General features: G+C 72.9%; 44 protein-coding genes (1 of these 44 running past the window's edge). 14 read left to right on the forward strand and 30 right to left on the reverse strand.

The window, feature by feature from the left end:
• The 10 genes from ABD944_RS18530 to ABD944_RS18575 all read right to left on the reverse strand — a co-directional run.
• Positions 1 to 175: the beginning of an AAA family ATPase gene (locus ABD944_RS18530; protein WP_345178091.1), read on the reverse strand. It extends 2762 nt beyond the left edge of the window; the window shows 175 of its 2937 coding nt (coding positions 1-175); the start codon lies at positions 173 to 175; its stop codon lies beyond the left edge, outside the window.
• Positions 176 to 248: 73 nt separating this feature from the next.
• Entirely contained in the window at positions 249 to 866 is a 618-nt protein-coding gene (locus ABD944_RS18535; protein WP_345178092.1) for an alpha-ketoglutarate-dependent dioxygenase AlkB, read from the reverse strand.
• A gap of 38 nt (positions 867 to 904) precedes the next feature.
• Positions 905 to 2839: an ABC1 kinase family protein gene (locus tag ABD944_RS18540; protein WP_345178094.1), complete on the reverse strand. Its 1935-nt coding sequence runs from the start codon at positions 2837 to 2839 to the stop codon at positions 905 to 907.
• Positions 2840 to 2942: 103 nt separating this feature from the next.
• Positions 2943 to 3809, reverse strand: coding sequence for a helix-turn-helix domain-containing protein (locus tag ABD944_RS18545; protein ID WP_345178096.1), 867 nt, complete (start codon positions 3807 to 3809; stop codon positions 2943 to 2945).
• Positions 3810 to 3972: 163 nt separating this feature from the next.
• Complete coding sequence (locus ABD944_RS18550) at positions 3973 to 5010, reverse strand: XRE family transcriptional regulator (protein WP_345178097.1); 1038 nt, start codon at positions 5008 to 5010, stop codon at positions 3973 to 3975.
• Between the two features lie 16 nt (positions 5011 to 5026).
• Positions 5027 to 5668 carry a hypothetical protein gene (locus ABD944_RS18555; RefSeq protein ID WP_345178098.1) on the reverse strand — a complete coding sequence of 214 codons (642 nt, stop codon included), beginning with the start codon at positions 5666 to 5668 and terminating at the stop codon, positions 5027 to 5029.
• A gap of 28 nt (positions 5669 to 5696) precedes the next feature.
• Positions 5697 to 6485 (reverse strand): glutamate ABC transporter substrate-binding protein, encoded by a 789-nt coding sequence (locus ABD944_RS18560; protein ID WP_345178099.1) that lies wholly within the window; start codon positions 6483 to 6485, stop codon positions 5697 to 5699.
• A 194-nt stretch (positions 6486 to 6679) separates the two neighbouring features.
• A complete protein-coding gene (locus tag ABD944_RS18565; RefSeq protein WP_345178100.1) occupies positions 6680 to 7354 on the reverse strand; it encodes a hypothetical protein in 675 nt (224 codons plus the stop codon).
• A 155-nt stretch (positions 7355 to 7509) separates the two neighbouring features.
• The gene (locus ABD944_RS18570) at positions 7510 to 7848 is read right to left on the reverse strand and encodes a hypothetical protein (protein ID WP_345178103.1); all 339 of its coding nucleotides are present in this window, start codon (positions 7846 to 7848) and stop codon (positions 7510 to 7512) included.
• A 121-nt stretch (positions 7849 to 7969) separates the two neighbouring features.
• Entirely contained in the window at positions 7970 to 9604 is a 1635-nt protein-coding gene (locus ABD944_RS18575; protein WP_345178107.1) for an NAD(P)/FAD-dependent oxidoreductase, read from the reverse strand.
• Positions 9605 to 9917: 313 nt separating this feature from the next.
• On the opposite strand from ABD944_RS18575, the gene ABD944_RS18580 reads away from it, so the two are divergent.
• The 4 genes from ABD944_RS18580 (at position 9918) to ABD944_RS18595 (ending at position 13646) form a co-directional block, all read left to right on the forward strand.
• Positions 9918 to 10376: a nuclear transport factor 2 family protein gene (locus ABD944_RS18580; RefSeq protein WP_345178110.1), complete on the forward strand. Its 459-nt coding sequence runs from the start codon at positions 9918 to 9920 to the stop codon at positions 10374 to 10376.
• Between the two features lie 92 nt (positions 10377 to 10468).
• Positions 10469 to 11689 carry a hypothetical protein gene (locus ABD944_RS18585; protein ID WP_345178111.1) on the forward strand — a complete coding sequence of 407 codons (1221 nt, stop codon included), beginning with the start codon at positions 10469 to 10471 and terminating at the stop codon, positions 11687 to 11689.
• A complete protein-coding gene (locus ABD944_RS18590; protein WP_345178113.1) occupies positions 11689 to 12474 on the forward strand; it encodes an SDR family oxidoreductase in 786 nt (261 codons plus the stop codon). Before ABD944_RS18585 ends, ABD944_RS18590 begins: the two co-directional genes overlap by 1 nt.
• Positions 12475 to 12488: 14 nt before the next feature.
• Positions 12489 to 13646, forward strand: coding sequence for a sulfotransferase family protein (locus ABD944_RS18595; protein ID WP_345178115.1), 1158 nt, complete (start codon positions 12489 to 12491; stop codon positions 13644 to 13646).
• Between the two features lie 36 nt (positions 13647 to 13682).
• On the opposite strand, the gene ABD944_RS18600 is transcribed toward ABD944_RS18595, so the two are convergent.
• The gene (locus ABD944_RS18600) at positions 13683 to 15104 is read right to left on the reverse strand and encodes a DHA2 family efflux MFS transporter permease subunit (protein ID WP_345178118.1); all 1422 of its coding nucleotides are present in this window, start codon (positions 15102 to 15104) and stop codon (positions 13683 to 13685) included.
• Positions 15105 to 15246: 142 nt separating this feature from the next.
• On the opposite strand from ABD944_RS18600, the gene ABD944_RS18605 reads away from it, so the two are divergent.
• The 3 genes from ABD944_RS18605 (at position 15247) to ABD944_RS18615 (ending at position 18145) form a co-directional block, all read left to right on the forward strand.
• Positions 15247 to 16230, forward strand: a complete 984-nt coding sequence (locus ABD944_RS18605; protein ID WP_345178120.1) for a sigma-70 family RNA polymerase sigma factor — start codon at positions 15247 to 15249, stop codon at positions 16228 to 16230.
• An 89-nt stretch (positions 16231 to 16319) separates the two neighbouring features.
• Positions 16320 to 17096, forward strand: a complete 777-nt coding sequence (locus ABD944_RS18610) for a class I SAM-dependent methyltransferase (RefSeq protein WP_345178122.1) — start codon at positions 16320 to 16322, stop codon at positions 17094 to 17096.
• Positions 17097 to 17263: 167 nt separating this feature from the next.
• Positions 17264 to 18145: a diacylglycerol/lipid kinase family protein gene (locus tag ABD944_RS18615; protein WP_345178124.1), complete on the forward strand. Its 882-nt coding sequence runs from the start codon at positions 17264 to 17266 to the stop codon at positions 18143 to 18145.
• A 21-nt stretch (positions 18146 to 18166) separates the two neighbouring features.
• On the opposite strand, the gene ABD944_RS18620 is transcribed toward ABD944_RS18615, so the two are convergent.
• The 3 genes from ABD944_RS18620 to ABD944_RS18630 all read right to left on the reverse strand — a co-directional run bounded on the left by ABD944_RS18620 (position 18167) and on the right by ABD944_RS18630 (position 20519).
• Positions 18167 to 19015 carry a class II glutamine amidotransferase gene (locus ABD944_RS18620; protein ID WP_345178126.1) on the reverse strand — a complete coding sequence of 283 codons (849 nt, stop codon included), beginning with the start codon at positions 19013 to 19015 and terminating at the stop codon, positions 18167 to 18169.
• Positions 19016 to 19209: 194 nt separating this feature from the next.
• Positions 19210 to 19767, reverse strand: a complete 558-nt coding sequence (locus ABD944_RS18625) for a snapalysin family zinc-dependent metalloprotease (RefSeq protein WP_345178128.1) — start codon at positions 19765 to 19767, stop codon at positions 19210 to 19212.
• A 29-nt stretch (positions 19768 to 19796) separates the two neighbouring features.
• Positions 19797 to 20519: a S1 family peptidase gene (locus tag ABD944_RS18630; protein WP_345178130.1), complete on the reverse strand. Its 723-nt coding sequence runs from the start codon at positions 20517 to 20519 to the stop codon at positions 19797 to 19799.
• A 657-nt stretch (positions 20520 to 21176) separates the two neighbouring features.
• Here ABD944_RS18630 and ABD944_RS18635 point away from each other — a divergent pair.
• The gene (locus tag ABD944_RS18635) at positions 21177 to 22139 is read left to right on the forward strand and encodes an isocitrate lyase/PEP mutase family protein (protein ID WP_345178133.1); all 963 of its coding nucleotides are present in this window, start codon (positions 21177 to 21179) and stop codon (positions 22137 to 22139) included.
• Here ABD944_RS18635 and ABD944_RS18640 read toward each other — a convergent pair.
• Positions 22076 to 22651: a hypothetical protein gene (locus ABD944_RS18640; RefSeq protein ID WP_345178135.1), complete on the reverse strand. Its 576-nt coding sequence runs from the start codon at positions 22649 to 22651 to the stop codon at positions 22076 to 22078. The genes ABD944_RS18635 and ABD944_RS18640 overlap by 64 nt on opposite strands.
• 153 nt (positions 22652 to 22804) lie before the next feature.
• Here ABD944_RS18640 and ABD944_RS18645 point away from each other — a divergent pair, with 153 nt between their 5' ends.
• The 5 genes from ABD944_RS18645 (at position 22805) to ABD944_RS18665 (ending at position 27475) form a co-directional block, all read left to right on the forward strand.
• Entirely contained in the window at positions 22805 to 23971 is a 1167-nt protein-coding gene (locus ABD944_RS18645) for a sensor histidine kinase (RefSeq protein ID WP_345178138.1), read from the forward strand.
• Positions 23968 to 24570, forward strand: a complete 603-nt coding sequence (locus ABD944_RS18650) for a response regulator transcription factor (RefSeq protein WP_345178140.1) — start codon at positions 23968 to 23970, stop codon at positions 24568 to 24570. The genes ABD944_RS18645 and ABD944_RS18650 overlap by 4 nt, the downstream gene beginning before the upstream one ends.
• A gap of 227 nt (positions 24571 to 24797) precedes the next feature.
• On the forward strand, positions 24798 to 26354 hold the full coding sequence (locus ABD944_RS18655) for a carboxylesterase/lipase family protein (protein ID WP_345178142.1): 1557 nt from the start codon (positions 24798 to 24800) through the stop codon (positions 26352 to 26354).
• A 129-nt stretch (positions 26355 to 26483) separates the two neighbouring features.
• On the forward strand, positions 26484 to 27149 hold the full coding sequence (locus ABD944_RS18660) for a response regulator (RefSeq protein WP_345178144.1): 666 nt from the start codon (positions 26484 to 26486) through the stop codon (positions 27147 to 27149).
• A gap of 122 nt (positions 27150 to 27271) precedes the next feature.
• Positions 27272 to 27475, forward strand: coding sequence for a DUF7489 domain-containing protein (locus tag ABD944_RS18665; RefSeq protein ID WP_345178146.1), 204 nt, complete (start codon positions 27272 to 27274; stop codon positions 27473 to 27475).
• A gap of 27 nt (positions 27476 to 27502) precedes the next feature.
• On the opposite strand, the gene ppk2 is transcribed toward ABD944_RS18665, so the two are convergent.
• From ppk2 to ABD944_RS18710, 9 genes are all read right to left on the reverse strand, one after another.
• Positions 27503 to 28303 (reverse strand): polyphosphate kinase 2, encoded by an 801-nt coding sequence (gene ppk2 / locus ABD944_RS18670; protein WP_345178149.1) that lies wholly within the window; start codon positions 28301 to 28303, stop codon positions 27503 to 27505.
• Between the two features lie 52 nt (positions 28304 to 28355).
• Positions 28356 to 28940 (reverse strand): TetR/AcrR family transcriptional regulator, encoded by a 585-nt coding sequence (locus tag ABD944_RS18675; protein WP_345178150.1) that lies wholly within the window; start codon positions 28938 to 28940, stop codon positions 28356 to 28358.
• Positions 28941 to 28987: 47 nt separating this feature from the next.
• Positions 28988 to 29716, reverse strand: a complete 729-nt coding sequence (locus ABD944_RS18680) for an ABC transporter ATP-binding protein (RefSeq protein WP_345178153.1) — start codon at positions 29714 to 29716, stop codon at positions 28988 to 28990.
• Positions 29713 to 30843: an ABC transporter permease gene (locus ABD944_RS18685; RefSeq protein WP_345178154.1), complete on the reverse strand. Its 1131-nt coding sequence runs from the start codon at positions 30841 to 30843 to the stop codon at positions 29713 to 29715. The genes ABD944_RS18680 and ABD944_RS18685 overlap by 4 nt, the downstream gene beginning before the upstream one ends.
• A gap of 79 nt (positions 30844 to 30922) precedes the next feature.
• Positions 30923 to 32263 (reverse strand): MFS transporter, encoded by a 1341-nt coding sequence (locus ABD944_RS18690; RefSeq protein WP_345178156.1) that lies wholly within the window; start codon positions 32261 to 32263, stop codon positions 30923 to 30925.
• Between the two features lie 217 nt (positions 32264 to 32480).
• The gene (locus tag ABD944_RS18695) at positions 32481 to 33683 is read right to left on the reverse strand and encodes a DMT family transporter (protein WP_345178159.1); all 1203 of its coding nucleotides are present in this window, start codon (positions 33681 to 33683) and stop codon (positions 32481 to 32483) included.
• A gap of 484 nt (positions 33684 to 34167) precedes the next feature.
• Entirely contained in the window at positions 34168 to 35130 is a 963-nt protein-coding gene (locus ABD944_RS18700) for an NAD-dependent epimerase/dehydratase family protein (RefSeq protein ID WP_345178160.1), read from the reverse strand.
• 12 nt (positions 35131 to 35142) lie between these two features.
• Entirely contained in the window at positions 35143 to 35811 is a 669-nt protein-coding gene (locus tag ABD944_RS18705) for an AAA family ATPase (protein ID WP_345178162.1), read from the reverse strand.
• Between the two features lie 11 nt (positions 35812 to 35822).
• Positions 35823 to 36905 (reverse strand): hypothetical protein, encoded by a 1083-nt coding sequence (locus ABD944_RS18710; protein WP_345178163.1) that lies wholly within the window; start codon positions 36903 to 36905, stop codon positions 35823 to 35825.
• Positions 36906 to 36982: 77 nt separating this feature from the next.
• On the opposite strand from ABD944_RS18710, the gene ABD944_RS18715 reads away from it, so the two are divergent.
• On the forward strand, positions 36983 to 37822 hold the full coding sequence (locus ABD944_RS18715) for an HAD family hydrolase (RefSeq protein ID WP_345178165.1): 840 nt from the start codon (positions 36983 to 36985) through the stop codon (positions 37820 to 37822).
• A gap of 79 nt (positions 37823 to 37901) precedes the next feature.
• Here ABD944_RS18715 and ABD944_RS18720 read toward each other — a convergent pair whose 3' ends face one another.
• Genes ABD944_RS18720 through ABD944_RS18745 form a run of 6 tightly spaced genes read right to left on the reverse strand, consistent with a single transcriptional unit; the run spans position 37902 to position 44301 of the window.
• The gene (locus ABD944_RS18720; protein ID WP_345178167.1) at positions 37902 to 38573 is read right to left on the reverse strand and encodes a shikimate kinase; all 672 of its coding nucleotides are present in this window, start codon (positions 38571 to 38573) and stop codon (positions 37902 to 37904) included.
• A 21-nt stretch (positions 38574 to 38594) separates the two neighbouring features.
• A complete protein-coding gene (locus tag ABD944_RS18725; protein ID WP_345178168.1) occupies positions 38595 to 39761 on the reverse strand; it encodes a glycosyltransferase family 4 protein in 1167 nt (388 codons plus the stop codon).
• Between the two features lie 14 nt (positions 39762 to 39775).
• A complete protein-coding gene (locus tag ABD944_RS18730; RefSeq protein WP_345178170.1) occupies positions 39776 to 40999 on the reverse strand; it encodes an arylsulfotransferase family protein in 1224 nt (407 codons plus the stop codon).
• A complete protein-coding gene (locus tag ABD944_RS18735) occupies positions 40996 to 41976 on the reverse strand; it encodes a glycosyltransferase family 2 protein (protein ID WP_345178171.1) in 981 nt (326 codons plus the stop codon). The genes ABD944_RS18730 and ABD944_RS18735 overlap by 4 nt, the downstream gene beginning before the upstream one ends.
• On the reverse strand, positions 41966 to 43528 hold the full coding sequence (locus ABD944_RS18740) for a carbamoyltransferase C-terminal domain-containing protein (protein WP_345178173.1): 1563 nt from the start codon (positions 43526 to 43528) through the stop codon (positions 41966 to 41968). Before ABD944_RS18740 ends, ABD944_RS18735 begins: the two co-directional genes overlap by 11 nt.
• An 8-nt stretch (positions 43529 to 43536) precedes the next feature.
• Positions 43537 to 44301 (reverse strand): creatininase family protein, encoded by a 765-nt coding sequence (locus ABD944_RS18745; protein ID WP_345178174.1) that lies wholly within the window; start codon positions 44299 to 44301, stop codon positions 43537 to 43539.
• Positions 44302 to 44393 lie beyond the last annotated feature (92 nt).

Consider the following 44393-nt stretch of genomic DNA (forward strand, 5'->3'; position numbering starts at 1 on the left):
GCGTGACCGAGCCCGGGCCGCCCACGGCCGTCATGACGAAATCGTCGGGACAGTGGAACCCGGTGTTGGGATAGGCCCCCGGCTCGATCAGGATGTGCCGTCCGGCGCCGTACGGCAGCGGCGCCTGCAACGCCTCCAGCACTGTCCGATACGCCCGGGGGGAGGAGTGTGACACGACCAGACGCTGCAACGGGCCTCCTCACGAATCACCGTTCATGGTGCCATGAGGCGATCCGTGCTCGCCTCGCTCAGCGGACCCCGCGCGGACGGAACTGGACGCTGATCCGGGGGCCCGTCACGCGGGCGCTCTTCGGGATCGCGTGCTCCCACGTCCGCTGGCAGCTCCCGCCCATGACGATGAGGTCGCCGTGGCCCAGGTCGCGGCGGATCGCCGGCCCGCCGCCGCGCGGACGGAGCAGCAGGCTCCTCGGGGTGCCGACCGACAGGATCGCCACCATCGTGTCGTGCGTGGCGCCGCGCCCGATGGTGTCGCCGTGCCAGGCCACGCTGTCGCGCCCGTCGCGGTAGAGGCAGAGACCGGCCGTCCGGAACGGCTCGCCGAGTTCCCCGGCGTAATGCTCGTCGAGCGCCGCCTTCGCCTCGTCCAGGACGGGATCGGGCAGTTCCGCGTTCTCGTCGTAGAACGCCAGGAGGCGCGGGACGTCCACCACCCTGTCGTACATGCGCCGCCGCTCGGCCCGCCACGGGACGGACGTGAGCAACCGCTCGAACAGCGCGTCGGCGTTGGGGATCCATCCGGGCAGGACGTCGACCCAGGCGCCGTGCTCCAGCGGCGTCCGCCGCACGGCGTCCAGAGACCGCGGACCGCTCTCGTCCGTGCTGTCCAGCAACGACCCTTGGAACATTCCTCCACTGTACCCGTCCTGGTCAAACACATGTTCGATCAGCGGCGGAAGATCACCGCCAGGACGCGCAGGGAGAGGACCGAGCAGATGACCAGGCCGCAGTAGCCGAAGAACTGGAAGAGGGTCACGCTGCGGGTCATCGCGGGGCCGTCGCGCAGGCCCAGCAGCATCACCGCCATCACGCCGGCGGTCGACGCCAGGATGGTGAGCAGCACCTGCTGGAGGAGGCCGGTGACCGTGCGGCGGTCGGACTCGTCGGAGAACAGGCGGACGTTCACGCTCAGGCGGCCCGCCTCCGCCGCGGCGGTGATGCGGTCCAGACGGCGGGGGAGGCGGCGCAGCATCGGCAGCAGGCTGAGCAGTTCGTCGTTCGCGGCCTCGCGCAGCGAGCCGGGCCGGAGCCGTTCCCGCAGGTAGGACTCGCCGAACGTGTGGGCCTCGGTGACGATCGCGAACCCGGGGGCGAGCTCGCTCAGACCGCCCTCCAGCGTCGCGAGCGCCCGGAAGACCGCCGCGATCTCGGCCGGGACCGCGAGGTCGAACCGTGCGACCAGCCGGAACAGGTCGGTGAACATGGCCATGTCCGGGCTGGTCCCCGGGCCGAGGTGGCGGGCCATGAAGGCGCCGAGCGCGCGGGCGAGGGCCTGCTCGTCCAGCTCGTCCGGACGGGCCACGACCTCCAGGAACGCGTCCGTCACCGCGACCGCGTCGCCCCGGTTCAGGGCGATGAGCATGCGCTGGAGGCAGCCGCGCAGCTCGGTGTCGAGCCGTCCGACCGAGCCGAAGTCGATCAGGCCGAGGCGGCCGTCGTCGAGCAGCAGGATGTTGCCGGGGTGCGGGTCGGCGTGGAAGACGCCGTCCAGGACGATCTGGCGCAGCACCGTGTCGAGGAGGGTGCGCGCGAGGGCGGTCCGGTCGAGCCCGGCGGAGTCGACGCGCGGGCCGGCCTTGCTGAGCGCGACCCCGTCCAGGCGCTGCATGACGAGGACGCGGCCCGTGCAGAAATCGTCGTGGGGACGGGGGACGACGACGTCGCCGCTGCGGGCGGTCGCCGCGACCGAGGCCATGTTGCGGGCCTCGACGCGGAAGTCGAGTTCCTCGCGCAGCGCGGTCGCGAAGCCGTCCGCGAGGTCGACGACGCCGAACGACCTGGCCCATCCGGCGCGCTCGTGGAGCGTCCGGGCGAGGCGTCCGACGATGTCGAGGTCGCGTTCGACCACCGCGCGGACGCCCGGCCGCTGGATCTTGACGACGACCTCCTCGCCGGACCGGAGCGTGGCCCGGTGCACCTGCGCGATGGACGCGGCGGCGAGCGGGGTCCGGTCGAAGGAGGCGAAGACGTCGCGCGTGTCGCCGAGCTCCTCGTGGAGGACGCGTTCGATCTGCGGCCACGGGACCGGTGTGGCGCAGTCCTGCAGCCGCCCCAGTTCCCGGACGAACTCCGGCGGCAGCACGTCCCGCCGGGTCGACAGGACCTGGCCGAGCTTGACGAACACGACGCCGCCCTGTTCGAGGGCGTGCGTGAACGAGCGCGCGGTGCGGGCGCTCGGGCGCGCGCGTCCGCGCAGGTACGGACCGAGGCCGTGGCGCAGGAAGATGAACGAGATGCGCCGGTACCGGCGGGTCCGCGCGATCCGCGACCGGACGGCGCCGAACCAGTGGAGCGGCGACGGCACCGTCCCGGTCGGGACGAACGCCTCCCACAGGACCAGGATCGTCATCGAGACGAGGAGCGCGCACGCGAAGCCGAGGCAGGCGAGCCAGGTCAGGGCCGCGGGCTCCCGGTCCGCGCGCAGGTCGCCGATCAGCGCGCTGATGATCGGGCTGGCGACCGCCTGCCCGACCGCGCCCGCCACGAGCGTCCGGAACAGGGGGAACCGGGTGTCGAGCAGGCTCCTCGCCCCGTACGCCATGACCCAGGTGTTGATCGCCGTTCCGATGAGGAACGCGATGATCGTCGCTGAACTGTCCATTCCCGCCGCCCGCCGGATCGTCTTCCACGTCACGGGGGACGCTAGTGAGCGCGGGGGCGGCGCCCCTCCCGCCGGAGGGGGAGCCGCTCGTCCCGACGGGGGATCAGAGCTCGTCGAGCAGGTCCCTGAGGAAGGTCGTGGTGCGGGCGGGGCGGGCGGCGCGGATGCCCAGCAGATCGATGATCTTCTGGTAGCGGACGGCCTCCTGGCCCTCCGGGTAGCGGGCGCCGGTCAGCTGCTCCAGGTAGACCACGTCGTCCAGGTCGTACTCGGCGAACCGCACGATGGTGATCGGGCCGCCCAGCGCCAGGTGCCCGCCCGCCGCGAACGGCAGGACCTGCACCTTCACGTTGGGCATGCCCTCCGACACCGCGATCAGGTGCTCGATCTGGCCGCGCATCGTCCGCGGCCCGCCGATCGGCCTCCGCAGCGCCGCCTCGTCGATCACCGCCCAGAGCGTGGTCGCGCCGGTCGGACGGTGCAGGATCTCCTGCCGCCGCATCCGGAGGGACAGGCGCCGTTCGAGGCCCCCGTAGGCCGCGTCATGGTGCTCCAGGCCGATGACGGCCCGCGCGTAGTCGCGCGTTTGGAGAAGGCCGGGAACGTATTGCACCTCGTAAGTGCGAATCGTCGCCGCCGACTGTTCCAGGCCGAGATACTGCTCGAACCAGCTCGGCACGATATCGCCGTAGCCCTGCCACCAGCCGGGCTTCCTGGCCTCCCGGACGAGTTGCACGAAGCCATTCCGCTCGTCCTCGTCCTCGACGCCGTAGAGGGTGAGCAGGTCGAGCACGTCGCGGATCTTGAAGCCGTGCCGTCCGAGCTCCAGCCTGCTCATCTTGGACGCCGAGCCGCGGATCGCCTCGCCCGCCTCCACCCGGCTGAGACCGCGCTCCTCGCGCATCCGCCGTAACCGCGCCCCGAGCTGCATGCGCAGCGCGGTGGGACTCGCCAGCCGATTGTCAAGCACCAGGTCTCCAGCGTTCCGTACGTTGGTCCGGCAACACTCTCGGAGGGTCTCACAGGCAATCGTGAACGCGCAGGAGACCTCTCGACAGAGATACGTATCCGGCGCAGCCGCTTTACCAATCACGCCATTGTGTTGAGCGCGGGCCGGAGCGTTCCAGAAGGGGTCACCGGCGCGGGACGAGCAGGTCCAGATCGGCGCGGGTGACCCGGGCGTCCCCGGCGATCCGGTCACGATCCGTGCCGGCGCCCTCCACGACCTCCAGCGCGCGGGTCAGCATCGTCGGCTGCTCCAGCGGGCGGGCCGGGCCGGGCTCCTGGCGCCGCCAGCCGCGCGAGCTCAGCGTGCTCATCGCGTCGCGGTACACCGGCTCCTTCATGATCCCGAGCGTGCGGGCCCGGTAGAGCAGCGCCGCCATGCTGACGCCCCAGGACGCCTTCAGCCGCGCGAGCCGGTCCCAGTCGGGGCCCGCGGGCAGGTCGCCGGCGATGTCGGCCTCCGGCATGAGGAACTCCGCCGCGAACCGGTGCGCCTGGTCCTCGACGATCTTCTCGCCGGGCTCGGCGTCGGCGTGCATCACCAGGTGGCCCAGCTCGTGGGCCGCGTCGAACCGGTTGCGCCAGTAGTCGCCCTTGGCCGGGTTGAAGAACACCATCGGCCTCGGGTGGACGCCGACGCTGAACGCGTCCACGCGCTCGGCCGCCCGCGGCAGCACGAGGACGATCACGCCGTGGGACTCCAGCAGCCGGACGACGTGCGGCACCGGCCCGGCCCGCTCGACCAGCGCCTTCCTGGTCAGCCTGGCGGCCTCGGCGGGCCCCGGGCCGGCGATCTCCTCCGGCGAGACCGGGTACTCGGGAAGGTCGACCTCGGGAAGGTCGACGAGCCTTTCGAGGACGGCGACGACGTCGGTGGCGATCCGCCCGTAGGCGAGCGCCTGGTCGCGCTCGATCTGCGTCGTCGACCGGAGCGACCGGAAGTGGGCCCCGTCCATGGAGACCGGGCTGCGGCCGCTCTGGAAGAACTCGACGGGCACGCCCAGCGCGATCGCCAGCCGCCGCACCGTCGTCTCCTCGGGCCTCTGCACGCCCGCCTCGTACTGCCCGATCGCCTTCGGCGTCGTCCCCACGGCCTGCGCGAGCTGGTTCTTGCGCAGGCCCCTGAGCCGCCGGGCGAGCGTCAGCCGCTCGCAGTCGAACAGCACCCCGCGCCACCTTCTGCTAGGCCGTCTTCGTCTCCCCGCGGAGCCGCATCGGGACGTCCTCTTCCCGGTCGTCCCACAGCGGCATCGTCCGCTCGACGAGCTTACGACGTGGATCGGCCCCGATGGTGTCGTCCAGGGGCCTGACCCAGTGCCAGGCGGTGCCGCCGTCGGCGTTCCACCGGGGGCGGCCCAGGAAGAGCTCCATCTCCAGCGGCGCCTCGGTGGCGCTGTGCGCGAGCACCAGCGTCACGACCCCGGGCGTGTCGCGCGGCCCGACGCCCAGCGGGAGGGCGAGCTGCGGGTCCTCGACGTAGGTCTGCCGCGCCACGGCCTGCTTGGTGGGGCTGTCGCGGTCCCACCGGATGCCCCTGACGTTCCCGAACTCGTGCCGCTTGAGCAGCACGCGGTACGGCCCGTACCGCCAGCCGGGCGAGCCGTTCAGATCGTCGCGGACGACCTGCGGCTCGGCCTCGAAGACCCGGTCGATCTGCGACGCCAGCGCGTCGAAGGCGCCGACCCCGTACGTCCGCTCCGTGAACCCGGCCGCCCGGCTCAGCCCGCCGAAGACGGCCAGCGTCGCCTCGCGGTGGGCCTCCCGCAGGGCGTGCAGGAAGCCCGCCGCCAAGAGCTCGTCCCAAGCGTCCCTGTCCTCAGCCACGTCTCGACCATAGCCAGGGGCGCCGACATTACGAGCAGCCCTCGAACTCGGGGACCTCGCGGACGAGCGTGAGCCCGCTCCTGCCGAACCACTTGTCCAGCAGGCGGCCCGCCGTCCCGTCCTGGTACATCGTCGTGATGGCCCGGTTCACCGCCTCGCAGCCGTCCGCGTCGTCCTTGCGCATCCCGACCCCGTACCGCTCGTCGGTGAAAGGGGCGTTGACGATCCTCAGGTCCGGGGCCGCGAACCCGGCGAGCACCAGGTCGCCGGTGGAGATGGCGTCCACGGCCCCGGACCGCAGCTTCGCCACGCAGTCGCTGTAGGACGAGCCCGGGACGAGCCGGGCGGGGATGCTCAGACCGACCACCACCCGCTCGGTCGAGACCGAGCCGCTGGCCTGGCACATCCTCCGCCCGGCCAGATCGCGCACGCTGCGGACGCGGGTCTCGCCCCGCCGGACCATGACGTCCTGGTGGGCGACGTAGTAGGGGCCGCCGAAGGCGACGAGCCTGGCCCGGTCCGGCGTGATCGAGTAGGACGCGAGCACCAGGTCGACGGCGCGCCGGTTCAGCAGCCGCTCCCGGTCGTCGGACCTGACCTCGCGGAACGTCACCCGGGACGCCCCGAGGCGGCGGGCGATGTCGGCGCCCACGTCGACCTCGAACCCCTGGAACACCCCGTTTTTCCTCAGCCCGAGCCCGGGCTGGTCCGCCTTGACCCCGATCACGATGACGTCCTGGCGGTGGATCGAGGCCCTGGCGGTCGCGCATCCCACGAGCGCGAGTGCGAGAGTCAGAAGCACGAGAATGGCGCGCACGGACCATGACTAGCGACAGGAAAAGGCCGCCGGATGAACGCGGGACGACCGTGCAATGCCGGCGGATGAACCTGTGGCGGCCAGACCCGGGCGCCGATTGCGAAGAAGTGGCCGGCAGCGCGCAGAAGTCGCCGACAGCCCGACGGCCGCCGAGGCGGTGTGCCTTCGGCGGCCATCGGGCCTGCTCGCGGAATTCAGCCGCGGACTCTGTGCGTCCCCGGCGCCAGGCGCCCGGCGGCGCCTCGCTCACTGCGGAGGGCGACGACGCCCATCATCAGGAGCCAGTAGCTGAGGATGGCGCCCAGCGAAGCGGTGGTGCCCCAGCCGTTGGCGGCGTAGAAGAACGCCGGCTCGTTGCCGAAGAAGAGCGAGGGGATGAAGGCGATGTTGATCGCGGCCAGCACGTAGGCGGACATGCCGGTCCAGCCCGGCAGCGCGCCGGTCTTCCGCACCGCGTATCCCAGCGCGACCAGGAAGAACGCCAGCAGCATGCGCCCGATGGACCCGTACAGGATGTACGTCCCGCTGACGGAGATGGTCGGGTCGATCGGACGGTCCGCGGCGATGACGGCTCCGCCCTCCAGCCCGCTGGAGACGAGGGTGACGACGACGTAGGCGATCCCGGCGGCGAAGGCGAAGTTCCCCGCCCATTCGTAACGCGGGTCGACGCTCTTCACCAGTTCCCGGAAACCCGTCACGAAGAGGAGCAGGAATCCGAGGGCCAGGATCTGCAGGAGGAGGCGGGACAGGACGTTGGAGTCCGGCGGCGAGCCCGAGTAGACGAAGTACAGCGGGACCCCGACGATGAGGGCGGCGGCGGAGGCGAGGCCGGTCCATCCGGTGAAGCGCCGGGCGAGAACTGTGTCCACGAGACTGCCTTTCTCAGGGGCGAGGAGGAATCTGCATCTGCGGAACACTTTGCCGGGCGCGCCACGGCCTGTCCGTGGGCGTGCCTCCCGCTTCGCGGTAGAGCTATGCCTACCTTCCGGGCGCCCGTTTCACTTCGCCTCGCGGCGCGCCCGTTTCATTTGGCCGGGCGACGCCGCCGCTCCCGGCTGCTCTTCACGGGCGCGGCCTTTCCGTCGGCGACGAGGCGCTCGTGCTGCTGCCATCCCTGGAGCCACTTCCACCCGGATCCGAGCGCCGCGGTCGACGCGGCCACCATGAACGTGGTCACCTGCGTCTCGTCGAGGTGGGCTCCGGGCACGAGCTGCGCCACGGCACCGGCGAGCCACCCCGCCGCCACGGCGAACACGGGCGTGAACAACGCGACGCCGCGCCCGAGCCAGGACGCCTCCCCTTCCGGCGTCTCGGCGATCTCAGCCGTTTCGGACGGGACGTTCTCAAGCGAGCCGTCGACCACAGGACCACTCTCCAGGACAGGCGCTTCCATCTCGACGGCCTCAGAGTGCCGCGCCCGAAGTGCTCCCGTCCCCGGAATTCGCCAACCGTCCCCGAAAACCGTCGATAACCGGCATAGCGGCTCAGAGGGACAGGTACTCGTGGATCGAGCGGACGGCCGTGGCGCCCTCGCCCACCGCCGAGGCGACCCGCTTGATCGAGCCCTTGCGCACGTCTCCCGCGGCGAAGACCCCGGGCATGCTCGTCTCCAGCGGCATCGGGTCCCGGTCGAGGGCCCGGCGCGGCGGGGCCCCGTCGTCGATCTCGCGGCCCGTGAGCAGGTAGCCCTGCTCGTCGCAGGCGATGCCGTCCGGGAGCCACCGCGTGTGCGGCTCGCCGCCGATCATGATGAAGAGCGCGGCGGCCGGGACGTGCTCGGTGGCGCCCGCCGCCCGGTCGGCGAGCGTGAGGGACCGCAGACGGTCGCCTCCGCCGCATCCGGTCACCTCGGTCCGCCGGCGGACGACGATGTTCGGCGTCGACTCGATGGCGCGCAGCAGGTAGGTCGACGCCGACTTCGCCAGGCCGTCGCCCCGGACGACGAGCGTGACCGTGCGGGCGTGCTTGGCCAGGTGCAGCGCGCCCTGGCACGCCGAGTTCCCGGCGCCGACGATGAAGACGTCCTGGCCCCGCATCGCGCGGCTCTCGCCCACGGCCATGCCGTAGAACACGCCGGAGCCGACGAGGGCCTCCAGGCCGGGGACGCCGAGCCGCCGCCAGTCGACGCCCGTGGCGATCAGCACCGCGCGTGCGCTGACCTCGGAGCCGTCCGCCATGCGGACCACCCGCCGGTCGCCGCGGCTCTCCAGGCCGACGACCTGCTGGGCGAAGACGATGTGCGCGCCCATCAGCCACGCCTGCTCGCAGGTGCGCTCCATCAGGTAGCCCCCGGCGATGCCGTGCGGGAACCCGGGGTAGTTCCTGATCATCGGGCTGGTCCCGGCCTGGCCGCCCGAGAAGGCCCGTTCCAGCAGCACGGTGTCGAGCCCCTCGGACGCCGCGTACACGGCCGCCGTGAGCCCGGCCGACCCGGCGCCGACGATGGCGACGTCGCAGACCTCCAGGTCGTTCTCGACGCTGACGCCCATCGCGCACGCGAGGTCGGAGACCTGCGGGTCCACGTACGCCCGGCCGTCGTAGCGGACCACCACCGGCAGCCGCGACGCGTCGGCGCCGGCCTCCTCCAGCAGCCGCCGCCCGGTCTCCCCGCCGGGCGGGTGGACGACGAAGGGCAGGTTGAAGCGCGCCATCACGTCGCGCAGCCGCAGCATCCGGGGGTCGTCCATCTCGGCGACGACGCGGAACAGCTCGAACGCCGGTTCCTGCTCCTCCGTCCACGAGGACAGGAACTCGCTCACCGCCCGGTGCATCGTCTCGTCGTTCGTCCACGGCCGGACGAGGTGGTAGTCGGCGGACCCGAGCGCGATCGCCTGGACGGCCGGACTGGTCGAGGTGTAGTCGCGGTCCACCATCAGCACGCGCCTGGCGTTCGGATACAGCTCGTGCGCCGGCGGAAGGACGTCGGCGCAGGCGTCGTCCACCATCAGCAGCGCGACGGGTTCCCCGGCCCGCGCCATCTCCCGCAGCGCGTCGCACCCCTCGCCGGGCGAACTCGCGCCCTTCACGGTGAACGCCTCGCCCAGCCGTCGCGTGAGGTCGGCGAGGAGGACCCGCCGCGAGCCCGCGTCGTGATCTACCACGAGTATGACCGGTGCCATCACCTCTACCAGCGTAATCCCGGCCGGCGGGCCGGAACGGCGACCGCGGACGGCCGATCTTCTCAAGAGCGCGGAGGCGTTTCCACGGCCGCCATCGCGCGCTTCCCTTGCCGGGCACCGGAATCCGGGCGCGGCGGAGTTGGTGGATCTCGCATGTCCCCTTGGCCTCGGCGCGGCGGGCACCGATCAGCCGATGCCGACCTTTTGCCGGATCTTTGGTCCGGCCGGAGCGGCGCACCTCCTTCCGCGGGCCCGGCCCGATGGGTAGAACGTGTTCTTGTGTTTTGCCGGAGGAGCTAGGAGGCTGGGGCGCATGGATCTGGTTGCGCTGGAAGAGATTCGGCGGCTCAAGTACCGGTACCTGCGGTGCGTCGACCTCAAGCTGTGGGACGAGTTCGCCGGGGTGTTCACCGAGGACGCGGTGGCGGAGTACGACACGCCGGTGCTGGGCGTGACGCTCAGGCTGGAGGGGCGGGACGCGATCGTCGAGTACATGCGGTCCAACCTCGGGCCGGACAAGATCAGCACTCACACGGCCGGCTGCCCGGAGATCGACCTCGACGGGGACCGGGCGACCGGGATCTGGTCGCTGGACGACACGATCATCCTCCCGGGGGACCGGCTGCTCATCCGGGGCGCCGCCTTCTACCACGACGTCTACCGGCGGGACGGCGGCGCATGGCGGGTCGAGAAGACCGGGCACCGGCGGACCTACGAGTACATGGTGTCGCTGGACGACGCGCCGAGCCTGAAGTTCACGACCTCCCATTGAGCGGGACCCGGCCTTTGCCCGCTGCTTAGAACGCGTTCTAGTCTCCCTCCCGCCAGAGCACGGCCTCGCGCCCGCGACCCGAGGAGAGCCCGGTGGCCACCGATCCAGCCGAAGGCAGCACCGACCGCCCGGACGCCGCGACGCGCTCGTTCGCCGACGCGGTCGTGGAGGCGGAGCGGATCATCCGCGCCGCGCCGCACGTCAAGACCGACCAGGACCTGGCCGAGGGCCTCGACTACCTGGCCGGCAGCATCAAGGCGTCACTGCACATGGTGGGCGCCTACCAGCGGGACTATCCGTTCTTCGCGTCGTCGACCGGGCCGTACACCAAGCTCGGGCTCGACAATCCCGACACGCTGTACTTCCACGCCTACATCCGGGACGACGCCGAATACGTCGTGACCGGGCGCCGGGGGACGACCGCCGACCTCAGTTTCCAGGTCATGAACGGCGACTACTCGCCGGCCAAGTCGCCCGACAGTCTCACCGCCTTCGACGACCGCGAGCTGGACATCGCCGAGGACGGGACGTTCCGGCTGCGATTCGGCCCTCCGAGGGAGGACGCCGGGCCCGGCTACGTCGCGCTCGCCCCCGGCTCCGCGATGCTCATCGTGCGGGAGGTCTTCAGCGACTGGGAGAACGAGAGGCCGGGCGAGATCCGCATCCACCGGGCCGACACGCTCGGGACCTCCCCGCTGCCGGTCCCGTCCGACCGGATGGCCCGGCGGTACGAGATCGCGGGCAAGATGCTGGTGTCGCGGATCCGTACCTTCCTGGCCTTCCCGGAATGGCACTACCTGCAGTTGCCGGTCAACACGCTGACCGAGCCGCGGCCCACGCCCGGCGGCCTGGCGACGCAGTTCTCGTCCGTCGGCCACTACGACCTGGACGACGACGAGGTGATGGTCGTCACCTGCCCTGCCGCCGCTCGTGAGGTGGCGCCCTACCAGGGCTTCCAGCTCGGCAGCATGTGGTACGTCTCGCTCGACTACATCAACCACCAGACGAGCCTCACCGCGGACCAGGCCCGCGTGGACGAGGACGGCATGATCCGGTACGTCGTCAGCGAGCGCGATCCGGGGCTCGCCAACTGGATCGAGCGGACCGGGCACCGCCGCGGCTACCTGCAGTTCCGCTGGCAGAGGCTCGCCCGCGACCTCACACCCGAGGACGGGCCGCGCGTCGAGGTCGTCCCCTTCGCGGACCTCCCGCGCGCCCTGCCCTTCCACGAGAGCCAGCGCGTCGGGAGGCGGGAGTGGGCGGAGCGGATCGCCGCCCGCCAGACCGCCGTGGCGAAGAGGATGCTGGGCTGATGGGCGCCGGACTGCTGGAGGGCAAGGTCGTCGTCGTCTCCGGCGTGGGCCCGGGGCTCGGCCGGGGGCTCGCGCTCCAGTGCGCGAGGGCCGGGGCCGACGTCGTGCTCGCCGCGCGCAACGAGGAGCGGCTCGCCGAGGTCGCCAAGGAGGTCGAGGACCTCGGGCGGCGGACCGCGACCGTCCCGACCGACATCCGGGACGCGGCGGCCTGCGAGCGGCTGGCCGCGACCGCGCGGGAGGCGTTCGGCCGGGTGGACGGCCTGGTCAACAACGCCTTCGCCACCCCGCCGCTGACCGACCTGACGAAGGTCGACCTCGACGCGGTGCGGGCGGGCTTCGAGACCAACGTCCTCGCCGCGCTCCACCTGACCCGGCTGTTCGTCCCGGCGCTGGAGGACTCCCGCGGCTCCGTCGTCGTGATCAACTCGGCGGTGCTGCGGCACTCCCGCCGGACGTTCGGCGCCTACAAGATGGCCAAGGCGGCGCTGCTGGCGATGGCGCAGAACCTGGCCACCGAGCTCGGGCCGCGCGGGATCCGCGTCAACACGATCGCGCCCGGCTACATCTGGGCGCCCAACCTCAAGTGGTACTTCCACCACCTCGCGGAGAAGCGCGGCGTGACGGCGCAGCAGGTCTACGACGAGAACGCCGCGACGACCGACCTGCGCAAGCTGCCCGAGCCCGACGAGGTCGCCGACGCCGCCGTGTTCATGCTGTCGCCGCTGGCCCGCGCCGTCACCGGCCAGTGCCTGGACGTCAACTCCGGCGAGTGGCACCACTAGGAAGGGACGGACCGATGACGAACGGTCGCGACAGCGTGGGGACCGTCGAGGACCTGCACGCCTCGGCCGCCAGGATCACCGGCTCGGACGACTTCGGCGGCGACGAGTACCTCGACGGGCTGAAGGTGCTGCTGGAGTCGCTGGCCGGGGAGGCCGGGCTCACCCCGCTCGGCAACAGGGCGCAGCGCGCGATGCTGCGCGGCGCCCTGGTCGCCCGGCAGTACTCCGAGGCGGCCTGGCGGCGGCACCCCGGCCACGCGGACGTCCCCGTCGAACGGCCGATCTTCGTGACCGGCCTGCCCCGCACCGGGACCACGGCACTGCACCGGCTCCTCACCGCCGACCCCGCGCACCAGGGCCTCGACCTGTGGCTGGCCGAGGTGCCGCAGCCGCGTCCGCCGCGCGAGACCTGGGCCGGCGACCCGGTCTTCCAGGCGATCGACGCCGGGTACCGGCGGCACCACGTGGAGAACCCCGAGTTCATGGGCGTCCACTACATCTCGGCGGACTCCGTCGAGGAGTGCTGGCAGCTGCTCCGCCAGAGCATGCTGTCGATCTCGTTCGAGTGCCTGGCGCACCTCCCGGGCTACTCGTCCTGGCTCGCCGGGCAGGACTGGACGGACGCCTACCGCAGGCACCGGCGCAACCTCCAGCTCATCGGCCTGAACGACCCCGGACGGCGCTGGGTGCTGAAGAACCCCAGCCACCTGTTCGCGCTGGACGCGCTGCTGGAGGTCTATCCCGACGCGCTGATCGTCCAGACGCACCGCACGCCGCGCACCGCGATGGCGTCGATGTGCAGCCTGGCCGCGCACGCCACCGCCGGATGGTCGGACGTGTTCACCGGCCCCGTGATCGGCCGCGACCAGCTCGACCTGTGGGGCCGGGGCCTCGACCTGTTCCGCGCCGAACGGGCGCGCCACGACCCCGCGCGGTTCGCGGACGTCCACTACGACGACTTCGTCCGCGACCCGATCGGCACGGTCGAGTCCGTCTACGCGCGGTTCGGGCTGCCGTTCACCGGCGACGCCCGCGCCGCCATGACGAGGCTCCACGGCGAGAGCTCCACCGGCGCCGCGAAACCCGCCCACCGGTACTCGCTCGCGGACTTCGGCCTCACCCCGGAGCAGGTCGACGAGCGCTTCGCCGACTACGCCGCCGGACTCCGGTGATCCGCCGACCCGCTGACGGCACGGCTTCTCCACGCCTCAGCGGGTCGGCTCGGGCGCGCGTCGCGGAACCGGCGGCGCCGGAAGGGGCCGGGCCGTCCGGTCGGGTCCGGGCAGGAACAGGGCGGCGACCGCACCTGCCAGCGACAGCGCGCCCGTGAGGGTGAGGGCGGGCCCGAAGCCGTCGGAGAAGGTCCCCGCGGTCCCGTAGCCGCCCTCGGCGGTGAACACCGCGGCGGCGACCGCCACGCCCAGCACCGCGGCGAGCTGCCGCAGGGCGTTGAACACGCCGGACGCCTTGCCGATCTCCCGCGCGGCGACGGAGTTGATGACCGCGGTCTGCGCGGCGGGCATCGCCATGCTGATCCCGGCCCCCGCGACGACCATGGGCGCGATCAGCTCCGGATAGGCGGTCGAGGGCCCGGCGGTGAGGCCGATCCACCCCATCCCGATCGCCTGCAGGGTCAGTCCGGCCGCGGTGAGGGGACGGGCCCCGACCCGGTTCACCAGCGCCCCCGCGGCAGGCGCGATCACGGTCACGGTCGCCGTCCACGGGACGAGCTGGAGCCCGGCGGCCATCGGCCCGGCCCCGAGGACGGTCTGGAGGAACTGGGCCATGAAGAACAGCGAGCCGTACAGCGCCGCGTACATGAGGAGCCCGGCGGCGTTCCCCGCGGAGAAGCCGCGCGAGCGCAGCAGCCGCATCGGCACCATCGGCTCGCGGGTGCGCAGCTCCCAGGCGACGAAGGCGGCGAGCAGCAGGACCCCGGCCGCCAGCGCGCCGTCCACCTCGGCGGCGTCCCAGCCCGAGCCGTCCGCGCGGACCAGGCCCCAGACCAGGCCGAGCGCGCCGCCCGTCACCAGCAGGACGCCGCCGAGGTCGAAGGAGGCCCCGCCGCCGCGGCTCTCAGGGACGTACCGGAGCACCAGCGGGATGACCGCCAGCCCGATCGGCACGTTGAGCCAGAAGATCCATTGCCAGGCGAGCCCCTCGGTGACGATCCCGCCCACCACGGGCCCGGCCACCACCGCCAGGCCGGTGACCCCGGCGAAGGCGCCGAGGGCCCGGGCGCGCCGCTCGGGCGGGACGCCATGGCTCAGCAGCGCCATCGCCAGCGGCATCACCAGCGCGGACCCGCACCCCTGGACGGCGCGGGCGGCGATCAGCCAGCCGATGCCGGGGGCCGCCGCGCAGGCCGCCGAGGCCGCCGTGAACAGGCCGAGCCCGCTCACGAACATCCGCCTGCGCCCGAACCGGTCGCCCAGCGCGGCGCCGGTCATCAGCAGGACGGCGAAACTGAGGCCGTAGGCGTTCACGGTCCATTCGAGCTGTTCCATGGTGGCGGACAGGTCGAGCCGGATCCTGGCCAGCGCGGTCGTCACCACCGTCGCGTCCAGCGCCACCATCAGCGACGCCGTCGCGGTCAGGCCGAGCAGCCCGCCGCTTGTCCTCTGCGCCATGCGCGTTCCCTCCAGGTGATCGGGCGAGCCGGCCGGTGGCTCGCCGTCGCCTGTACAAACCGCCCGCGCGGGCGGTACTCAGCGGCTGGAGGCCGACGAATCCGGCCCCGCTCTCCGGTCAGTACAGGGGGAGGTGCGTCCTATGAAGACCGATGAGAGAGATGCCGGTCCCGAGGAGTTCGGACGGTTGACGGATCCGTTCAGGCGGGAGCTGCTGGCCTACTGCTACCGGATGCTGGGTTCCGTCCACGACGCCGAGGACCTGGTCCAGGAGGTGTACCTGCGAGCGTGGCGAGCGTATGCGTCCTTCGACGGACGGGCGTCGCTGCGCACGTGGCTGTACCGGATCGCCACGAACGCCTGCCTGAACGCTCTGGAGCACAGCAGCCGGCGCGTGCTGCCTTCGGGCCTGGCCTCGCCGTCCGGCGACGTGCCGCCGCCCGGGTCGCGCGCCCCGGAGGTGCCCTGGCTGGAGCCCCTGCCCGACCGGCTCGTCGGCGGCGCCCCGGAGGACCCGGCGGCGGTCGTCGCCGAGCGGGCGAGCCTGCGGCTGGCGTTGATCGCCGCCTTGCAGTACCTGCCCGCCCGGCAGCGGGCCGTCCTGGTCCTGCGGGACGTGCTGGGCTGGTCCGCCGCGGAGGTCGCCGGAATGCTCGGGATGACCGGCGCGGGGGTCAACAGCACGCTGCTGCGCGCCCGGTCCCGCCTGGAGCGGCTGGTCCCCGCCGGCGACGAGATCGCCGAGCCGGACGAGCCGGCGCGCCGCGAGCTGCTCGACCGGTTCGCCAAGGCCTTCGAGACGGTCGACATCGCCGGGCTCACCCGGCTGCTCACCGAGCAGGCGGCCTGGGAGATGCCGCCCGTTCCGCACTGGTTCAGAGGCCGGGAGGCCATCGGCCGGCTGCTCGCCGCGCGGCTGCCCTCAGGCCGCGATCCCCACCTGCTCGTGCCCGTCCGCGCGAACGGCCAGCCGGCCTTCGGCGCGTACCTGCGCGGCGAGGACGGGATCCTGCACGCGCATTCCCTGATGGTGGTCACTCCCACCCGCTCCGGAATCGCCCGCATTTCGAGTTTTATGGCCCCTTCCCTTTTCGACGACTTCGGCCTTCCCCGGGTGCGCGAATGATCGCTTCCGCCGCGCCGCCGCTTTTACGGGGCGCGGCGGAAGGGTAGGTCACGAGGCGAACCGCAGGTGCTCCTTGGGGGACGAGCCCGATGACGAAAGCACTGCCGCCCACCAGCCGGAATCGCGCGAGCCTCGCGTACCGGCTGCGCTACGCCGCCCAGAATCCAGACAAGATCGGTACATATCTGTCACGCATGGCGCGCGACCTGAAATTCCGGGTCTCCAGCCGCGACCACGTCGCCTACTACCGGGCCGTCATGAGGGCCGACGCGGCCCGGAGCCCGGAGGCCGCCGTCGGAAGCCCCACCCGCGAACGCTGGCTCGCCCTCGGCCAGATGCAGTTCGACTACCTGCTCAGGCACGGCCTCAAGCCGGACGACCGGCTCCTGGAGATCGGCTGCGGCAACCTGCGCGCCGGCTGGCGGTTCATCGACTACCTCGACGCCGGCAACTACTACGGCATCGACATCTCGCCCGACATCCTGCTCGCCGCGCAGCACACCCTCGTCCGCAACGACCTCCGCGAGAAGCTGCCGCACCTGACGCTGGTCGGCGACCTGAAACTGCGGTTCCTGCCCTCGGAGCACTTCACGGTCGTCCACGCGCACAGCGTCTTCAGCCACTCGCCGCTGGAGGTCATCGACGAATGCCTCGCGAACGTGGGGCGCGTCCTCGCCCCCGGCGGCTTCTTCGACTTCACCTTCGACCGCACCGAGGGAACCGAGCACCACGTCCTGCGCGAGGACTTCTACTACCGCACCGAGACCCTGACCTCCCTGGCCGAGCGCCACGGCTTCACCGCACGCTTCATGGACGACTGGGAGGACCTCCCGCACGGCCAGTCCAAGATCCGCGTCACCCGGTGAGGCGGTCCGGGGGCCGCGGCTCCCGTCCCGTGGCACCGTGACCCGTCCTACACCCGCCACCTGCATCATCCGGGCGGGGGAGGGAAAGCAGAAGCGGTGTGGGATCCCCCCAGGCCTCCGTCGCCGAGCAACGCCCCCGGAGGCTCCGCACGGCCGATCTGAGGACCATGATTCTCTTCACCAACGCCAAGGCCGGCACGCATGACGCCCAGACCTTGGACCGGGTGGCCGCGCTGCTCAGGGACGCCGGACGGGACGTCACCGTCTGCCCGTGCGTCGCGCCCGACGACCTCGACGAGGCGCTGGACAGGGACCGCAAGGCGGTCGTCGTGGCCGCCGGCGGCGACGGCTCCATCAACCGCCTCGTCAGCACCCTGCACCGGCGCGGCGAGCTCGACCGGACGGTCGGGCTGCTGCCGATGGGCACCGGGAACGACCTCGCCCGCAACCTCGGCATCCCGCTCGACCCCGACGAGGCCGTCCGCCTCCTGCTGGACGGCGGGCACCGCGAGCTGGACATGGTCGTCGACGAGGACGGCCGCGTCACCCTCAACGCCGTGCACGTGGGCATCGGCGCCTCGGCCGCCGAGAGCGCCACGCGGTTCAAGCGCACGCTCAAGGTCGCGGCGTTCCCGCTCGGCGCGGTCATCGCGGGCCTGCGCCACTCCGGGTGGCGGCTGCGGGCCGAGGCGGACGGCGAACTCGTCGCCGAGGGCAAGTTCCTGATGGCCGCGCTCAGCAACGCGCCCGGCATCGCCGGCGGCTCCGCCCAGCTGGCCCTGGACGCGCATCCGGGTGACGGGAAGATGGAGCTGGTCGTCTCCGCCGCCACCGGGCCCTTCGCGCGGATCGCCTACGCCCTGCGCCTGCGCGACGGCAGCCACCGCCACCGGGACGACGTCCTGCACGTCACGGCCCGCAAGGTCACGATCAGCGGCGAGGAGTTCCGGAGCAACAGCGACGGCGAGGTGTCCGGTCCCTACACCAGCCGCACCTGGACCCTGCACCCCGGCGCCTGGCGGCTGATCGCCCCGCCCCGGCCCGCCTGAGGACGGGCCGCCGCCGGAACGTCAGGCGGTGCTCTCCTCGGGCTTCCGGACGGGGACGAGGGGATGCAGCTCGTGGGTGCCGGGCCGCACGACCGCGTACGAGCTTTCCGGAACCTCCGTCCACGCGCCCTCGAGAGCGTGGATCGGCTCGGACACGACGAACCGTGCGTCCGTCCCGAGCCGCTGGAGGACGTCCAGCCCCGGGTAGAGCGAGCGCAGCTCGGCGATGTCGGTGGAGTAGAAGAGCGACCTCGTGCGTCCCTGACTGGAGTAGCGGAACACCCAGATCGACTCGCCCTCGCTGGTGGCCACCGTCATCTGCAGCGGATCGGGCACTCCGTGGCGACGCCCGAGGTCCTCGACGAGGCCGATGGTGCGGGCGACGGCGCCCGGCGGGTCCTCCCGCAGGCCGAAGGTGAGGGCCAGGTAGAACAGGGCCTCGGAGTCGGTCGTGCCCTCGATCTCGGGGTAGAGCGAGGGATCGACCGCGAGCATGACGTCCCGCTTCAGCCGGGGGTAGTCGGCGATGGCCCCGTTGTGCATCCACAGCCACCGCCGGTACCGGAACGGGTGGCAGTTGCTGCGCTGCACCGCGGCGCCGGTCGAGGCCCTGACGTGGGCGAACAGCAGCGGGGTGCGGATCTCCCGGCTGATCTCGCGCAGGTTCGGGTCGTTCCAGGCGGGAAGGACGCTCTTGTACACGCCCGGGATCGGCCGGTCCCCGAACCAGCCGACGCCGAAGCCGTCCCCGTTCGTGGTCTCCGCCCCCAGCCGGGCGTGCAGGCTCTGGTTGATCAGGGAATGGGCCGGCCGGAAGAGCAGGGCCTCCGCCAGGGCCGGGTCCCCGGAGTAGGCCATCCACCTGCACATCGCCACCACCTCGCATCGACTCGCCGCCGCGGCGACCGGGAGCCCGCCCCGGGATTCGGCCAGGTACGAACCCCCCTTTACTTCCTCCCTACCCGATGAGACCCGCGCGCACCAGCGCGAACGGGGCCGGACGCGCGGCACCGCGGGCACGTGTCGTGCCCGCGGTGCGACGCGGTCGGAGAAGGAGCGGACGGTCAGAAGACGAAGCAGTCCGCGTACCGGGTCTCCCGGCTGAGCGCGGCGGGCACGAGACCGCCCGCGTTGCGGGTGACCTGGGCCGCCTCGGTCGAGTGCGGGGTGGTGCTCTGGCAGGACGTCGGCGAGCTGTGGCCGGACATCAGGTAGTCGCAGCGCCCGTTGCGGTTGTCGGGCAGGCCGAGGGCGTGACCGAGCTCGTGCGCGGCGATCCTCGGCGGGTAGAAGCCGTCGTTGACCGCCTCGCGCCCCATGTAGATGGTGGCGCGGCCGAAGCCGTTCATGTAGGTGCGGGGCCAGCCGTTGTCGGCGTACACCTTCACGGTGGCCTGCGCACCGGTCGCGGCCCTGAGCTGGATCGCCGGCACGGCCGCGTTCCACGCCGCGGCGCCCTGGTCGACGGCCGCCCTGAACTCCTGCGCGGCACTGGCGTCGTAGTAGATGGTGCGGACCGCGACCGGGGCCGCGGCCGACGCCGGCTCGACGGCGAGGGCGGGCACCAGGAAGGACAGTCCGAGCGTGACGGCCAGCGCCGCCATGATCCTGCGAAGTGACATGGGAGCTCCTCGGGGGTGGGGGCGGGGGGTCAGCGGCCGATCTGCTGGTTGATCCAGGACAGGTACGGCGCGATGCCGGTGTAGAGCGTGGTGGTGGCGCACTCGCCCAGGTTGTCGCCGGGGCCGTGGGTCTCGCCGACGAGCGTCCAGTCGCCGCGGGTGCCGACGACCGCCGGGCCGCCGGAGTCGCCGTGGCAGGCCGAGTGCGTCCGGTCGCCGGAGACGCACACGTCGTTGGCGGTGCCGCCGCCGGCCGCGCACCGGCTGCTGGGCAGGATCGTCAGGTCGATCTCCTGGAGGACGGTGGCGGTCCTGCAGCTCGGCCAGCTCATGCAGCCGAAGCCGAGCAGCCGCACGGGGGTGCCCGCGGCGGGGTTGGACTGCGCCATCTTCACCGGGGCGGACTGGGCGGGGGTGGAGAGGTGCATCAGCGTGAGGTCGGTGCCCGACCGGGTGGTGCGCCGGTCGATCTGGCGGACCTCGCCGCCGGAGTTCTTGTAGGTCGAGCCGATCCGGGCCTGCGACGCCGAGCCGCAGTGGTTCGCCGTGACGATCCACTGGGCCGCGACCAGGCTGCCGCCGCAGCCGTTGCTCAGCGACACCATCCAGGAATAGGTCTCGGTGGCGTTGTGGCCGCCGATGATCGGCACACCGCCCTCACCGGCGGGCTCGGCGGCGTTCGCGGACGTCACACCGCACATCGCGAGCGCGAAGGCGCACGCGACCAGCGTCGCCTTCAGCAGTTTGCGCATGACGGTTCTCCAATCGGGGGGTCGTGCCGCCGGGGCCGTCCTGCTCGCGCGCGGAGCGGGGGGCGCGGCCCGGAACGGCGGGTTCGCTGCTCGTCCTCGGCTCCGTCGCGGAGCACCGCCCGCCATTCTCGGCGGGCTTGCGGGAAAACGCGTTCGCGATAAAGATGACGGCGGCCGGCACGGGCCGGACCCGCATGCTCCTGCGCATGCGACGGCGAATTCGTCTTCTCGCGGGGACCACAGCTACGGGAGAGTAGCCGAGGAAAACGAGCTCCCTCCAGAAGGTGAAAAGCACTAGATGTTCAATGTGTATTTCGAGGGGCATAGAAACCCGCCGGTTCCAGCGCGTTCACCCGGCGTTCGCCGGGCGCGTCCGCCGGTAGCCGGAGGCCGGGCCAGGCCGGGTCGGGGCGGTCAAGCGCAGCTCTCGCAACGGTCGCGACGAATAAAAGAACAATTCTGAACATCACCCCTCAAAGCGGACCGTTTTCTTTGCCTTTTTGCCGCCTCGCTCCCCTTCCTTGACCCGCGTTTTGCTTTGCGCATGGGTAACTATTCACGACACGGAATACCGACTGCCGTGTGGTCGCCACAAGCCGTGGCGTTCCGTATTGGTCGGACAAGTCGCCCGCGCCCCATGCAACGAAAGGAGAAAAGGTGAACTACGGAGAAGAACTCCGACGCGAGATCAGGTCGGAAGGCACCACCCCGCTGATCGGGGTTTTCGACATGTTCTCCGCCTCCGTCGCCGCGCAGCACTACAACGGACTCTTCGTGTCCGGCTTCGGCTTCGCGGCGTCGCACTACGGCCTTCCCGACATCGGCTTCATCGCCTGGCCCGACATCGTCGCGTTCGTGCAGCGGCTGCGGCTCGCCTTCCCCGGGCGGCACCTGCTCGTGGACATCGACGACGGCTACGTGGACCCCGAGGTCGCCTGCCACGTGGTCGAGCAGCTGGAGCTGATCGGCGCGTCCGGTGTGATCCTCGAGGACCAGCAGCGGCCGCGGCGCTGCGGGCACGTGGACGGCAAGCGGATCCTGCCGCTGCAGGAGTACCTCGACAAGCTCGACATGGTGCTGCGGACCCGGCGCGACCTCGTGGTGGTCGCCCGCACCGACGCCGGCGAGGAGGACGAGGTGCTGGCCCGCGCCGAGGCGCTGGCGCGGACCGACGCGGACGTCGTCCTGGTCGACGGCGTCCGGAGCGTCGAGCAGATCCGCCGGGTCCGGACGGTGATCGGCGACAAGCCGCTGCTGTTCAACCAGATCGCGGGCGGGAGGTCGCCCCGCATCTCGCTGCCGGAGCTGACCGAGCTCGGGGTGGAGGTCGCGATCTACAGCACCCCGTGCCTGTTCGCCGCCCAGAGCGCCATGGAGGAGGCGATCGTCCGGCTCAAGCGCGACGACGGCCGCCTGCCCGAACCCACCGCGGGGAGCGTCGGCGTCCGGGAGTCGCTGGCCCTCCTCGAACGCAACATCAGCCGCAACCACCCCAGGCCGGAACTCGCCGCGATGTTCCCGGGCGGCGGCGCCTTCTCCCGGCCCGCCGCGGCCGGTCACAGCAGGAAGACGAGCATGGCGGCGACCACCACGTCGATCACGCCGCAGGCTTCGGCGTAGGAGCGGGAGACGACCTTGTCGAGCTTGAGGTGGACGGCGTCCCACACCCCGTGCAGGAACCAGCCGGCCGCGACGAGGTAGCGGCCGAGGTCGGGGTCGACCGCAAGGCTCGCGAACGCGAGGGCGCCGAACCCGACCATCCCGGCCGCCTGCGCTCCGAAGACGGCCCGCCCGTCCGGCGCCTCGGCGAACGCTTCCCAGACGAGCAGGACCAGCGCGGCGGCCGTGATGACGGCGGACAGCGGGACGACGTCCAGCATGCCGATCGCGGCCATGGCCACGACCATGGACCCGACGACGGGCCAGGACGCCCCGCGCCGGCCGATCCGGGCGAGGATCAGGTACTCCAGGGCCAGCAGGAGCAGCAGCTCGCCGAACCCGGAGACCGCCTCGTCCGGGTCGCCGAGGCCGCCGCCCCAGATGAGCGCCGCGGCGGCGAGGGCCGCCGCCGTGGGCCAGCGACGCATCAGCGCGTGACCCCGGCCATGGCGCGTGGCTTCCTGTGCTCGCACGGTGCTCCTCCTCGGGTGGGCGACGCCTCCACCCTCGGGCGGCGCGACGGTCCCGGGTAGTGGCGGACCACCACGTGCGCGGATGACATCTGTCATGCGGATACCGGACAAATGACACCCGCCCGGGACGCCTTCCGCTGGAACAATGGCGGCGTGCGCACAGGGGCCGACGAGGCAGGGCTGGCGGGGTTCCGCCGCTACACCTGGTGGGCGGTGCCGGGCACCAACGTGGCCGTCCTCATCCTCCTCACCGGCGAATGGATCCTGGACGGCGACGTGCCGGTCCAGCCGCGCGCCCTCAGCGCCGCCGCGCTGGCGGTCGAGGTCGCGGCGGTGGTGGCCCTGCTGAACGCGCGGCTGTCGGCCGGTGCGCGGCCCCGCCCGCCCGCGGGCTGGCCGGTCGCCGGAGCGCTGGCCGCGCTCGTGCTCGCCGTCTGCCCCCTGGCCGTGCGCGACTACGGGCTGTGGCCGATCGCGCCCGCGATCATGACGGCGGTCGCCGCGACCTACCTGGACCGCGGCCGCCGGCTCCGGCTGATCGCCGCCGCGGTGCTCGCCGCGGCGCTGCCCGGCGGCGCCGTCAGCCTCCTGAGCGGGGACGGCGAACTGCCGTACGCCGCGCTGTTCCCGCCCGGGGTCACCGCCTTCGTCGCCTGGGCCATGCTCGGCCCCCTGTGGGCCTGGGACATCGCGGGGCGGCTGGACGAGGCGCGCCGCCTGTCGGCCGAACTCGCCGTGAAGGACGAGCGCCTCCGGTTCGCCGCCGACCTGCACGACATCCAGGGCCACCACCTGCAGGTCATCGCCCTGAAGAGCGAGCTGGCCGCCCGGCTCGCCGAGACCGACCCGCCGCGCGCCGCCGCCGAGATGCGCGAGGTCCGGCGGCTGGCCGCCGACGCGCTCGGCGACACCCGCGCCGTGGTGCTCGGCTACCGCCGCACCAGCCTGGACGACGAGATCGCCAACGCCACCCGGATTCTCGCCTCCGCGGGCATCGACGCCCGCACCACCGCGGAGCCCGCCGCCATCGGCGACACCGCCCGCCATCTCCTCGGCCTGGTGATGCGGGAGGCGACCACCAACCTCCTCCGCCACAGCCGGGCGCGCCACGCGTCCGTCGACTACCGCGTCACCGGCGGCGTCGCCCGCCTCCGGGTGGGCAACGACGGCGCGTCCGGCCCCGGCGCCGACCCCGGCACCGGCCTGACCGCCCTCGCCGGCCGGCTGCGGTCCGCGGGCGGCGACCTGACCTGGACCCGCGACGCCGACCGGTTCGAACTCACCGCGTCGCTGCCCGCCGCGAACGGCGACGACCGATGATCCGACTCCTGATCGCCGACGACGAGGACCTCCTCCGCAGCGCCCTGGCCTCCCTGCTCGCGCTGGAGGACGATCTGGAGGTGGTCGCCGAGGCGGCCACCTCCACCGACGCGGTCCGGCTGGCCCGCGAGCACCGCCCGGACGTCGCGGTCCTGGACCTGGAGATGCCGCCCGCCGACGGCCTGCGCGCCGCCGAGGAGATCACGGCCGAGCTGCCGACCCGGATCGTCCTGGTCACCCGGCACGCCCGGCCCGCCGTCCTGCGCCGCGCCCTGGCCGCCGGCGTCCGCGGCTTCGTCCCGAAGACGACCTCCGCGTCCCGGCTCGCCGAGATCATCCGCGACGTCGCCGCCGGCCGCCGCTACGTCGACGCCGACATCGCCGCGGCCGCCCTCACCGAGGACGAGTGCCCCCTCACCGACCGCGAGCTGGAGGTCCTGCGCGCCGCCCGCACCGGAGCCTCGGTCAACGAGATCGCCGCCCAGGTCCACCTGGCCCCCGGCACCGTCCGCAACTACCTCTCCACCGCCATGACCAAGCTCCGGGCCCCCACCCGCCACGCCGCCGCCCACCGAGCCTGGCAGCAGGGCTGGATCTGACCCCGCGCCTACATCCGTGGGCGGGCGCGGGGCCGCCGCTCCGTCCGGAGTCGCAGGTCCAAGACGGGACGCCGGGCTGAGGCCACGGGGCGCCGGGTTCCCTAGCGTCGAACCGGCGGGTCATCCCGTCCTTGCTCTCGAACGAGTGCCGCCGGACGGCGGACGTGATCAGACGGGCGGTCGTCATCGTGGCGGGTCTCAGCAGCGTGTCCCCTGGAGTCAGAAGCGTGTCCACCGCGCTCGCGGCGGTCTCGGTCGCCGGGGCGCTGATGGCGTGCCGTTCGCCGCATGAGCCCGCGCGAGCGCCGCTGACCGTGCGCGTGGATTCCGGAAGCGTGCGGGGCATCGCGAAGGGGAGATCCCGGCAGTTCCTCGGCATCCCCTACGCCGCGCCGCCCACCGGAGCCCGGCGTTGGACGCTGCCGCGCGAGCCGGCTCCGTGGCGCGGCGTAAGGGACGCCGGACGGCCGGGGAAGGACTGCGCGCAGGGCTCGCCGGGGCCCGAGAACCCGTCCGGCGAGGACTGCCTTTACGTCAACGTCACCACTCCGCGCGGACGCCACGGTGCGTTGCCCGTGATGGTGTGGTGGCACGGCGGCGGCTTCACCCAGGGGAGCGGGAAGGACTACGACGCCGTCCGGCTGGCGACCGAGGGCAAGGCCGTCGTCATCACGGTGAACTACCGGCTCGGCATATTCGGCTACCTGGGGCTGCCCGGGCTGAAAGGGTCGGGCGACTTCGGCTTCGCCGACCAGATCGCGGCGCTGCGGTGGGCGCGGCGCAACGCCTCGGCGTTCGGCGGCGACCCGCGCAACATCACCGTCTTCGGCCAGTCGGCGGGGGCGATGTCGGCCTGCGCGCTGCTCACCTCGCCCGCGGCCCGGGGACACTTCGACAAGGCGATCATCTCGTCGGGTGCGTGCGGGCTGCGCTGGCCCGCCGGCGGCCTGTTCCCCGGAGCGCCCGCCGACCGGCCCTACGTCCCCGTCGCCCAGGGCCGGGAGGACGGCCTGGCCGCCGCCCGGGAACTGGAGTGCGCGGGCACGGACGCGCTGGCGTGCCTGCGGGGCAAGACCACCGCCGAACTCCTCCCGCACTCGCCGTCCTTCGCCGACCACCTCGCCTACGGCACCGGACTGCTGCCGCGGGACCCGGCGGCGGCGCTGCGCGCGGGCGCGTTCACCCGCGTACCGGTGATCATCGGCGGCACGCGCGACGAGGCCCGGTCGTTCGTCGCGGGCGCGATCCGGTACGACCCGAAACTGATCACGGCGGAGACCTATCCCCGGCTGCTGGAGGAGGCGTTCGGGCCCGCCGCGGGCAGGGTCGCCGCCCGGTACCCGCTGTCGCGGTACCCGTCCGCCGGGCTGGCCTGGGCGACGGTCCTGACCGACGCGTCCTGGGCGTGCTCGGCACTGGCCGGCGCCCGGGACCTCGCCGCGCGCACGACCGTCTACTCCTACGAGTTCGCCGACGAGAACGCGCCCAACGTCAACGGCCTGCACGTCCCCGACGTCCCGCAGGGCGCCGCCCACGCCACCGACCTGCCCTACCTCTTCGACCTGGGCGGCAGAGACCTGCTGGTGAACCGCGAGCGCAAGGGGCTGGCCCGGACCATGGTCGGCTACTGGAGCGCCTTCGCCCGCTCGGGCGACCCGAACCACCGGGGCGCGCCGCGCTGGCGGCCCGGCACCGCGCCGCTGAGCCTCGCGCCCGGCGCGATCCGCACCGTCGACGCCAGGGCGGAGCACGGCTGCGGGTTCTGGGAGACGGTCGCCCGGTGACCGCGGCGGGGCTCCCGGCAACGGGACGCCGCCGGCGCGGCGCGCTGCGATGATGGGCGGGCCGCCGGCGGCGGGACCCGACCCGGCCGGGGGTCCGGGGCCGCGCCCGGCCGCCCCGAGGGAGCCGCCATGACGATCAAGGTGCTCGTCGCCGACGACCAGGACCTGGTCCGGGCCGGATTCTGCATGATCATCGACGCCCGGGAGGACCTGGAGGTCGTCGGCGAGGCGGGCGACGGCGACCAGGCCGTCCGGGAGGCCGCCCGGCTGCGCCCCGACGTCGTCCTGATGGACGTGCGGATGCCCGGCGCCGACGGCATCGACGCCACCCGGCGGATCACCGCCGCCGCCGACCCTCCCAAGGTCATCATCCTGACCACGTTCGACCTGGACGAGCCGCTCTACGCCGCGCTGCGGGCGGGGGCGAGCGGCTTCCTGCTCAAGGACGTGCGCCCGCCGGAACTGGCCGACGCCGTCCGGGTCGTCGCCAGGGGCGAGGCGCTGCTGGCCCCGACCGTGACGCGCCGGCTCCTCGACCGGTTCGTGGCCGTCCAGCCGGCCGAACCCGTCCGGCCCGCACGGCTGGCCGAGCTGACGGACCGCGAGGTGGAGGTGCTCACGCTGGTCGCCCGGGCCGCCTCCAACGCGGAGATCGCCGGGTATCTGTCCCTCGCCGAGGCGACCGTGAAGACCCACGTCTCGTCGGTCCTGCGCAAGCTCGGCGCCCGCGACCGCGTGCACGCCGTCGTGATGGCCTACGACCTCGGTATCGTCCGGCCCCGCCCCTCAGCCTGAAGTCGCATCCGCAGGACCCCTCGCGCGGCCGAGGCCCCCGCATCCGCGGCGGGCCTAACCTGATCACAGGAAGTAAGAGGACCATCACCAAGGGCGGTGCGCGGATGTTCAGGTCACGACGGGTGCATGAGGACGAAGAGTGGGAGGGCGTCGTCGACGGCAAGTCCCGGAACATGCCGGACGGGTCGAACCTCTACCACTACCTCAAGGTCACCTTCACCGGCGGCGGCAGCAAGAAGATCCGCGTCGACGGCTCCCTCTGGAACTCGGTGAGCGAGGGCGACCGGATCGTCAAGCGCGCCGGATCCGACCCGGCCAAGCAGTAACGGCACCGTCCCCCGCGCCGCCGGGTCTCATTTCAGGGACGCGGAGTGGTCGGGGACGTAGGTCTGCATGTCGCGCGGCGGCCGCTCGTATCCCCTGGGGGGCGGCCGTTCGGGGAGCGCCAGCCGCGGCGGCTCCACCGTGCGGTAGGGGATCGTCGACAGCAGGTGGGCGATCATGTTGATCCGCGCGCGGCGCTTGTCGTCGCTCTCCACGACGTACCAGGGCGCCTCGGGGATGTCGGTGTGCACGAACATCTCGTCCTTGGCGCGGGAGTAGTCCTCCCAGCGGGTGATGGACTCCAGGTCCATCGGCGACAGCTTCCACCGCCGCGTCGGGTCGGCCAGGCGGCTGCGGAAACGGCGCTCCTGCTCGGCGTCGCTCACGGAGAACCAGTACTTGCGCAGCAAGAGCCCGTCCTCGACCAGCAGCCGCTCGAAGATGGGGCACTGGTGGAGGAAGCGCGTGTACTCCTGCTTGGAGCAGAAGCCCATGACGCGCTCGACGCCCGCCCGGTTGTACCAGGAGCGGTCGAACAGGACGATCTCCCCGGCGGCCGGCAGATGCTCGACGTAGCGCTGGAAGTACCACTGGGTGCGCTCGCGGTCGGTCGGGACGGGCAGCGCGGCGATCCGTGCGACGCGGGGATTGAGGTACTCGGTGACCCGCTTGATCGTGCTGCCCTTGCCGGCCGCGTCCCGTCCCTCGAACACCACCACGACGCGGGCGCCCTCGCTGCGCACCCACTCCTGGAGGTTCACCAGTTCCGACTGGAGGCGGGCGAGCTCCGGCTCGTACACGCGCCGGGACAGCCGCTTGTCCTTGCTCATGCAGAGATCTCTACCCAGGGGGACGCCCTGCCCGCCGCGCCGCGCGTCCCTTCTACGGTGCCGCGGGGTCCAGGTAGGGGGCGAGGAGTTCGTGGGCGAGGCGGCGGGCCGCGCGTTCGGCGAGGCCGTCCTCGATCATCCGCGTCAGGGCGTAGACGATCGACTGGACGAGTTCGGCCGTGCGGTCGGGGTCGGAGGCGCCGTGGTCGGCCAGGGCCGCGCGGAGCGGCGTCTGGAGCTCGTCGTGGAGCAGCCGGCTGGAGTTGGCCAGCGTGTCGGTGCGCCCGGTGGCCGCGAGGGCGCGGGCCAGCGCGTGGTCTCCGCGGGCGACGAGGCGGAGGTTGGCGTAGACGTAGGCCAGGATCCGGTCGCCGGGCGTCCTCGCCTTCGCCATCCGCGCCTCGACGTAGGCCGACCAGCGCGGGAAGGTGTCGACGATGAGGGCGTCGAGCAGGTCGTCGCGGGACCTGAAGTAGGCGTACACGCTGGAGCGGGCGAGCCCGGCCCGGCGGGCGACGTCCGCGAGGCCGGGGGCCCGCTCGGGGTCCTCGGACAGCAGGGTGCGGGCGGCGTCGAGCAGGGCCGCCCGCTGCGCGGCCCGGTGCTCCGCCACGGTCGGCGCCTGGATCTTCGGCACGGGCCCCTCCGGTCCGGTCGTCCTCGGCGGGCGGCCCGGCCGGGGCGTCAGGCGAGCGCGGCCAGGCGTCCGTCGATCATCTCGTACACGGTGTCACAGTGTTCGAGGACATCGTGGTCGTGGGTCACCATGATGGCCGCCACGCCGCGCTGCCGCGCCTCGCGGGCGAGCAGGCGGACGATCTCGTGGCTGCGCGCCCGGTCCAGGGCGGCGGTGGGCTCGTCCACGAGCAGCACGCTCGGCCCGGTCACCAGCGCCCGGGCGATGCCGACCCGCTGCCGCTCCCCACCGGAGAGCTGGTGGGGGTGCCGGTCGGCCCGGTCCGCCATTCCCACGTCCTCCAGCAGCGCGAGAGGATCGCGGCCGGAGCGGGCGCGGCGCGGACGGAACCGCAGCGGCAGCCGGAGCTGGTCGACGGCGGTGAGCGCCGGGACCAGGTTGCCCGACTGGAAGACGAACCCGACGTGCTCGCGCCGCAGTCTCGCCCTGGCCCTCGCGCCGGCGGCGGTGATGTCGAGCCCCGCGACCGTGACGGTGCCCCGGTCCGGGCGGGCGAGACCGCCCGCGACCGCGAGCAGGCTCGACTTGCCGGCGCCGGACGGGCCGACGATGGCGGCCAGCTCGCCGGGGCGCACCGCGAGGTCGACGTCGTCGAGCGCCTGGACGGTCTCGAAGCCGTCGCCGTGCCTGAGGCTGACGCCCTCCATAACGAGCCCCGGGCGGTCGTCCGCGCCGGGTTCGCGCGGTCCGGCGTCCGGCGTGGTCTTCCCTGTCATCGGTTGCCTCCAAGCGCGGTGGCGGGGTCGATGGACGCGATCCGGGCGACGGCGGCGCCGGCTCCGGCGAGCCCGAGGAGGACGAGCCCCGCGGCGGCGGCCGTGACGCTCGGGGCGCTGAGCGCGAACGGCATCCCGCCGCCGGTGATGAGCGAGCCGAGGCCGACGCCGATCCCGGCGCCGATCGCGACGGCGGCGACGAGCAGGAGGAACGCCTGGGTGAGCGCGTCGCGCAGCAGCCAGCCTCTCGACGCCCCCATGGCGCGCAGCACGGCGACCTCGTGCTTGCGCTGGATCGCCCAGACGGCGAAGAACGCTCCGACGACCAGGGCGGAGATGGCGTACAGGAACACCTGGATGAGCTGGAGGGTGGAGGTCTCGGCGGAGTAGCCGGGCGAGGCGCCGTAGGAGTCCTCCAGGGTGAGGCTCTCGGTCCCGGCGGCGGCGTCCCCGGCGGCGAGGTCGACCGACGCTCCGGGCTTCGCGCGCACCGCCACGGCGGTGATCTCCCGCGTGGCGTGCGCGGGCACCGGGTCGCCCGGGGCCGCGCCCGCCTTGATCAGCTGCCAGGTCCGCAGCGGCACGTAGCCGACGTCGACATGCCCGAAGGTGTCCTGCCGCGGGGTGGCGCCGACGACGCGGAGCCTCGTCCCGAGGCGGGCGACCGTGATCGTGTCGCCGATGCGAAGGCCGGCGTCCAGGGCCGTGGCGCTGACGACGACGCCGTCCGCGTCCCTCAGGCGCGAGCCCTCGCCGACCTCGGGCGACAGGAACGAGTCCGGCGCCACTCCGAACAGCGCGAGGTCGACGTCCACGCCCCGGTCGCTCTTGGTGTTGACGAGCGTGTTCCCGTAGGGGGCCGCCTGCTGCACGCCCGGACGGCTCCGCCAGGCGTCCACGGCGGACATGTCCACCACGCTCCGGGAGAAGGCCGAGTCGTGCTGGACGTCGCGCTCGAACGCGAAGGAGGTGACCGGCAGGTTCTGCAGGCCCGACACCCCGTCCCTGACCAGCCCCACCGACAGCCCGGACAGCATGACCATGAGAACCGCGATCAGGCCCACGACGGCGCCCATCAGCCCGAACCGGACCTTGGCGAACCGCAGCTCACGAAGCGCGAGGAACATCAGCCCCACCCCCGCGCACTTATCGACATCATGTCGACAAGATAGCAACACAATGTCGCGAACCAGCTCCGGGGTCCCGCTACCGGCGGGACCTGCCGCGGCCGGGTGGGGGGAGGGGGGTGGCCGGGCTCGTGGCGGCGGGGCCGGGGGCCCGGCTGGGGAGCATCAGGGCCGCCACCAGCAGGGGGGCGAGGGCGGACACCGCGCCGCCGAGCGTCATCGCCAGGCGCGGGCCGACCAGCTCGGACAGCCGGCCGATGAGGGGCGCGCCGAGGGGGTTGGTGCCGAGGAAGACCAGCGTGTACAGCGCCATCACCCGGCCGCGCATGGCCGGGGCGACGTCGAGCTGCATGGTGGAGTTGGCGGTGGTGGTGAACGTCAGCACCGCGGCGCCGGTGGGGACGAGCAGCGCCAGGAACAGCCAGTACCACGGCATCAGCGACACCGCCATCTCCAGCACCCCGAACAGCGCCGCCGCGCCGAGCAGCAGCCGGCGGGTCGGGCGCACCCGCCGGGCCGCCACCAGGGCCCCGGCCAGGGAGCCGGCGGCCAGCATCGTGGAGGCCAGCCCGAAGGAGGACGCCCCGGTGTGGAAGACCTCCTTGGCGATCAGCGGGATGGTGACCGCGAAGTTCATCCCGAACGTGGCCACGAGCCCCAGCAGCAGCAGGACCGTGACCAGGTCCCGCCGGGCCCGCACGTACGCCAGGCCCTCCCGCAGCTGCCCCCTGCCCCGGGGCACCGGTTCGGCCGAGCTCAGCTCGCCGGCCCGCATCGCCGCCAGGGAGGCCAGCACGGCGACGTAGGACGCCGCGTTGACCAGGAAGACCGGGCCGGTGCCGATCGCCGCGATCAGCAGGCCCGCCACCGCCGGGCCGAGGACGCGGGCGATGTTGAAGCAGGCGCCGCCCAGCGCGATGGCGTTGGGCAGGTCGGTCCTGCCGACGATCTCCACCACGAAGGTCTGCCGGGCGGGGTTCTCCACGACGGTGGCGATCCCCAGGCCGAGTGCCAGCAGGTACACGTGCCACAGCCGGGCGCTTCCGGTGACGGCCAGCACTCCGAGGACCAGCGCGAGCAGGCCCATCGCCACCTGGGCGAGCGCCAGGACCCGGCGCTTGGAGTAACGGTCGGCGATCACGCCGCCCCACAGCCCGAACAGCAGCATCGGCAGGAACTGCAGGCCGGTGGTGATGCCCAGCGCGGTCCCGTCGCCGTGGCTCAGTTCGAGGATCAGCCAGTCCTGGGCCACCCGCTGCATCCAGGTGCCGGTGTTGGACACCAGCGAACCGGCCGTGAACAGGCGGAAGTTGCGGTTGCGCAGCGAGCGGAACATCGGCGCCGCCAGTATCGGCGCCAGCCGCGACCGGCCTCCGTCCCGGTCGCCGTCCTCCTCGCCGTTCTCGTCTGCAGGGTTCATCGCCTCTAGGTTCACTCATGACGCGGAGCGCCGCCCGAGGCCGCGCCGCGACACGCGGTACTCCCCTCGGGGACAGCTCTGGAACGATGTATCCAGGCGCTACGATCAACGGCGAGCGAAGAAGAACGGCGGGGGGCGGGCACCCCCCGCCGTTCGACTGAGCGGTCACGGTGTTAGGGCACCGTGCCCGTTACTGCATGCCCGGCGGCTTGCGCCGTCAGGCGGTGTCAGGCTCACCCAGGGCCCGCGCCTTCTTGGCGCGGGCCTTCCTGATCTGCTCCCTCGTCTTCTCCTCGACGAAGATGAGGCCGACCGCCAGTGCTCCCAGGCAGACCAGGAGGTACCCGGCGATCGTGTCCTGCGTGAACTTCGGGGGCTTCTGGCCTGCGACCAGAGTCCCCCAGAAGAGGCCCAGCAGCGGCTTGGCCGGCTGCAGCTGAGCGTGTGCGGAGATGGTCAAGCCCCGCTTCCAGGCGGCGCTCGAACACAGCGCGCTGATGGTGGCCAGCGTGCCGACGCCCAGGGCGCCGATCGTGGCCCACGCGCTGTGCTGGCTCACGACCGTCGGGCCGTGCGCGCTCAGGAAGAGCACGAACAGCACCGGAACCGAGACCAGCCCCTTCAGGGCACTGGCCGTCAGCACGGCCTCCTTGCGGGTGCCGGCCTTCAGCTCGGCCTCCTTGACGGCGATGGCCGCCAGCTCGGCCTCCCGGGGAGTGGTCGCCGCCAGCGCGGCCTGCTTGGCGGCGTTGACCGCCTGCTCGGCCTCGTTGGCGAACTCCTCCTCCAGGCGGCCCAGACCGGTGAAGATCCGCGCCATGGCCCAGTACATCATCCCGTTGAGGACGACGCTCAGGATCCCGATGGGCGAGAGCTGCCAGGCCGCCATGCCGTACAGGAGCGTGGCGCCGGTGCCCGAGACGAGCACCCACCCGACTATCTGCCAGTTCTTGCGCCCCGACACCAGGGCCGCGACCATCGGCCCCACCATGAGGGCCAGCACCGCGACCATCGCGTAGGGCATGTGGTGCAGCGCTTCCTGCCCGCTCCAGATGCTGACCGGTGAGGTGCATCCGAAGATGAGCGCCGAGCGCTTCACCCGCCGGTCGACCTGCCGCCACTTGGGGCGGACGACGAGCCAGAGGGCGGTGCACGCCGCGACGTCGGTCAGGAAGGCGGTCACGAAGGCGGGCATGCCCGTCGCTCCCGACTTCAGGAGCAGGACGTTGTTGCCCGTTCCGACGACCATCGCCACCACGGCGACCGTCCACGCGATGGCCGGGCGCCGCCTCTTGGCGGGTCCGGTCACCTCGTTGGTCAGCCACTCGCGGGCGAGCCTCACCCGCCGCGGCACGAAGCCGCAGATGGTGAGGACGAGCGCGAGCGCGCGACCGCGTTCGCGGTTTTCGAGGTTCCTCAAGGGGACCCCCTCCTTTGTGAGCGGTGCTCACGAGGAGGTCCGGGGTCTTCAATCCCGGTCCTCCTCGCTGCACCCGATTGACGGGCGCAACTCGAAGACCGGGATCGGTCCTATTTTGTTGAGTTGCGTAAGGCCGAACGTAACACAAGAGGCCGACCGTGTCGGCTGGTATTCTGGTCGGCGTGCAAGCCCCTCGATTCACGCGGCGGCCTCTTCACCCGTCGGCAGGGGCGCATGGGAGGCGGCGACCCGGCTCTGTGGTTGAGAAACCCTTTGTGAGGCAGGGCCGGGCCGTCGTTTTCCCAGTTCAACTGATGAGTAGGAAAATATCCTTCGAGTTGCGCGGGAATGGGCGCCTCCGGGGAAAGCGCAGATGCGCAACCCGGCCCCCGTGACCGGATTCGGTCGCGGGCCTCTCCCGGATGAATGACGTGGGGGAGTGATGCGGGCACGGCGAGCCGCGCCCGCATCGGGTAATGGAGCGTCAGGGGTTCACTGCGGCCAGTGACGAATGGCTGGCGAACCAGGCGATGGTGTCGGTCAGGCCGGTTCTCAGGCTCACTCGCGGTTCCCAGTCGAGTGCCCGGCGGGCCAGGGCGATGTCGGGGCGCCGCCTGGTGGGGTCCTCGTCGCGGGCGCCGACATGGTGGATCGGCGACGGCGAGTCGCACAGCTCCCGGATGAGCTCGGCGATGGCGACGACCGTCAGCTCGTCGGGATTCCCGACGTTCATCGGCCCCGGATGCCCGGTCAGAGCGGCTTTGACCAGCGCCTGCGCGGTGTCGTCCACATGGCACAGGGAGCGCGTCTGCCGCCCGGTGCCGTGCACGGTGAGGGGCCGGCCGGCCAGCGCCTGACGGATGAAGGTGGGCACGAGCCGGCCGTCCTCCGCCCGCATGCGGCGGCCGTAGGTGTTGAAGATGCGCAGGACCGTGGTGTCGACGTCATAAACGGTCCGGTACGCCTCGCAGGCGGCCTCTCCGAACCGTTTTCCCTCGTCATAGCAGGAGCGCGGCCCCATGGGGTTCACATTGCCGTGGTAGGACTCGGTCTGCGGATGTACGGACGGGTCTCCGTAGACCTCGCTGCTCGACGCGTACACATATCGGGCGCCTTTCGCCCGGGCGAAGTCCAGAGTGTTGAGAGTTCCAAGAGAACCGACACGGAGGGTCTCCACCGGGCGCGCCAGATAGTCGACCGGGCTGGGCAGCGAGGCGAGATGCACCACGGTCCCGATCGCGCCCGTCAGGTCGAGGGGCTCGTTGATGTCGTGTTCGATGAGTGCGAAGCCGGGCCGGTCCGCGAGATGTGCCACGTTGTGGGGTCCACTCGTGGCGAAGTTGTCCACGCAGTACACCCGGCACTCCATGTCCAACAGCAGTTCACACAGATGTGAGCCGATGAAGCCGCTTCCTCCGATTACTGCGACGGACGATAATGAGTTCACCTATGCCACCCTCTACTGAGTGCCGGATCCACGCTGTGCACGGATGAAGTCGATGATCACGTCGATGTCCGGGTCGTAGCCCCTCGCGGTGGCGACGCGGAGCGAGGGGACCGCGAGCGACACCTCCTCGAATCCGCTCGCGGCCCCGCCGCCCGTCCTCCCTCGCCGGGCCAGCGCCGCACGCCGCGCCCCGGGGCCGTCGGGCTGCTCGCGGAGCCGCGCGGCCACGCGCCGGCGCGCCAGCCCGGGATCGATGACGCAGTGCACGAGCCTGATGTCCGCTTCGGTCTTGAGCGAGTCCAGCCCCAGGCGCCATCTCCGGTGCTGGAACGCCGCCTCGGCCACGACCGACACCTTCGCGGACAGCAGCAGATCGACCGTCTGGAAGAAGGCGTCGAAGGCCATGCGCGCGACGGAGTCCTTGGCGGCGACGCCGAGGTCGTGACCGAAGGTGTGGAAGATGCCCTCGTTGATGGCGTCGCGCGACACGAGGGGGCACGGCAGCGCCCGGGCGAGCAGGCCCGCCATGGTCGTCTTGCCCGAGCCGGGAGGCCCGCTCACGATGACGAGGGTCGGACGGTGCGCGCCGCCGGCCGGCGCGGCGGACGTCCCGGCCGGGGCTCCTGCCGGATCCCCGTCCGTGGCGGCGCGGCGGTCACCGTGTCCCACTTCGTCGGCCATTCCTTCGGTCCTCAGCCGAGCGCGCCCGGCGGCGGGCCGGCCTCGTCCGCCCAGGCGACGGGCAGCCCGCGCCGCGGCACGGCGAGGGGCGGCGGCCCTCCCGAGGGCGCGAAGCCCACGCCCAGCCACGTTCCCGCCGTGATCGCGGCGTCGCCGGGGCCGCCCCCGGCCGAGGCCGCGGCGGTCCCGTCGTGCAGGAACCGCAGGTCGGCGCTGACGCCGGCCGCGTCGCGCACCGCGCGCAGGAGCGCGGGAGCACGCGCCGCGAGGCACCCGTAGATCCCCTGCCCGTCGTCGGCGGGCAGCCCGTCCCGCACGAACGAGGCGACGCTGACGACGACGCGGACCCGCTTCGACGCCGGGCCCGCGGCGTCCCGGACCGCCGCGGCCAGCGCGGCGGCCACCGCCGCCTCGACGGCGTCGGCGCCGGGCCGCCGGGGCACGGGCCCGGCGCGCAGGTGGCGCAGGCGCCGCAGGGTGCCGTCGTGCCGCTCGGCGACCGCGGTCCTGATGCGGGTGTGCCCGAGGTCGGCCACCACCGCGGCCTCGGCGCCGGAGCCCGCGGGCACGTGCCGGGCCGCGCCGATGAGCGGGGCGAGCTCCGGCCGGGGCGACACGGCCACGGGGCACGGGTGCGGTGCGAGACCGGCCGTCGCCCGCGCCCCCTCCAGGACGAGCGGTCCGCACCCGCCCGCCAGCAGACCGCCCCCGAACCACACGCGCTCGACGGCCGTCCACCGGGCGAGGAAGGCCCGGCGGTGCGGCGTGCTCCCCTGGCGTTCGGGGGTGGCGGGATCGCGCAGTGTCGCGACCAGCGCACCGAGGCGCATCCCGAAGGCGTGCAGGACGGCGGCGGCCGAGCGCGCCGCCTCCGCGTCGGACGACGCCGCGGCGCGGGCGAGATCGTCGGCCAGGCGGTCCCTCCGCAGGCCCGGCAGGCCGAGGTCGGCGGCCAGGGCGTGCAGAGCGTCCCGGGAGCACGCGTCCTGCGCGAGCCGTCCTTCGACGCCGATCGACCCGGCGGGCCCGAGGACCACGTGGTTCAGGGACGCGTCGCCGGTGAGCTCCCGGGGGCGGTCGAACGTCTCGGTCACGATGCTCTCCGGGGGTCGCCTGCGCTCGTCGCGCGCCGGGCCGTCACGCGCGCCGCGGCCGGGGCTATCGTCGCGGCGTGACGCCTTCGCCCCCGCCTCCGGTCCGCCCGGCCGCGCGTCCGAGACTGATCGCGACCGACCTCGACGGCACGCTGCTGGGGGAGGGCGGCGCCGTCAGCGCCCGCAACGCCGCCGCACTGCGCCGGGCGGCGGGCGCCGGCGCCCGGGTGGTGCTGGTGACCGGGCGGTCGCAGCACCGGCTCGCGGAGGTCTACTCCCAGCTCGGCGCGCGGTACCTGGCGGTCTGCGCCAACGGCGGCGTGGTGTACGACCCGGCGGCGGAGCGGGTGCTCGCCTGCCGGCCGATGGCTCCCGCGCACGTCCGGCGGGTGTGCGCGCTGCTCCGCGAGCGGGTGCCCGAGGTGGTCTTCGCCGCGCACGTGGAGTGCGGCGGCCGGGTTCTGCACGAGCCCGGCTGGCCCCGGAGACGCGGGGCCGCGGCCGCCCCCGCGCCGGCCGTGCCGCCCGACCTGACCGGCGGGCCGGTGGTGAAGCTGCAGGCGCGCGCTCCCGGGCGCGAGCCGGAGTCGTTCGTGGCGCTGGTGGCCGCGACCGTCGGTGATCTGGTCGAGGTGACCCGGCAGGGATACCTCGGCCTGGTCGAGATGAGCCGGCGGGGGGTGACGAAGGGCAGCGCCCTCGCCGCCGTCGCCGGTGAGCTGGCGGTTCCGGCGGAAGACGTCCTGGTGTTCGGCGACATGCCCAACGACGTTCCGATGATGCGGTGGGCCGGGCGGTCGGTCGCCGTGGCCAACGCGCACGCGGAGGTCCTGGCCGCGGCCACGGACGTGACGCTCGCCAACGTCCAGGACGGGGTCGGCGTCTACCTGGAACGCCTGCTGGACGGGCACGCCTGACCGGCGCGGGGGCGCCGGAGGCCGTTCCCGGCGGTCGCGGCCGCCGGGGCCGCGCCCGGGGCGGCCACGTCGCGACCGCCTACTGCTCAAGGCCGAACGCCGCGGAGACTCGCCGGACGAGGTCGTCCTCGGTGACCTCGGGGTCGACCCTGAGGCCCGTCAGGTCCAGGTCCCGGGTCTGCTCGGCGAGCCGGTCGGTGAACATGGCGTCGCGCTGGAGCAGGTTCCGCAGGGCGTGCCGCGGATCGCCCGTCTTGGCGACGAACCCCCACGCCGGGCCGCCGCGGCCGTCGAACACCGCCTCGCGGAACGCGGGGGTGGGAAGCAGCCACACGGCGTGGCTCATCTCGGTGAGCAGGGGCCGGACGAGGTCGGGCAGCAGCCGGAAGCCCTCGGCCAGCACCGGGCGGTCGGCGGGAAGGGCGAGAAGGTCGTCGACGATCAGGCCGAACCCCTCGCCCCGGTACCAGTGGAAGGTGTCGAGCATCTCGCGCGGGCTCCTGGCCACCCACCGCTGGTCCATGTCCATGGCCGCGAACTCGCGCAGGTAGGGGGCCTCCTCCGCGGGCATGCGCCGGGCGTGGTCGGGCATCACCGCGTCGGTGTCGTACAGGTGCATCCCGTACCGGTCCGCGATGCGCCGGGCGATGGTGGACTTGCCCGCCCCGCTGCCGCCGCCGATCCAGTAGACGTGCCGCAACCGCTCCCGCGCGACGTCGGGGTGCGTCCCTTCGTTCAGGGCAGAGTGCATTCGTCGGCTCCTCGCGAGTGCCTATCGGCTTGAGGTCTCACCGCTGCTGCGGCGGTCGGCGGTCTGGTAGAGGTCAGCGTACTGACGGGCTATCCGGCTCCAGGCGTACTCGCCGACGCGCGCGTCGGCGGCCGGGCGCAGCTCACCGTGCAGAGCCGCGGCCATGTGCTCCTGGAAGCCCGCGACGTCGTACGGGGACACGGAGGGGACGTCGGGGAAGTCGTTCAGGATCTCCGGCACCTGGTCGGTGACGACCAGAGGGCAGCCGCAGGCGATGGCCTCCAGGGCGACCATGCAGAACGTCTCCAGCAGGTTCGACGGCACGACGGTGACGTCGGCGGCCTGGTAGTACGCGGGCAGCTGCTGGTGGGGGACGAAGGAGTGGAACGACACCGACGCGTCGATGCCGAGCTCCGTGGCGGCGCGTTGCAGGTCCTGCCGGAAGGGGCCGTCGCCGACGACGAGCAGCCTGCCGTTCTCGACCTTCCCGCTGATGCCCGCGAACGCCGACAGCACGGTCTCGACGTTCTTGTCGGCGGCGAGGCGGCCCACATAGAGCACGATCTTGGCGTCGGCGGGCAGGCCCAGCTCGGCGCGTGCGCGGTCGCGGTCGCCCTTGGCGAAGTGCTCCAGATCGATGCCCGGCGGGATGACGGCGGAAGGCGGCAGGCCCGCGTCCGTCAGCGCCCGGGCCTGCGCCTGGCCGATGGCCACGATCCTGGCTCCGGCGCGGATCCGGCTGATGCGCCGGGCCAGCAGCTCGTCCGCGCGCGCGTCGGTTCCGGTGGGCAGCCACCGGCCGACCCGTCCCCAGTGGGTGACGACGATCGGGCCGTCGGCCCGGTCGAGCAGCGCCTCGGCGTCTTCGAGGCCCTGGACGTGGATCACGTCCGCGCCGGCGAACTCCGGCAGCGCCGTGACCGCGGCCAGCCACCGGCGCCGCCGCAGGCGGCGGCCGATCGCGCGCACCCCTCCCGGAGCGGCCGCGATGGCGGTGTCGAGCCAGGTCGGCCAGCGCAGGTAGTGCGGATCGAGGTCGTCGAGGCCCGCGAAGTAGGCCATCCGCGGCCCGCCGACGAACAGGCTCACCTCGGTTCCGAGGGACGGCAGCGCCCGGGCGATCTGGATCATGCCGATCTGACCGCCGGGCACGCCGGACCGGCCGGGGACCCCGCTCTGGCTCCTCATGATCATCAAGGTCTTCACGAAGTCCCCCGCTCACCCGTCCCGGCCGCCGCCGGCGCGCGTCCGGCCGCGTCGCGGGAGAGGACGCCGGCGGGCACGGCCGACATCCGGTAGATGGACACCCGGCCGCGCTCGGCCCCGTACACCTCGACGGGCAGGGACATCTCCCAGCCGACCCGTCCGTCGTCCGTCACCTCGAAGGCGGCGCCGGCGGTGGAGTTCGTGACCAGGACGCCGCCGCCCGGCAGCGGCTCGGCGCCGCCGGCGAGCGGGCAGAAGAACGACTCCGGCGGGGAGGCCGTCCAGCTCCACTCGATGCCGCCGGTGGCCGGGTCCACCGCGACCAGGCGCGAGCGCCGTCTCTCCACGCCGTTGTCGAAGACGAGGATCCGGCCGTCCGGGAGCAGGGTGGGCTGGTGCGGCCTCGACAGTTCGCCGGGCCCCCACCACCAGACCACCCGCTCGTCGGCGAGGCTGATCACCGCTATGGCGTCGAGTTCCCGCATGCAGACCAGCAGGTCGCCCTGCGACCAGAGGCCGGCCGGATGGGGTGGCAGCACTTCGAGGGTGTTGGTGTGCAGGACGTCGCACGGGGACCCGGGCAGGGCGCGCAGGAGCCGCAGGGCGCGGCGCCGCTCTCCCGCGTGGCCTCCCGTCCGCAGGATCGCGCGGGTCTCGGCGGCCACCGCGTCCGGGACGCCGTCGTCGGGGACGGGCCACCCGCGCCTCCGGAACGCGGCGGCGCGCCGCCGGATCTCCGTGTCGATCAGCCGCCGCAGGCCGGGGTCCGTCCGCAGGAGGTCGTACAGCGACGCCTCCCTCGTGACGGCGCCGTCGGCGGAGATCGTCGTGATCAGGTTGTCGAGCACGACGTGGCCGGTCCGGCCGTCGTCCACCCGGCGGGGGGCCTCGCCGAGCACGAGGACGGTGCCGTCGGCGTTGATCGCGAGATCGTGGTGCGCGGCCACGTCGCACGCCCATTCCAGCCGCGAGTCGCGGGTGAGCTTCAGCAGCGCGTGCAGCGGCACGATCGCGAAGAGGCGGCCCGCCTCGTCCATCTCGACGTGGTTCCAGCCGCGCAGGTAGCTGGGCGGGTCGTCCTCCGGGCGGGGCTGGCCGTGGGTGTGGCTCCAGGTGTGCAGGATCGTCCCGTCGCGGTCGACGACGTACGCCGTCGGGACGGGATAGCTCGACGCCGGCGAGAACAGCAGGCCGCGCGGCTCGTCGGACCGCGGGCTCACGCGATCGCCTCCGGCCCCACCGGCGCGGCCGCGGTGAAGAACCGGGCGATGTGGGCGTCGTCGGGCGGCAGCCCCCGGGTGATCCGCTCGTGCAGGTAGCCGAGGATCTCGTCGAACAGCAGGTTCGGCATGCGCCTGCGGCGCGCGATGAGGTCGTCGCGGTACCGCTCCAGCGCCACCAGCCAGGCGCGGTACCCCTCCACGACCGGGTCCGCCACCGGCCACTTGGCGTTGATGTAGTCGCGGGCCAGGGCGAACTTCGACGGCGAGATCAGCTGGGCTCCGGACACCACCCCGCTGGTGTCGGGGATCTGGTGGTACACGGAGGTGATCTCGTCGACGAACGCGACGCGGTAGTCCAGCTCCGCGGTCAGCGCGATCCACAGGTCCCAGTCCTCGCAGACGTCCAGCCGCGGATCGAACCGGACGTCGGTGCGCCGGAAGTTGCGCACGATGACCGAGCCGGTGTGCAGGTAGTTCGCCACCATCAGGAACCGGGGGTCGTAGGGGTAGGCCTTGAGCCGGTACCCGCCGAGGTCGTCCGGGAGGGCGTCCAGCCGCCGCTCGGACACGACGGCGCCCGAGTAGACGAAGTCCGCCTCGCCGCGCCGCAGCGGTTCGCAGCCGGCGGCCAGGTGCGAGGGCAGGAAGACGTCGTCGTCGTCGAGGAACGCGATGTACTCGCCCTGGGCGGCGTCGATGGCGACGTTGCGCGGCACGGACGCCCCGCCCGAGCACCGGTCGAGCTCGATCAGCGTGACGCGCAGCCGCGGCTTCCAGGCGTCGACGAGGTCGCCGACGGACCGGCCGCCGTCGTTGACGACGATCGCCTCGACCGCGTCCCGGTCGTCGGAGAGCCTCCGGGCGGCCGTCATGACGCTGTCCAGCGCCGCGTCCAGTGCGGCGGCCCGGTTCAGGGTGGGGATGATGACGCTGACCAGCGGCTGGGAGCGGGGTGTGCGCGGGTCAGCCGGCATGTCCGCCTCCCGTGGCCGTCCTCGTGTACCAGCGGTCGCCGACGACCATGTCGTCGATGCCGCGGTCCTCGCAGTAGGCGGCGAGGTCCGACATCCGGTTGATGAACCCTCGCCGCAGGTGGTTGAGCGAGGTGTTGCACAGCACGCCCAGCCCGGTGCGGTCGGCGAACGCGCTCAGCAGGCCGTGCAGCGGCGGGTTGCCCGCCGCGGTGACGCTCTGGGCGCGGGCCGAGCCGTCGACGTGGGTCACCGCCGCCAGCCGCGGCGACCGGACGCGCCGGAAGTACAGCATGTACGGGTCGGGGAAGTCCTCGACGAAGGCGTCCGCGAGGTCCTCCTCACGGCAGCACGGCGCGATCGGCCGGTACGGCTCCCGCTGCTTGATCTGGTTGAGCCGGTCCCGGGTCGCCGCCGAGTAGGGCTCGGCCAGCAGCGACCGGTTGCCCAGCGCGCGCGGACCGACCTCCCAGCGTCCCTGCACCCAGGCGACGATCCGGCCCGACGCGAGCGCCGCCGCGAGGGCGCGGTCGTCGAGGGGCCCCTCGTGCCACCGTCCCGGATCGGGGCGGGTGTCGTCGACGAAGTCGAGCCCGGCGTACACCGACCAGTCGATCGGCGTGGTGCGGCCGCGGTGGGCCAGCGCGTCGATCGCGGTCCCGATCGCCGACCCGGAGTCGCTGGTGCACGGCGGAACGAACACCGAGCTGAAATGCCCGAGATCGCGCCACGCCGCGTTCCAGTCGCAGTTGAGCCCGCAGCCGCCCGAGATCCGCAACGGCGTGCCGGCCGGCAGCTCGCGGACCGCGACCTCGGCGAACATGTCGAAGATCCGCTTGGTCAGCAGGGCCGCGGCCGTCTTGGCGGCCTTCGACTGGACGCCGGCGTTGTAGAGCACGGTGTCGGCGAAGTCGGCCTTCGGCGCCGGGTTGACGGCCGGTGCGGCCAGGATGCGGTCGACGGCGGACTCGATGTCGGCGTCGGCGTCCTTCGCGTCGGCGTACGCCGCCAGCGCCATCAGCTTGCCGCTGCCGTCCGTGCGGGGCGTCTGCCCGTGGTCGGGGAACGTCGGGTCGGCCAGCGAGAAGAGGAACGCGTAGCGGTCGCCCGGGTGGGGCAGCACCGGCACGGTGCGCACGACCTGCCAGTCCCGGTCGACCAGGTAGAACGAACCGATGACGCCTTCCCACACCAGGACGGTGCTCAGCTCCTCGTCCCCCGGCGGCGCCATGCCGACGGCGGTCATGAGGTGCGAGCGCTCATGGGACGAGGTGAAGTACTCGACCTCGGAGCCGAAGAAGCGGATCCGGCTGCGCCGCACCGCCGAGACGCCCGAGTAGCCGGCGCCGATCACTCCGCCCGTGCGCGGTTTGGCCCAGCCGCCGAGCGCCACCACGTCCGGCATGCGGTCCAGCCGCTGCGCGGCCTCCAGCAGCGTCGTGGGGGTCAGCGGCGCGTACCGGGGGAACGTGTCCTTCTCCGACTCCAGGCACCACAGCAGCCGGCCGTCCTCGACTACGGCGATGGATCCGTCATGGCCCGGTTTGATCGCCATGATCAGCATTACGGGTGGACCTCCTGCGGGGATTCGCCGAGCTCGCGGGTGACCGCGGCGACAAGGTTGGTGACGATCTCGGTCATCAGCCGTGCGCCGATGGCGGGGCTCGCCGCCGCCGCCCGGTAGACCACGCCGGTCTTGGTCCGCAGATCCTGCGGCACGGGGAGGACGAAGTAGCGCGCCCGGCGCGGGATCTCGTCGTCGGCCAGCAGCTCCTCGCGGACCAGGTGCGGCGCCGCGTGCATCACCAGGCTCGTCTCCACCATGGCCGCGTGGTGGTCGTCGTGGCGGGCGACGCCTGTCTCGGCCGCGATGGCGTTGCGGCTCTCCTCGGTCACCACGTCCCACCAGGTGACGGCCATGATCCGGGCCTGCGGCGCGGTGTCGGCGAACAGCTCGGCCGCCTCCCTGAGCGCGCCCAGGTTGACCTTGTGCGAGTCGAGCAGCACGAACCTGCGGGCGCCGTGCCGGTAGGAGGCGCGCAGGATGTCCAGCACCAGAGCGGTGAAGGTCGCGGCCCGCACGTTGGTCACGCCGGGGAACCGGCCGCCGCTGGCCGCGGGATCGGTGGCCAGGCCGTAGGTCACGGGCGGCAGGACCAGGACGCCGAGCCGCTCCTCCAGCTGCCGGGCGAGGTGGTCGGAGATGATCGTGTCGGCGGAGAGCGGCAGGTGGGGGCCGTGGCCGTCGATCGAACCGATCGGCAGGACGACGATCCGCCGTCCGATCTGGTCGTCGTACTCCTGCCAGGTCATGTCCGCTATGCGCATCAGTGCGTCTCCTCTGTGGAGGGCCCGGCCGGCGCCGCGTGCGTGAGCGCGCCGGGCGCGCCGCCGCCGCGGGTCCGGTCGGCGACCACGCG

It is taken from the genome of Actinomadura verrucosospora, assembly GCF_039540335.1.
Taxonomy (GTDB): domain Bacteria; phylum Actinomycetota; class Actinomycetes; order Streptosporangiales; family Streptosporangiaceae; genus Spirillospora; species Spirillospora verrucosospora.

What these genes read in the sequence shown, in the direction of transcription:
- ABD944_RS18690 (WP_345178156.1), bottom strand. Translation starts at nt 32,263, where the DNA reads ATGAACCCTGCAGACGAGAACGGCGAGGAGGACGGCGACCGGGACGGA.
- ABD944_RS18735 (WP_345178171.1), bottom strand. Translation starts at nt 41,976, where the DNA reads ATGCCGGCTGACCCGCGCACACCCCGCTCCCAGCCGCTGGTCAGCGTC.
- ABD944_RS18625 (WP_345178128.1), bottom strand. Translation starts at nt 19,767, where the DNA reads ATGTCACTTCGCAGGATCATGGCGGCGCTGGCCGTCACGCTCGGACTG.
- ABD944_RS18605 (WP_345178120.1), top strand. Translation starts at nt 15,247, where the DNA reads ATGAAGACCGATGAGAGAGATGCCGGTCCCGAGGAGTTCGGACGGTTG.
- ABD944_RS18610 (WP_345178122.1), top strand. Translation starts at nt 16,320, where the DNA reads ATGACGAAAGCACTGCCGCCCACCAGCCGGAATCGCGCGAGCCTCGCG.
- ABD944_RS18590 (WP_345178113.1), top strand. Translation starts at nt 11,689, where the DNA reads ATGGGCGCCGGACTGCTGGAGGGCAAGGTCGTCGTCGTCTCCGGCGTG.
- ABD944_RS18540 (WP_345178094.1), bottom strand. Translation starts at nt 2,839, where the DNA reads ATGGACAGTTCAGCGACGATCATCGCGTTCCTCATCGGAACGGCGATC.
- ABD944_RS18575 (WP_345178107.1), bottom strand. Translation starts at nt 9,604, where the DNA reads ATGGCACCGGTCATACTCGTGGTAGATCACGACGCGGGCTCGCGGCGG.
- ABD944_RS18680 (WP_345178153.1), bottom strand. Translation starts at nt 29,716, where the DNA reads ATGACAGGGAAGACCACGCCGGACGCCGGACCGCGCGAACCCGGCGCG.
- ABD944_RS18630 (WP_345178130.1), bottom strand. Translation starts at nt 20,519, where the DNA reads ATGCGCAAACTGCTGAAGGCGACGCTGGTCGCGTGCGCCTTCGCGCTC.
- ABD944_RS18725 (WP_345178168.1), bottom strand. Translation starts at nt 39,761, where the DNA reads ATGAGGAGCCAGAGCGGGGTCCCCGGCCGGTCCGGCGTGCCCGGCGGT.
- ABD944_RS18535 (WP_345178092.1), bottom strand. Translation starts at nt 866, where the DNA reads ATGTTCCAAGGGTCGTTGCTGGACAGCACGGACGAGAGCGGTCCGCGG.
- ABD944_RS18620 (WP_345178126.1), bottom strand. Translation starts at nt 19,015, where the DNA reads ATGTGCAGGTGGATGGCCTACTCCGGGGACCCGGCCCTGGCGGAGGCC.
- ABD944_RS18600 (WP_345178118.1), bottom strand. Translation starts at nt 15,104, where the DNA reads ATGGCGCAGAGGACAAGCGGCGGGCTGCTCGGCCTGACCGCGACGGCG.
- ABD944_RS18745 (WP_345178174.1), bottom strand. Translation starts at nt 44,301, where the DNA reads ATGCGCATAGCGGACATGACCTGGCAGGAGTACGACGACCAGATCGGA.
- ABD944_RS18580 (WP_345178110.1), top strand. Translation starts at nt 9,918, where the DNA reads ATGGATCTGGTTGCGCTGGAAGAGATTCGGCGGCTCAAGTACCGGTAC.
- ABD944_RS18615 (WP_345178124.1), top strand. Translation starts at nt 17,264, where the DNA reads ATGATTCTCTTCACCAACGCCAAGGCCGGCACGCATGACGCCCAGACC.
- ABD944_RS18595 (WP_345178115.1), top strand. Translation starts at nt 12,489, where the DNA reads ATGACGAACGGTCGCGACAGCGTGGGGACCGTCGAGGACCTGCACGCC.
- ABD944_RS18740 (WP_345178173.1), bottom strand. Translation starts at nt 43,528, where the DNA reads ATGGCGATCAAACCGGGCCATGACGGATCCATCGCCGTAGTCGAGGAC.
- ABD944_RS18685 (WP_345178154.1), bottom strand. Translation starts at nt 30,843, where the DNA reads ATGTTCCTCGCGCTTCGTGAGCTGCGGTTCGCCAAGGTCCGGTTCGGG.
- ABD944_RS18660 (WP_345178144.1), top strand. Translation starts at nt 26,484, where the DNA reads ATGACGATCAAGGTGCTCGTCGCCGACGACCAGGACCTGGTCCGGGCC.
- ABD944_RS18705 (WP_345178162.1), bottom strand. Translation starts at nt 35,811, where the DNA reads ATGGCCGACGAAGTGGGACACGGTGACCGCCGCGCCGCCACGGACGGG.
- ABD944_RS18720 (WP_345178167.1), bottom strand. Translation starts at nt 38,573, where the DNA reads ATGCACTCTGCCCTGAACGAAGGGACGCACCCCGACGTCGCGCGGGAG.
- ABD944_RS18650 (WP_345178140.1), top strand. Translation starts at nt 23,968, where the DNA reads ATGATCCGACTCCTGATCGCCGACGACGAGGACCTCCTCCGCAGCGCC.
- ppk2 (WP_345178149.1), bottom strand. Translation starts at nt 28,303, where the DNA reads ATGAGCAAGGACAAGCGGCTGTCCCGGCGCGTGTACGAGCCGGAGCTC.